Consider the following 41,000-nt stretch of genomic DNA (forward strand, 5'->3'; position numbering starts at 1 on the left):
CGCCGAGGCCGCCCGCGACCTGCTGGGCGGCGGCGAGCCGCGCGCCGACGCGCCGCCGTGGTGGGGCCGGCCGCCGGGCCTGCCGCTCGCCTCGCTGCGCTGCCGGGTGGCGCCCCACGTGCCCGAGGGCGTGTCGGTACGCGGCTCGCTCGCCACCGGCGTCTACCTCGCCTCCGGCGCGACCGATCTCGACGCGTGGCGGTCGCGGCTGCCCGCCGACGCCCGTCTGGTGGGCCTGGCCGGCCGGTTCACCGGCGACCGGTGGGGCCCGATCCCGTCGCTGCCGCTGATGCGGCGGGTCAAGGAGCGGTTCGACCCCGAGCGGCGCATGTCGCCGGGACGGCTCGCGGGAGGAGTGTGACATGGACCCGGAGCTGATCAAAGACTGTGTGCACTGCGGCTTCTGCCTGCCGACGTGCCCGACCTACCTGTTGTGGGGCGAGGAGATGGACTCGCCGCGCGGCCGCATCCACCTGATGTCCCAGCACAACGAGGGCGTCCCGATGTCGCCCGAGATGGCCGGCCACTTCGACGCGTGCCTGGGCTGCATGGCGTGCGTGACGGCCTGCCCTTCGGGGGTCCAGTACGACCGGCTCATCGAGCACACCCGCCCGGTCGTCGAGCGGGAGCACACCCGGGCGCCGCGCGACCGGGCGGTCCGGGCGCTGGTGTTCGCCCTGTTCCCCTATCCGCGGCGGCTGCGGCTGGTCAAGCCGTTCACCCGGCTCAACCGGCGGCTGGCGCCGTTCCTGGAGCGGGTGCACCCGACGCTCGGGGCGCTGGCCGAGCTCACCCCGCCCCGTTCGCGGGTGAAGCCGCTGCCGGCGCTCGTCCGGGCCCGGGGGCGGCGGCGGGCCCGGGTCGGGCTGCTGACCGGCTGCGTGCAGGGGGCCTTCTTCCCCGACGTGAACCGGGCGACCGCCCGGGTGCTCGCCCTCGAAGGCTGCGACGTGGTCATTCCCCGGGGTCAGGGGTGTTGCGGGGCGCTCTCCCTGCATTCGGGGTACGACGCCCACCGGTTCGCCAAGAAGACGATCGAGACCTTCGAGAAGGCCGGCGTCGACACCGTCGTGGTGAACGCCGCCGGGTGCGGGTCGTCGATGAAGGACTACGCCGACGTGCTGGCCGACGACCCCGGCTGGCACGAACGGGCCCTGCGGCTGAAGGTGCGCGACCTGGCCGAATACCTGGTCGAGCTGGGCCCGGTCGCCGAACGCCACCCGCTCCCGATGACCGTGGCCTACCACGACGCCTGCCACCTCGCCCACGCCCAGGGGGTGCGCGCCCAGCCGCGTGAGCTGCTCGGCGAGATCCCCGACCTGAAGGTGCGCGAGATCGCCGAGTCGGCCATCTGCTGCGGGTCGGCCGGCACCTACAACCTCTTCCAGCCCGAGCCCGCGCGCGAGCTGGGCGAACGCAAGGCGGCCCGGGTCGAGGAGACCGGCGCCGACCTGCTGGTCTCCGCCAACCCCGGGTGCACCATGCAGATCACGGCCGCCCTGCGGCGGCTCGGGCGTCCGCCCATCCCGGTCGCGCACACCGCCCAGGTCCTCGACGCCTCCCTGCGGGGGCTGGGGACGGTGCGGTGAGCGTCCAGTCGGTCGAGCGCGCGCTCGACGTGCTCGAAGCCCTGGCCGACCACGGCGGCGAGGCGGGCCTGTCGGAGATCGCGGCCCGCACGGGCCTCCCCTACGGCACCATCCACCGCCTGCTCCAGACCCTTCTCCTGCGCGGGTACGTCCGTCAGGAGTCCGACCGCCGGTACGCGCTCGGCGGGGCGCTCGTGCGGGTCGGCGGCGCGGCCGAACGGCTGGTGGGGTCGTGGGCCGAGCCCTATCTGACGAAGATGGTGGAGCTGTCGGGCGAGACGGCCAACATGGCCGTGCTCGAAGGCGACTTCGTGGTGTACGTCGCCCAGGTCCCCTCCCCCCGGCGGCTGCGCATGTTCGCCGAGGTGGGCCGCCGGGTGCTGCCCCACAGCACGGCCGTCGGCAAGGTCCTCCTGGCCGACCACCCGAACGCGGCGGCGGTGTTCGAACGCACCGGCCTCCCCCGGCGGACCGAGCAGACCATCACCACCGTCGGGGCCATGATGACCGAGTTGTCGGCGGTGGCCGCCCGGGGCTACGCGATGGACCTCGGCGAGGAGGAGTCGGGCGTGCACTGCCTGGCCGTGCCGGTCGCCGACGGCGCCCGCGTGGTGGCCGCCATGTCGGTGTCGGGCCCCGCCGAGCGCATCTCCGCCCTCGACCGCGACGAACTGGCCCGGGGCCTGCGCAAGATCGCCGACGACTTCGGCGCGGAGGTCTTCGGCGCCCGGCCCGGGTGAGAGTGCCGGGTGAGAGTGCCGGGTGAGAGTGTCGGGGGGCGGGGCTAGGTTGAGGGCATGTGCCGAAGCATCAAGACCCTGCGCCCGCCGTTCACCGACGACGTGACCGAGAACGACGTCGAGGCCGCGGCGCTCCAGTACGTCCGCAAGATCAGCGGCTTCCGCGCTCCCGCCGCCCACAACGCGGCGGCCTTCAACGACGCGGTCGCCGAGATCACCGCCGCGAGCGTCAAACTGCTCGCCGCGCTGGAGGTCCGGGGCGCGAAGGCGTGATCAGGCGCACTGCGTCAGCATGATGTCCTTGTCGGCCGTGGTGACCGGCAGGTCATACTTGAGCGCCACCTGGGCGAACCTGACGACGTAGGAGCACCGGATCTTCCGCACCGGCGGCAACCACGACGCCGGCCCGGAGTCGCTCTTCGAGGAGTTGGTCGACCCGTCGACCGGCAGCAGGTTCAGCGGATCGTTGGCCAGCCGCTTGCGCTCGGCCTCGCTCCACCGCGACGACCCCATCTGCCAGCTGTACGACAACGGGATCACGTGGTCGATCTGCACCTCGGAGGCGTCCTCCTTGCGCCAGTCGATGGTCTTCCCCGTGTACGGGTCGTCGAGCGTCATCGACACGACCACGCAGTCGGAGCCGCTGCGGAACTCGACGTCCTCGCCGTCGCGCTGGAGCAGGTCGTTGCGGGTGTCGCAGCCGTTGCGGGCGAGCGGGATGTCGTCGGCGTTGTCGGCCCAGGCGTAGCCGAAGTCGTCCCGGTCGTAGCCGGTCTTCGGGCCGCGCCCTTTGGTGTCGACCTTCTCGATGAGCTCCCGGGCCTCCTTGCGATCGGCCTCGGAGCTGATGGCCGACAGACCGGGCTTGGTGCCCTCGGGGTTGTCGAGCGGGTTGGTGCCCGACGACGACCCGCCCCCCTGGGAATCCCCGGGCGGCGCGGCCGCCTCGATCGCACCGCAACCCGACACGAGTAATCCCGCCAGCACGAACCCGGCGCCCAGTCTGCGCAGCACCGCCCACCCCCAGGTCAAGAAATCGCAAGCCCAGGTATAGCAAATGCCCAAATTTCGCGCTTTAACAGGCCAGAACACAACGTTGGCTGGCTACGGGAAGGCGATCAGGCGTCGCTCCATCCCGGGCGACAAGCGACTCGGCCATCCAGCACCCACAGCAGGCGGCGTCCCGCCGCCCAAAGACAGGAAGCCCGTGCGGATCGCCATCAGGCCAAGCGCGGAGGCGGGGACGGCTGTCAGGTGATCAAGATCCCGCCGTCCACCGGGAGCACGGCGCCGGTCACGTAGGAGCCCGCGTCGGAGGCCAGGAAGACGGCCGCGCAGACCAGTTCCTCCGCCTCGCCCACCCGTCCCGCCGGAACCCGCAGGGCCAGGGTCTTCTCCAGGTAGCCCTCGGGATACTGCGAGGTCATCTCCGAGGCGAAGAAGCCCGGTTCGAGGCAGTTGACCCGGATGCCCCGCCGCCCCGTCCACTGCTGGGCCAGGTCGCGGGTCAGGCCGGTCAGGGCCGCTTTGGAGGCCGAGTAGGCCGCCTGGGGCAGGCCTCCGGTCGTCTCGCCCAGGATGCTGCCGATGTTCACGATCGAGGAGCCGGGCCTCATCACCCGGGCGCACGCCTGGGCCATCAGGAAGGCCCCGTGCAGGTTCACGTCGACGACCGCGCGGAACTGCTCGGCCGACTCCTTGAGAGCGGGCACCGCGGTTCCGACGCCGGCGTTGTTGATCAGGATGTCGACGCCGCCCAATTCGGCGACCGCCGCGGAGACCAGGGCCGCGCAGTCGTCGGGTGAGGTGACGTCGGTGGCCACCGCGACGCAGCGGCGGCCGGTCGCTTCGACCAGCCGCCGGGTCTCCTCCAGGCGTTCGGCCCGACGTGCGCCGATGGCGACGTCGGCGCCGGCTTCGGCGAGGCCGCGGGCGAAGGCGACGCCCAGGCCCGACGAGGCTCCCGTGACGACCGCGACTTTCCCGTCAAGACGAAAACGTTCGAGAATCACGGCCGCCACGATACAGAGCCACGTTCTAGAGGCCGTACTCCTTCACGATGTGCTCGTGGCGCTCGGCCTCGACACCGACCTCGCGGGCCAGGTCGAGCCAGGCCAGCGGGTGGACCCACGTCTCGGTCACGTCGTCGAGCACGGCGTCGAGCTCGGTCGCGCCGGCGTCCGGCGGGATCGCGATCCAGCCGAACACACCAGGGAGCTGCTCGCCGGTGCCGGGGTGGGTGACCGTGTAGTTCTTGTCGGAGTAGACCCACATCGGCCAGCCGCGCTCGGCCATCAGCTCGTCGAACTCCGACCACTCCTCGTCGGTCGGGGCCGCGCCGTCGAAGAACCAGCTGGTGTAGCCGCCCGGACGGAGCATCGTGACCCCGGCGAACGGGATGACGAAGTTCTCCTTCTCCTCTTCGGACTCGGGCACCGGCTCCAGCGGGCGCGGGTCGATGACCACGATGTCGCCGGCGTTGTACTCCATGCCGCGCGGCTGCGGGATGGCCAGCCGGGCGGTGGCGGGGCCGGTGCGGACCGCGAGGACCTCACGCTGGCTGCCGTCGGGCGCGGGGAGGATGGCGCGGATGAGGTGCCACTCCTCTTCGATCGGGCCTTCGGGCGACTGGATCGGCATGCCGAGCCGGTCCGCGCCCTTGCGGACGGTCACCCAGTCTTCGGCGGCGGTGGCCAGCACGATCACGCGCCAGATGTCCTCTTCCTCGCCCTCGACGTCGCCGTCGATGATCGGGCGCAGGATCTCGGCGGCGCGCACGTTGTCGCCGAGCTGCTGCACCGCGCCCGACCACAGGCGCAGCGCCTCGAGGCCGGCGCCGCCCTTGGCGGCCTTCTCCGCCTCGTCGGCGGTCTCCTCCCAGCGCTCGCGGGCGCGGTGGAGGCGGGCCAGCGCCAGGTGGGAGGCGGGCGCCTTGAGACGGGCCGCGAGGTCGTGGACGCGTTCGTCCTGCCCCGCCTCGATGAGGAGGCCGGTCAGGTAGGCGATGTCTTCGGTGTCGGCCTTCGCCGGGTCACCCTGGACGGCCGCCATCTGCCAGTAGACGTCGGCGCCGGTGGGCGCGTAACCCAGGAAGCCGAGCGTGGTCGTGTGGCGGCGGGTCGCCTCGAGGTCTTTGCCCGACAGGGGCCAGAGCCAGCCCACCCAGCGCTCGGGGTCGGCGGTGCGGCCGTCGGCGGCGTCGAAGTAGGCGACCAGTTCGCCCTCGGGGCCGGGCGCGGGCAGCTCGACGGCGGCGTCGCACTCGGCGCGCAGCGCGGCGATCCGCTCGGCGACGCCCTCGGCCGACTTCAGCTCGCGCGAGGCGGCCTCGGCCAGGTCGGCGAGCAGCCGGGCCTGCCAGACGCCCTGCCGCCGCAGCGCCAGCCGGGCGCCGGTGAACGCCAGGTCGACGCGGGCGCGCGGGGAGCCCATGGTCTCGAAGTAGCTCATCCACTGCCGGACGATCCGGCCGAGCTGCCAGGAGTTCTGGATGGCGTCCTGCTCCGACAGGCGGTGGACGACCTGCGCCCACTCGACCCAGTCGCGCGGGTGCTCGCCCACGACGTCGAGGTCGGGCAGCGACTCGACGGCGCGCTGGATCTCGCCGAGCTCGACCAGGATGCGGGAGTGCAGGATGCCCTCGCGGCGGGCCTTGGCCACCGGGTCGTCGGGCTTGAAGCCGCCGGCCGCCTCAAGCGCGGTGAGCGCGTCCTGCGCGCGGCCGGTGGTCAGCAGGGCCCGCGCCGACATGGCGGCCAGTTCCCACGAGGCCTCGCGGCCGGCGCCGCGCAGCCGCTCGACGGCGGCCTCGGCGTAGGCGACGGCCTCGGCGGGCTTGCCCGCGTCGAGCAGCGCCAGCACGTATTGGGTGGTGAGCCCCGAGAAGGCGAGCGAGTCGGGCCCCACGGTCTGCAGCGCGCGGCCCAGCGAGCCGAGCCGCTCGTCGGCGTAGCCCGGCCCGTCGGTGTTGGCCTGGGCCATCGCCAGCACCTCGACGGCGCCGGAGGCCGCCGGGCAGTCGGCGACGTCACCGCGCGCGGCGAAGCTGACCAGCTCGCGCGCGTCGTCGATGGCCACGGAGCCGTTGGCGCGGTCGCCGACGCGGCCGATCAGGTGCCAGTAACGGGCGAACAGTTCGAGCCAGGGCTGCTCCATGCCCTCGGCCTGCTGCGCGATCGCCGGGGCCACGACGTCGAGCTGGCCGTAGCGGCCTTCGAGGGCCTGCGCGGGAACGTCGCCCAGCGCCATCGCCAGCCCGACATTTCCCGCTTCGTGCAGTTGCCGCTGGGTGCCGCCGACCCACGACCAGATGTCCACGTCCATGGGCAGCCAGTCTGCCAGGTCACCAGGGTTGCCCCAAACGCCCGCACGGCTGTGCGCACTAATTCACGCTGACCTGTGCCGCGCGCAGCAGTTCGCCCAGCTCGGCCGCCTCACCGTCGGTGAGCACGTCATATGCGGGCGCGACCAGCGCGTCGGTCAGCTCTTCGGCGTGCGCGCGCTTCGCCAGGTCGTCGTCGGCGGGTACGGGATAGGGCTCCGGCCACGACAGAAACCTGGCGACCTCGGCAGTGCTCTGATAGCTGAGCGGCGCGCCCGACTCGTCGCTGCCGACGATCGTGGCCATGAGGAGGTCGAGCCGCGCGGCGGCGACCGCGACGGCGTGCATGCCGCCCCGGTGCTCCCGCGCCACCTGGAGGGCGTGGGCGGCCCGGCCCGGGTCGTCGTCCGGGAGCGGCAGCGCCCGCCAGCCGGCGAACAGCGGCGCGGCGGCCGCGGAGGCCGACGCGGTGGCCTTGGTGAGGAGGTCGGCGAGTCGTCCGGCACCCTCGAAATCGAGGTTGCGGCGGCCCCAGTCGGCGCACGCCCCGGCGAACAGGGACGCGGCCTTCTCGGCGGGCAACAACCGGCCGCCCTCCCACATGGCGCGGGCGAATCCGGGCTCGAAGAACGGCGCGGCGGCGAGCACCACGTCGGGGTGGACCTCACCGAGGACGCCGCACCGGCCGCGGAAGTACATCTCCCACCGGCCGAGCCCGTGCTCGTCACAGAGGGCCTTGACCTCGCGGGAGATCATGAACCTGCCCCCGAGCGCGCCGATCGCCTTCTTGTACATGTGTCCGCCTCCTGGGTCTGCGCAGCGCACCCAGGATGGGAGACAGAACAATATTCGGCAACCCAGTGATCAGGTGGGGATTGCGCCTCTCAGCCGTGGTAGTCGCCGTCGGCGACCAGGTCGGCCGGGCCCGCCAGGTAGCTGGTCAGCCCGTCGAGGGTGATCGTCAGGGTGCCACCGAGCACGCGTACCGACCAGACCCCCTCGTCCTCCCCCGCCGCGTGGGCCGCCGCCACCGCCGTGGCCACCGCGCCGGTGCCGCAGGAGCGGGTCTCGCCGGAGCCGCGTTCGTAGACGCGCATCGAGACCGAGTGGTCGCCGATCGGGTTGATCAGCTCGATGTTGACGCCGTCGGGGAAGTCGTGGCGGTCGAAGGACGGCTGGGCCGACAGGTCGAGCTCGGTCACCGGGTCGGTGATCACGCAGGCCAGGTGGGGGTTGCCGACGTTGACCCGCAGGCCGCGGTACTCGCGGCCGTTCAGGACGGTCCGGCTCTCGCCCGAGACGACCGGCCTGCCCATGTCGACCCGCACGTCGCCGGAGGCGCCCAGGCGGACCCGCCGGACCCCGGCGCGGGTCGCCACGCCGAACTCGCCCGGCTCGGCCAGACCGGAGTCGACCAGGTAGCGGGCGAACACGCGCACGCCGTTGCCGCACATCTCGGCCAGGCTGCCGTCGGCGTTGCGGTAGTCCATGAACCACTCGGCGTCGGGGGCCTGGGACTCCACCTCGGGGACCAGCTTGGTCGGGACCACGTGGAGCACCCCGTCGCCGCCGATTCCGGCCCTGCGGTCGCAGATCTTGGCGACGAGCGGCGCGGGGAGGTCGAGACGCCCCTCGGGGTCGGGAAGCAGGACGAAATCGTTCTCGGTCCCATGACCCTTCACGAAGCGCATGAGACAACCTTAATCGCTTGAGCAGGCAGGTCTGGGGCGTCGTAGGGCAACCAGACCACCCGGGGATCGCGGCGGAACCACGACTCCTGGCGGCGCGCGAAGCGCCGCGTGGCCCGGACCGTCTCGTCGACGGCCTGCCGCTCGGTCCATTCGCCGTCGAGGTATTTGATCACCTGGGCGTATCCGAGCGCCCGCGACGCCGTCACGCCCATGCCGGCCTCGTGCAGTTTCCGCGTCTCTTCCACGAAACCGGCCGCCCACATGCGGTGAACCCGGAGCTCGATCCGCTCGTCGAGCACCGGACGCGGGATGCTCAGCCCGATCTGCACCGATCGGTAGACCGATTCGTAGGACGGCATGGTGGCCGAGAACGGCCGCCCGGACAGTTCGATGACCTCCAGGGCGCGCACCACCCGCCGCCCGTTGCTGGGCAGGATCGCGGCGGCGGCCACCGGGTCTTCGACCTGGAGCCGGGCGTAGAGGGGCGCGACGCCCTTCTCGGCCAGTTCGGCTTCGAGCCGGGCCCTGATCGCGGCGTCGGTGCCGGGGAACTCCAGGTCGTCGAGGATCGCCCGGACGTACAGGCCCGAACCCCCGACGATCACCGGGGTGACCCCTCTGACCAGCAGCCCGTCGATCAGGGGACGGGCGAGCCGCTGGTATTCGGCCACGCTCGCGGTCTGGTCGACGCCCCATATGTCGAACAAATGGTGGGTGACACCTTTTCGTTCGGGGATGGTCAATTTGGCCGTACCGATATCCATTCCTCGGTAAAGCTGCATGGAGTCGGCGTTCACCGCCTCGCCCCCGAGACGGATCGCCAATTCCACGGCCAGGTCGGACTTTCCGGCCGCCGTGGGCCCCACGACGGCGATGACTGGTAGCTGCCCCACGCCATCCAGTGTCCCAAGCCCCCGGGTAAGAATGGGACGAGTGGCGCCCGACGGCGTCACGATCGGGGGGTACGACATGTCCATGTTCGACAAGGCCAAGGACAAGCTCGGCGAACACTCCGAAAAGGTGGAAGACGCCGCCAAGAAGGGCGTCGACAAGGTCTCCGAGACCGCCCGGCACAAGACCGGCGGCCGTCACGACGACAAGATCGACAAGGTCGCCGACAAGGCCAAGGAAGCGGCCGACAAGATCGACGACCAGCAGTAGGGGGAACTCTGATGTCGTTCTTCGACAAGGTCAAGGACATGTTCGGCGGACACCACACCCAGTCCGCCCCGACGACTCCTCGGCCCCAGCGCATGCCCGGAACCGAGCAGGACGGCTTCCGCGACAAGGTGGAGGATTCCGTGAAGAGCGGCATCGACTCCGCCGCCCGGAAGGCCGACGAGATGACCAAGGGCAAGTACCGCGACCAGATCAACCGCACCGCGGGCTCGGCCAGGAACGCCGCCGACAAGATCGACGGCAAGCAGGACTAAGGCGCCTCCGCCCCGCCCGCCTCTCCCGTGCGAAGGGGCGGGCGCGGCCGGGCGCTCAGAACAGCGTCGGCGGCAGGTGGCCCTCCATGGTCAGCAGCCGGCGCTTCGACTCGACGCCCGTCCCGCCGGAGAACCCGCCCAGTCCGTCGCTCGCCACCACCCGGTGGCACGGCACGATGATCGGGATCGGGTTGCTCCCCATGATCGACCCGATCGCGCGGGCCGGGATGCCGGTCTCGCGGGCCAGATCGCCGTAGGTGACCGCGCGCCCGTACGGCACGCTCTCGAACAGCAGGCCCAGCACCCGGCGCTGCGTCGTCGACATCAGCCGCCAGTCGACCGGCACGGTGAACTCGGTCAGCTCCCCCGCGAAGTAGGCCGCGAGCTGACGGCCGACCTCCTCGGTCTCGGGCTCCGCCGCGTCGTCGGGGAACGGGCTCATGCGCTCGCGCACCCGCTCGCGGAACTCCGGATTGTCGTCGAACGAGGTGGCGACGACCCCGTCGCCGGTCACGGCCGCCACGACGACCCCGGCGTCGGTCGGCACCGACACGAAAACCAGCCCCATTCACCCGACCATAGCCCCCGCCGCGGACCGAACCGGACCTCCTACCATGAGGCGATGTCCAACCGTGAGCTGATCGTCCTCGGCACGTCGAGTGCCGTGCCGACGCGGTCGCGCAACCACAACGGCTACTTCCTGCGCTGGGACGACCAGGGTTTCCTCTTCGACCCGGGCGAGGGCACCCAGCGGCAGATGCGGCTGGCCGGGGTCAGCGCCCACGACGTGACCACGATCTGCGTCACCCACTTCCACGGCGACCACTGCCTGGGCCTGCCCGGCGTGATCCAGCGCATCGCGCGCGACCGGGTGCCCCACGAGGTGCGGGCCGTCTATCCGGCCAGCGGCGAGACCTATTGGCAGCGGCTGCGCCACGCGACCGCCTTCGGCGACACCTCGGTCGTCACGCCGCACCCGGTCGAGGGCGCGGTCGTGACGCTGCCGTCCGGCGGGCTCACACTGACCGCGCGGCCGCTGTCGCACCCGGTCGACGCCTACGGCTACCGGCTCGACGAGCCGTCGGGCCGCCGGATGATCCCGGCCGAACTCGCCCGGTTCGGCATCGGCGGGGCGCAGGTGGGCGCACTCCAGCGGGAGGGCCGCCTCGGCGAGGTCACCCTGGAGCAGGTCAGCGAACCCCGGCGCGGCCAGAGCATGGCGTTCGTCATGGACACCCGGTTGTGCGACAACGTGCACGAACTGGCCGACGGGGTCGACCTGCTGGTCGTCGAGTCGACGTTCCTGACGCCGGAAGCGGCGCTCGCCCACGACTACGGCCACCTCACCGCCGCCCAGGCCGGGCAGGTCGCCGCCGACGCGGGCGTGCGCAAGCTGGTGCTGACCCACTTCTCCGAGCGCTACGGCCACGACGACGAGCGCCGCTTCGCCGAGGAGGCCGCGAAGGCCTATTCGGGCGACATCGTGGTCGCCCGCGACCTCATGCGGGTGCCGGTGCCCAAACGCGCGGCCGTGACGTAGTAGGCCACGCCGTAGGGCGCGCCGGAGTAGAGGGACACGAGGGGCCGGTCGGGCAGGGTCTGGAAGGCCGCCCGTCCGGCCGCCCACATCTCGGCTGCCTCGGCGGGGTCGAGCGTGGCGGCGCGGCCGTCGAGCAGCGCCGCCTCCATGCGCTCGGCGTATTCCGCCGCGCCGGGATGCAGGTAGCCGGGCGACTTCTCGGTCAGCCGGGCCGAGCCATCGCCCATGACCAGCAACGCCACCCGCCCGGCCAGCTCGCCCACCCGGTCGCCGAGGGCACGGCAGTCGGCGGTCGGGGTGTCGTACCGGAGCGCTTCGAGGTGGAGCGGCACCTCGGAGGAGGCCAGCAACCACCGCCCGATCGTGAGCGACAGCGGCAACACCGGCGTCCCGCTCCCGACGGTCACGTCACCGCCCCAGGGCCGCAACGTCCCGGCGGCGCTGGGGGGATAGACGCGCGCGGCGTCGGCGCCGCCCACGACCGCGACGAGGTCGGGCGAGGCGGAGCGGAGCACGGAGACGGCCTCCGCGCAGGCGGCCCTGAGGGCGTCGAGCTCCCCGGCGGCCTCCCCGGCGAGGGAGGGAACGATCAGCGGTGGATTCGGGCACACGGCAGCGGCGACGAGCACCGCCTCAGCGTATCCACCGCTGATCAGTCCACGTCCCCCGATTCGGCGGGCCCGCCGCTAGCGGAAGGCCCGGGCCGGCCCGGCGGATCGAAATCGGCCCGTTCCCGCATCGATCGACCGCCCCGGCGAATCGAAATCGGCCCGATCCCCGCCTCGATCGACCGCCCCGGCACCGCCGTCTCTGCCTGATACCCACCGACCGGCCCGTCAGACCCGGTGCTTCCGGTCGATCTCGGCCGACCGCCCGCCCAGGTTCCGTGTTCCGGCTCGCTATCCCGCCGATCGGCGCGCAGGCTCGCGTTTCGGCCCCATGCCCACCGGCCGGTTCGTGAGGCCCAGTGCTCGCCGACCGCCCGCCAGTTCGGTTTAGTACCCGCCGATCGGTTCGCCCGGCTCTACCGCGCCCGCGTCGCCGCCGCGGTCGATGGCGTCCGGGTCGTCCTGGGCCGACTGGGTCGGCTTCGCAGCGGGCTTCTTCGTGGGTTTGGCCGCGGGCCTGTTCTGGCCGCTGTTCCCGCCGCTGCCCTGGTCCTCCTGGGCCGGTGCGTCGCCGGAGGCGACGGCCGTGTCCTCCTGGACGTCCTCCTGGGCCGCCGGCGCGTCGCCCTCTTCGGCCGCCACGTCGTCGGGGGGCGACTCCGCCTCGGGGGCGTCGGCCACGTCAGGGTCGGCGTCGGCCACGGGGGGCGCGGCCGAGGTCGCCGGAGCGGGGGGCGGCGGGGTCGAGTCGCCGTTGAGGGCGAGGCCGATACCGGCTCCGCCGACGACCGCGACCAGCACGCCGGCGACGATCGCGATGGTCTTGGTGTTGCCGCCTGATCGTGCGCGGCCCGGCGGAGGCGCCTTTCGCGCGGATCGGTTCATGAGGGGAACTCCATGCTGCTTGGGTTGAGGGTCCCAGCAGCCTAGCCACAAACCCGAAATCCAGGCTCATAAATGCCGATATAGGCACAAATCAGCGGTAACCGAAGTCCTGTGTCCACCACGGCCCGTCGACCCCCTGCTTCAGGCCGACGCCGATGGCCTCCAGGTCGCAGTTGACGATGTTGGCCCGGTGGCCGGGGCTGTCGAGCCACGCCTGCACGACCTGCCTCGGGGTGGTCTGACCTCGGGCGATGTTCTCGGCCGCCGGGTAGTCGTAGCCGGCCGCCTCGATGCGGTCCCACGGCGAGCGGCCGTCGAGGGAGTCGTGGCTGAAGTAGTCGCGGGCGGCCATGTCGGCCGAGTGGAGCCGGGCCGCCCGGCGCAGCCGTTCGTCGATGCGCAGCGGCTCGCAGCCCTCGGCCCGGCGGGCGACGTTGGTCAGCCGGACCACCTCGTCTTCGGCGGTCTTCAGCGGGTTCGACGGCGCGGTCGCGGCGACCGGAGCGGCCCCGGCGCGCTCTTTCGTGGTCTTGCGGGCGGGTTTGTTGGTCTTCACCCGGACCGTCGGCTTCTGCTTCGGCGGGCGAGGGGTGGCCTCCGGGCTCGGCACCGTGTAGGAGTCGACCGGCACGGGAGGCTCGCTGGCCATGTCGAACGCCCCGGTCTGCCCGCTCCCGCAGGCGGTCAGGAGCGCGGGCACCAGAAAAAGCCAGCCACGCTGCCGGAACGAGGGCATCCGGGACCTTCCTGTGTCACTCAGCGAACGGGTGACACACTATTCCCAGTAACGAATTCGCCGCACGCGAATCACGAAAGAATCACGACATCTCGCATCGTGTCGCCTGAGGTGACAAAAGCCGACTTTCCGTTACGGCTCCCGCCTACCCCGGCCCCGACCCCCGCGCCCGCCGAGCGCCGCATCCGGCGCCGACCGGCCGCTCCCGGCGCGGGCCACGACGGCTAGGAGACCTCGCACCCCGACACGACCGGCAGCGGCGCCGGCCGCCCGATCGTGGGCATGCCGAGGTTGACCCCCTTGGCGGCCGCGGGCCGCCCCTGCCGGGCCTCCCACGCGTCGCCCGAGCGGGTGCGCCGGACAGCCACGACCTTGTCGGCCACCAGGTGGTGGGGCGCCGCGTAGGTCACCTCGGCCGTGACGACGTCGCCGGGCCGGGCGTCGGCCCAGGCCACGTGGACCAGCCGGTTGTCGGGCGCGCGGCCCGACAGGCGCCGGGTCGCGTCGTCCTTACGGCCCTCGCCCTCGGCGATCAGCACCTCGACGACCCGCCCGGTCTGGGTCTTGTTCTCGGCCCAGGCGATCTCCTCCTGGACCTCGATGAGCCGGTCGTACCGTTCGCGGACGACCTCTTTCTGCACCTGGTCGGGCATGGTCGCGGCGGGGGTGCCGGGGCGGATCGAGTACTGGAAGGTGAAGGCGTTGGCGAAGCGCGACTCGCGCACGACGTCGAGGGTGGCCTGGAAGTCGTCTTCGGTCTCGCCGGGGAAGCCGACGATGATGTCGGTCGAGATGGCGGCGTCGGGCATCGCGGCGCGCACCCGGGAGATGATGCCGAGGTACTTCTCGGCCCGGTAGGAGCGGCGCATCGCCTTGAGGATGCGGTCGGAGCCCGACTGCAGCGGCATGTGCAGCTGGTGCATGACGTTGGGGGTCTCGGCCATGGCGGCGATCACGTCGTCGGTGAAGGCGGCGGGGTGGGGCGAGGTGAACCGCACCCGCTCCAGGCCGTCGATGTCGCCGCAGGCGCGCAGCAGCTTGCCGAAGGCGAGCCGGTCGCCGAACTCGACGCCGTAGGTGTTCACGTTCTGCCCGAGGAGGGTGACCTCCATGACGCCCTGGTCGACCAGGGCCCTGATCTCGCCGAGGATGTCGCCGGGACGGCGATCCTTCTCCTTGCCGCGCAGGGCGGGCACGATGCAGAAGGTGCAGGTGTTGTTGCAGCCCACCGAGATGGCGACCCAGGCGGCGTAGGCCGACTCGCGCTTGGTCGGGAGGGTCGACGGGAAGACCGTCAGCGACTCCTCCAGCTCGACCTGCGACTCCTGCTCGATGCGGGCGCGTTCGAGGAGGACCGGCAGGGAGCCGATGTTGTGGGTGCCGAAGACCACGTCGACCCACGGCGCGCGGCGCACGATCTCGCCCTGGTCCTTCTGCGCGAGGCAACCGCCGACGGCGATCTGCATGCCGTCGCGGGCGGCCTGCCGCAGGTGACCGAGGTTGCCGTAGAGGCGGTTGTCGGCATTCTCGCGCACGGCGCAGGTGTTGAACACCATCACGTCGGGGGCCGAGCCCTCGGACGCGCGCACGTAGCCGGCGTCTTCGAGCAGGCCCGAGAGGCGCTCGGAGTCGTGGACGTTCATCTGGCACCCGTAGGTCCGTACTTCGTACGTGCGGGTGCTCTCCTCTGTCGCAGTCATCTCAATCGACAAGCGTAGGCGCTCCGGCGAGCCCGCAAAGCCCGGGACAATGTCCCGGTTGTCCGGGCATCTCGGTCTATATCCTGACGTGCGATGACAGTGAGGTGGGCGGTCGGCGTGGGCGGGCTCGCGGCGGCGGCCGCGGCGCTCGTCCTCGGGCTGGTCAACGGGCTCGGGGCGGTGGCGCTCAGTCACCTGGTCTACGCGGCGGCGTGCGTGCTGATCGGCACGATCATCGCGGTGCACCGGCCCCGCAACGCCGTGGGCGGGCTGCTGCTGACCGCCGGGCTCTCGTTCACGGCCCTGGACTTCTTCGGGCTGCTGGCGCTCTGGCGGCCGGAGTTGTCCCTGCTGGCCTGGCCGCAGAACTTCCTCTGGGTGCCGGCCAACCTGGCCATGGCCGCGATCCCCTACTGCTTCCCCGACCGCCCGCTCCCCGCGCCGAAGCTGGTCGTGCCCGCCGTGGTGCTGGCCGCGCTGCCCTGCGCGTTCGCGCCGGGGGCCAACCAGCAGCTCGGATACGGCCTCGCGCTGCCCAACCCCCTGGGGATCGAGGCCCTGGCCGGCGTCGCGGCGTTCATGGAGCCGGCGATCACCGTGGTGGCGGCCCTGCTGTTCCTGGTCGGCTCCGCCGACCTCGCCCGCCGGGCCCGGCGCATCGAGCGGGCCCAGGTCCAGTGGCTCGTCTACGCCGTCTCGGTCGCCGGCGTGGTCGTCGTGCTCCGGCTGGCGGCCGGGCTGACCGACGACCTGCCGGACACGATCTGGCCCCTCGACAGCGGCCTCTGGGAGCTCGCCGGGACCGCCGCGATCACCCTCGTGCTGGCCGCCATCGGCATCGCGATCGTGCGGCACGGCCTGTTCGACGTCGAGCTCGTCATCAACCGCACGCTGGTCTACGCCGTGCTGACCGCGTTCGTGACCGGCGGCTACGTCGGGGTCGTCGGCTACCTCGGCGCGGTCTTCGAGAGCAGCGGCCTGCCGCTCTCGGTGGCCGCCGCCGCCGTCGTCGCCCTCGTCTTCGCCCCGCTGCGGGCCCGCGTGCAGCGCGCCGTCAACGTGCTCATGTACGGCCGCCGCGACGACCCCTACGCCGCCCTCGCCCACCTGGGGCGCAGCCTGGAGGCCCGGCCGGACGCCCAGGCGGCGGCCGCGTCGGTGGCCGAGGCGCTGAAGCTGCCCCACGCCGCCGTGGAACCGCCCGGCCACGCCGGCGATCCGGGGCTGGTGCGGTTGCCGCTGACGTACAAGAACGAGCTCGTCGGGCACCTGGCCCTCGCGCCGCGCCCGGGGCAGCGCGAGTTCGGCGCCCGCGACCTGCGGCTGCTGCGCGACCTGGCCCGCCAGATGGGCTCGGTCGTGCACGCCGAACGGCTGGCCGCCGACCTGCGGGCCTCGCGCGAGCGCCTGGTGGTGGCCCGGGAGGAGGAGCGGCGGCGGCTCCGGAGGGATCTGCACGACGGGCTCGGGCCGACGCTGGCCGCGCTGACCATGCGGGCCGAGGCGGTCCAGGACCTGGTCGACGACCCGAGGGCGCAGGACCTGCTGGAGGAGATGATCGGCGCGGCCCAGGCGGCCACGGCCGACGTGCGGGCCGTCATCGAGGGGCTGCGCCCGCCCGCGCTCGACACCCTCGGCCTGCTCGGGGCGCTGCGGGCCCACGTGGCGGGGCTGCCCGGGGAGCCGCGGGTCGGTCTCGATCTGCCTGCCGAGCTGCCCGAACTGTCGGCGGCCACCGAGGTGGCGGCATACCATATCGCTGTCGAGGCGATCAACAACGCCCGCCGCCACTCCGGCGCCGGCACCGTCACGCTCCGGCTCGTGCCCTGGAAGAACCTGCTGGTCGAAGTCGTCGACGACGGCCGCGGGGCCGGGGGGCCACCGGGCATCGGCCTTACCTCCCTGCGCGAAAGGGCCGTCGAACTGGGCGGCTCCTTCGCGGTCATCACTGCGCGCGGCACCACCGTCCGCGCGCAGTTGCCGATCGGAGCCTGAATGAACCAGATCCGCGTCCTGCTCGTCGACGACCACCCCGCGTTCCGGGCGGGCCTGTCGGCCCTGCTCAAGCCGGTCCGCGAGATCGTGATCGCCGACGAGGCGTCCACCGGCGAGCAGGCCCTGGCGCTCGTCGGCGGGGTGCAGCCCGATGTGGTGCTGATGGACCTGGCCATGCCCGGCATGGGCGGGGTGGCCGCGACCGAGCGGCTGGTGCGCGACCACCCGCACATCAGGGTGCTGGTGCTGAGCATGGCCGACGACGACGACTCGGTGTTCGCCGCGCTGCGGGCGGGGGCCAGGGGGTACGTGCTGAAGGGGGCCAGGAAGGCCGAGCTGGTGCGGTCGATCGTGGCGGTGCACGGCGGCGAGGCGATCTTCGGGCCGGCCATCGCGTCCCGGCTGACCGGCTACTTCACCGGCCTGGCCAGGCGCGAGCGGGGCTTCCCCGAGCTGACCGCCCGGGAGCGGGAGATCCTGATCCTGATGTCCAGCCATCTGACCAATCCGGTGATCGCCGAGCGGCTCGGGCTGAGCGGCAAGACGGTCCGCAACCACGTGTCGAGCATCTTCGCCAAACTGCACGTCGCCGACCGCGCCGAGGCGATCACGCGGGCGCGCGAGTCGGGGTTCTGAGCAGCTCGCGGGCCACCCACCCGAGCGCGGCCAGCTCCAGCAGCGACCCGATCGACTGGACGGCGGGCGAAGAGCCCGCCACTGCGAACGGCACCGCGATGCCGGCGACCACGGCCGCCGGCACCCACCACGGGGCGACCTTCTTGACCGCCAGGCCGACGAGCAGCACCAGCGTGCCGACGTGGGTCAGGAAACCCGGGAACAACATGCCGAACAGGAAGCCGGGCAGCTCGTTGGCCACCGCCGTGACCTGCTTGGCCGTCTCGGCGGGCACGGTCTGGGCCAGCGCCAGGTCGTAGAAGTCGGTCGTGAACAGGGTGCACGCCGCCGCCGTGCCGAACAGGCCGAGCGTCAGTCCGGTGTTGGCCAGGCCGCGGGCCTTGGGGTAGAGGAGCGCGGCCAGGCCGAAGAACGCGGGGATCATCGCGAGGGTGGCGTACAGGAACAACAGGCCGCTGACCTGCACCTGGCCCGGCATCGAGGCGAAGACGGCCGGGTCGTGCTCGTCGCCGGGCGGCGAGGTGAGGAAGGCGGCGAAGAGCAGGACGGGCCAGGCGACCAGCGCGCCCGCGGCGACGACGCGCCGGTAGTTATCGGTCATGCCATCAGCAAACCGATGAGGTGCCCCAAATCTCATGAGTCAGACTCGGGAAAAATGTCCCGACCTGCCGGGATGACCAGGACAGTCGTGACGTGATCGGTATAACTCCGGTGCTGACTTGGAGATATAGCCCCCTTTACGTTGACTCCCATGACAGAAGCCGTCGGATCGACTTCTCTCGTCAGACTTGAGAACGTCAACAAGCACTTCGGCACCCTTCACGTGCTGAAGGACATCGACCTCGACATCGCGCGGGGCGAGGTCGTGGTCGCCATCGGCCCGTCGGGGGCCGGGAAGTCGACCCTCTGCCGGGTGATCAACCGGCTGGAGACCATCGACTCGGGCACCATCACCTTCGACGGCAAGAGCCTGGCGGTCGAGGGCCGCGCGCTGGCCCAGCTGCGCTCCGAGGTCGGCATGGTGTTCCAGTCGTTCAACCTCTTCGCGCACAAGACGATCCTCGAGAACGTCACGCTCGGGCCGATCAGGGTCCGCAAGATCGCGCGCGACCAGGCCGAGAAGCGCGGCATGGAGCTCCTGGAGCGGGTCGGCATCGCCTCGCAGGCGGAGAAGTACCCCGCCCAGCTCTCGGGCGGCCAGCAGCAGCGTGTCGCCATCGCCCGCGCCCTGGCCATGGACCCGAAGATGATCCTCTTCGACGAGCCGACTTCCGCCCTCGACCCCGAGATGGTCCAGGAAGTGCTCGACGTCATGATCTCGCTGGCCAGAGACGGCATGACCATGCTCGTCGTGACCCACGAGATGGGCTTCGCCCGCCGGGCCGCCAACCGGGTGGTCTTCATGGCCGACGGCGCCGTCGTCGAGCAGAACACCCCCGACGAGTTCTTCACGAATCCGGGCACCGACCGTGCCCGCGATTTCCTCAGCAAGATCCTCACACACTGAAGGTGGCTGTCATGCGTGTCCGTCGAATTGGTGCCCTCCTGATGACCGCCGCCGCGCTGGCGGCGACCTTGACCGCGTGCAGCGGCGGCGACAAGTTCGTCATCGGCGTGAAGTTCGACCAGCCCGGCCTGGGCCTGAAGCAGACCGACGGTTCGGTGAAGGGTTTCGACGTCGACGTCGCCTCCTACATCGCCAAGGAGCTCGGCTACACCCCCGAGCAGATCGAGTGGAAGGAGACCGTGTCGGCCAACCGCGAGCCCTTCATCCAGCAGGGCCAGGTCGACATGGTGGTGGCGACCTACTCGATCACCGACAAGCGCAAGGAGGTCATCTCCTTCGCCGGTCCCTACCTGGTCACCGGTCAGGACATCCTGACCCGCGCCGACGACACCTCGATCACCGGCCAGGACAGCCTGCAGACCAAGAAGGTCTGCGGCGCCCAGGGCTCGACCTCTCCCGCCCGCCTGGTCGAGAAGTTCGGCGAGGCGTGGAAGGGCCAGTACCTGACCGAGCAGCAGGGCTACGGCAACTGCCTGCCGCTGCTCGACCAGAAGCAGGTCGACGCGATCTCCACCGACGCCACCATCCTCGCGGGCTTCGCCGCCCAGAGCCCCGGCAAGTTCCGCCTCGTCGGGCAGGTCTTCTCCGAGGAGAAGTACGGCGTCGGCCTCAAGAAGGACGACAAGGAGACCCGCGACAAGGTCAACGCGGCGATCGAGAAGATGTTCGCCGACGGCTCGTGGAAGAAGGCCGTCGAGGCGAACTTCGGCGAGTTCGCGCCCAACTTCGCCACCCCGCCCGCGCTGGAGAAGTACTGATCTGACCGGCTCCCGGCCCTCCCCTTCCGGGAGGGCCGTTCTCGTGGGGAGGTAGGGCGTTGGGTGCCCTCGTCGAAGAGTTCCCGGTCATCCTGGGCGCGTTCTGGCTGACCGTACGGCTCACGCTGGCCAGCGCCGTGGCCGCGCTGGTGCTGGGCACCGTCCTGGCGGCCATGCGGGTCAGCCCGTTCGCCGTGCTGCGCGGGGTGGCCACGGCGTACGTCAACACGCTGCGGAACACGCCGCTGACCCTGGTCATCGTGTTCTGCGGGCTCGGCCTCGGGCTGGTGCTCGACGTGTCGTTCTCCGAGTCGTTGTCGACCAACTACCTGTGGTTGTCGATCATCGGGCTGTCGGCGTACACGGCGGCGTTCGTCTGCGAGGCGATCAGGTCGGGCATCAACACCGTGCCCGTCGGACAGGCCGAGGCGGCGCGGGCGCTGGGGCTGACGTTCACCCAGAACCTGCGGTTCATCGTGCTGCCGCAGGCGTTCCGGGCGATCATCGCGCCGCTGGGCAGCCTGCTGATCGCGCTGACGAAGAACACCACGGTCGCCGCCGCGATCGGCGTGGCCGAGGCGTCGCTGACGATGAAGTCCCTGTTCGAACGGCACCAGGACTCGGTCGTCGCGATCTTCTTCGGGTTCGCGCTGGCCTTCCTCGTGCTCACCCTCCCCACCGGCCTGTTCTTCGGCTGGCTGTCCCGACGGCTGAAGGTGGCCCGATGAGCACCGTCCTGTACGACACCCCGGGCCCGCGCGGCATTTTGCGCAACCGGATCCTGACCTTCGTCTTCGCCGCCGCGCTGCTGGCCGGGCTCTACTTCGCCTACCTGAAGTTCGACGAGAAGGGCCAGTTCGACGCGGCCCTGTGGGAGCCGTTCCTGCAGGGCGACGTGTGGGTGAACCTGATCATCCCGGGCCTGGTCAACACGCTCTCGGCGGCCGCCGTGGCGGCGCTGATCGCGGTGCCGTTCGGGTTCGTGTTCGGCATCGCCCGCCTGTCGGAGCACAAGTGGATCAGGGTGCCCGCCGGGGCGGTGGTGGAGTTCTTCCGCGCGATCCCGCTGCTCATCATGATCTTCTTCGCCCAGTACGGCGGCTCGGCCGTGCTCGGGCTCACCGTGACCTCGTTCACGGCCGTCGTGTTCGGCCTGGTGCTCTACAACGGGTCGGTGCTGGCGGAGATCGTCCGGGCCGGGATCCAGTCGCTGCCGCGCGGCCAGACCGAGGCCGCGCTGGCCGTCGGGCTGCGCAAGGGGCAGGTCATGCGGCTGATCCTGCTGCCGCAGGCGGTGACCGCGATGATGCCGGCCATCGTCAGCCAGCTCATCGTGCTGCTCAAGGACACCGCGCTCGGGTTCATCGTGGCGTTCGAGGACCTGCTGAACGCGGGCGCCCGCATCCTGCCCGCCAACTTCCAGAACCTGATCCCGGCGGTCATCGTCGTCGCGATCATCTACATCATCATCAACGTCGTGGTCGGACTGCTCGCCAACTGGCTGGAACGCCGTTCCCGCCGCAGCCGCAAGACCACGATCAAGCCCGTCGAGGCCCCTCAGTCGGTCGGCGTTGGTTAGGGCTTTACGTGTCGGTTCGCCGCGATCGGCGATCAAGATCTGATCCTGATCGGGTGTGGCGTGTCGTCTCCGCGGGTATCGCGGCCCTCTCGATCGCGGCCGGGCTCACGGGTTGTTCGGGCACCGGCCTCCTGATCGGCGTCCGGGCGGGCCAGCCCGGCCTGGCCGAGATGCTGCCCGGCGGCGGCTGGTCCGGGTTCGACATCGCCGTGGCCCACTACGTGGCCCGGCAGCTCGGCTACCGGAAAGACCAGATCCGGTACACCACCGACCTCGATTCGGCCGACCTGGTGATGGGGCCCGCGCGGGAGCCGTACGTCGGCCCCTACCTGGTCGCGGCCAAGGACATCCTGGTCAGGGCCCGTGACCGCGACCGGACCCTGAAGGATCTGGCCGGCGGGCTCGTCTGCGGCACCCGGGCCGACACCCTCGGCCTGAGCGGCCGGTTCGGCCCCGCGTGGCGGGCCGCCCACCTGGCCGAGGCCAACGTGCCGGCGGCCTGCGGGCCGCTGCTGGCCGACCGGCGCACCGACGCGATCATCGCCGACGCGCCCGTGCTGGCCGGGTTGTCGGCCCAGTATCCCGGCCGGTTCCGGCTGGTCGGACGCCCCCTCGCGCAGGAACGTTACGGGATCGGCCTGTCGGAGCGCACCGAGTCGTGGCGCGACGACATCGAGGACGCGCTGCGCCAGATGTACGACGACGGTTCGTGGCACCGGGCCGTCATCGACTACCTGGGCGAGCTCGCCACCCAGTACGAGATGCCGCCGGCCCTGGAAAAGCGCTAACCGCACAACATCATCCGCCGCGTTCGGGCAGGATGCCGTGCATGCTCCCCGAGCGCACGCCGTTGCCGTACGCCGCCCGCATATCCACCGCCGACGTGGCCCGGTCGGGCCTCAACCTCGGCTTCCCGACCGTGATCGGCGACGAGGTGTGGTGGGAGGAGGACCGGCCCGCCCAGAACGGCCGCCGGACCCTCGTCCACCGCGCCGCCGACGGGCGGCGGCGCGAGATCCTGCCCGCCCCCTGGGACGCCCGCACGCGGGTGCACGAATACGGCGGACGGTCCCACCTCGTCGTGCCGGAACTCGGCGTCGTCTTCGCCGAACACTCCGACCAGCGGCTCTACCTGCTCTCCGACGGCACGCCCCGGGCGATCACCGAGGAGGGCGACTGCCGCTACGCCGACCTGTCGTGGGCGGGCGGGCGCATCTTCGGCGTCCAGGAACGCCACCACGACGACGGGAAGGTGGAACGCGCCGTCGTGGCCGTCTCGCTCGACGGCTCGGTCTCGGTGATCGCGTCGGGTTCCGACTTCTACGCCTACCCCACGGTCTCGCCCGACGGGGAGCACGTGGCGTACGTCTGCTGGAACCACCCCCGCATGCCGTGGGCGGGCACCGAGTTGCGCGTCACCCGGATCGACGACGGCTCGTCGTGGACGGTCAAGGGCGGCCAGGCCGAGTCGGTGCTCGCGCCGGCCTGGAAGGACGACCGCACCCTCTACCTGGTGTCCGACTGGTCGGGCTGGTGGAACATCTACCAGATCGGCCTGTTCGGCACCTCGCCCCGCGCGCTCTACCCGGCCGAGGAGGAGTTCGCCGGCCCGCTGTGGCAACTCGGCGGCCGCCCCTTCGTGGTGCTCGGCGCCGACCGGCTCGGCGTGCTGCACGGGCAGGGCAACCTGCGGCTGGGCGTGCTCGACGTCGAGTCGGGCGTGCTGACCGACCTCGACGTGCCCTACGACGGCTTCTACCCGGAACTGTCGGCCGACGGCCGCATGCTGGTCGGCCTCGGCTACGGCTGGGACGTGCCCCGCTCGGTCGTCCGCGTCGACACCGTGACCGGCCGGGTCGAGGGCCTGCGCCGCGACATCGCCGAACTCCCCGACGTCGCCTGCCTGCCCCGGCCGTCGGAGGTGATGATCGACCACCGGGTGCCCGCCTACCTCTACGCGCCCATCGACGCGACCGGCCCCTCGCCGTTCGTGGTGTTCGCCCACGGCGGCCCGACCGGCCACGTGACGACCGAGCTCAGCCTGGCGCGGGCCTTCTTCACCACCCGCGGCATCGGCGTGCTCGACGTGAACTACGGCGGCTCGACCGGCTACGGGCGCGCCTACCGCGAGAAGCTGCGCGGCCAGTGGGGCGTGGTCGACGTCGACGACGTGATCGCCGCCGCCGAGTGGCTCGCCTTCTCCGGCCACGCCGACCCGGCCCGGATCGCGATCCGCGGCGGCAGCGCCGGCGGCTGGACCGTGCTCGCCGCCTGCGCGGCCTCCGACGTGTTCGCCGGTGGCGTCTCGATCGCCGGGGTCACCTCGCTCGGCCCGCTCCTGGAGGCGACCCACGACTTCGAGTCGCGGTACGCCGACTGGCTGGCCGGTCCCGACGGTCAGCGCCGCGAACCCCTGGCCCGGGTCGGCGAGATCGACTGCCCGGTCCTGCTGCTGCAGGGCCAGAACGACCCGGTCGTGCCGCCGTCCCAGGCCGAGACCTTCGTCGCGGCGCTCACCGCCCGGGGTGTTCCGTGCACCTACCTGGCGTTCGAGAGCGAGGGGCACGGGTTCCGCCGGCTGGAGACCAAGACCGCCGCCCTCGCCGCCGAGCTCTCGTTCTACCTGCAGATATTCGGATAGCGGTCGCGCACGACCTCACACGCCGCCACGATCCGGTCGACGTCGTCGTCACCCAGCCCGGCGTGCAGCGAGAGCCTGATCAGCGCCCGGTTCCGGGCCGTCGCGGGCGGCGCGAACACCGAGCCGAACACGCCGTGCTCCTCCAGCAACTCGCGGACCTCGATGGTGGCCCACTCGGTGCCGGTCTGGAGCGCCACGATCTGGCTCACCGAACCCTCCAGGTCGAAGCCGAGCGCGGCGACCTCGTCGCGCACCCACTCCGACACCTGGTGGAGCCGGTCGCGCCGCCACTCGTCGGTGCGCACCACCTCCAGGGTCGCGGCCAGCCCGGCCAGCTCATGGGGCAGCAGCGCCGAGGAGAACACGGCCGGGAACGACTCCAGCCGGAAGTAGGGCACGAAGGCCGGGTCGGCGGCCGTGACGAACCCGGCCCGCCCGGCGAACGCCTTCGAGAGGCTGGCGATGCGGAAGTGCACGCGGTCGGTCAGGCCCAGCGCGACGACCAGGCCGGCGCCCAGCGGGCCGGTCGTACCGAGAGAGTGCGACTCGTCGACCACGAGCACGCACCCGCTCTGCTCGACCAGGTCGCAGATCTCCTCCAGCGGGCTGGCGCTCCCGTTGGTGCTGTAGAGGGCGTCGACGGCGACCACGCCGGGGCCGTTGCGGACGATCCGCCGTTCGAGGTGCGCGAGGTCGTTGTGGCGGAACGCGTGGATCGGCGCGCCGGCCAGCCGCGCCCCGGCCGCGAGGGACATGTGGGCGAGCTGGTCGACGTACACGGGCGTGTGCACGTCGGAGATCGCCTGTAGCAGGCCCAGGTTGGCGTCCCAGCCCGACTGGCACAACACCCCGGCGGCGGCGTGCACGTAGTCGGCGAGATCCCGTTCGAGCACGTGCTGGGGGTGCCCGATCCCGTCGAGCAGGCAGTCGGCCATCTGCTTGGCGACCCGCTCGTCACCGGCCAGGGCCAGGTAGTCGTTGGAGTCGACCACGACGTCGCCCGGCCGGGGCGGCCGCCCGAACAGCAGGTCCCGGCCGCCCCACTCCCCCGCGACCCTGTCCTGGTGGAACCGCTCGACCCGGGCCCGGACACGAGCGGTGGCGGGCTGGGAGGACAAGGTCATCGCACCAAGCTTTCTCTGAGCCGGAAAGTGGTCATTCAACAACTCAGAGTGATACAACGCGCCGGGTATCGAATGCCACCCGCGCAGGGTCAAGAACGCGGAAGGCCCGCCTGGCGGGCGGGCCCTCACTCTCGTGTACGTCAGCGCGAGGCGGCCTTCACGATCAGCGAGGTGACCGTGTCGGGGTGGCTCATCATCGGCACGTGCGAGCTGTTGATCTCGACGATGACGCCCTTGGCGCGCTTGGCCATCGCCCGCTCGGCCACGGTCGGGATGATGTTGTCCTGCTTGGCGACCACGAAGTAGCTCGGGATCGTCTTCCAGGCCGCCGGTCCCGACGCGGTCACCAGCGCGCCCAGCGCCCCCGGCCGCTGCGTCGCGGCCATCACGGCGGTGGTGGAGCGGGGCAGATCCTGGGCGAACAGGCGGTGGAAGTGCGCCGGGTCGATGTAGGCGTCCTGGTCGCCGCCCTGGGCGCCCGGGAACGGCTTGGTCTTCAGGTGGTTGGTGACCTCGGTCTCGCCCCCGGCCAGGTGGTTCGCGTCCGACACGCTCTCGCCCTCGTTGAGCGCGTAGGCGGCCACGAACACCAGCGACTTCACGTTCGGGTTGCCGGTGGCGCCGTTGGAGATGACAGCCCCGCCGTAGGAGTGCCCGACGAGCACGACCGGCCCCTCGATCGTCGTCAGGAACTGGCGCAGGTACTCACCGTCGGGCACCGGGCCCCGCAGCGGGTTGGAGAACGCGATCACCGGATAACCCTTGGCGAGCAGCCGCCCCGCCACGTCGTTCCAGCCGCTGGAGTCGGCGAAGGCCCCGTGGACCAGCACGACGGTGGGCTTGGGCCGGGGCGTGCCCACGGCCTGCGCGGGGGTGGCGAAGGTGAGGCCGGCCAGCAGGAAGGCGGCCATGAGGGATTTCAGTAAGCGGGACATCATGCTCCTCGGAGTCGTTGACGACCCGCTCATCGTCGGCCGGGGCACGGGGGCGGCGAATCATGTGGTGTTCGTAGTCTTTGCCCGCGATCTCCGGAGACGGTCACGCGCTTTCCGTGCTCGGACCACGCCCACCTGGGGGGATGGGTGGGCGAAGCCGTAACGGGGGCACCGGCGACGGCGAGCCGGCGCTCGCCGGAGTGCGACGGGTCAGCGGGCGAACTCGGTCGCGCGGGACTCCCGGACGACCGTGATGCGGATCTGGCCCGGGTAGGTCAGTTCCTCCTCGACCTGCTTGGCGACGTCGCGGGCGATGACCTGGGCCTGGATGTCGTCGACGTTGTCGGGACGGACCATGACGCGGATCTCGCGGCCCGCCTGCATGGCGAAGACCTTCTCGACGCCCTCGTGGCCCTGGGCGATCTCCTCCAGGCGCTCCAGCCGCTTCACGTAGGCTTCCAGGCTCTCCCGCCGCGCCCCCGGCCGGCTGCCGCTGATCGCGTCGGCGGCCTGGGTGAGAACCGCTTCGACGGTACGCACCTCGACCTCGTTGTGGTGGGCCTCGATGGCGTGGACGACGTCGTCGTGCTCGCCGTAGCGGCGGGCGATCTCGGCTCCGATGAGGGCGTGGCTGCCCTCGACCTCGTGGGTGAGGGCCTTGCCGATGTCGTGGAGCAGCGCGCAGCGCTTGACGAGGTCGCGGTCGAGGCGCAGCTCGGAGGCCATGATGCCGGCGATGTGGGCCGACTCGATGAGGTGCTTGAGCACGTTCTGGCCGTAGGAGGTGCGGTAGCGCAGCTGCCCCAGCAGGGTGATCAGCTCGGGGTGCATCTCGGTGATGCCGAGCTCGACGAGGGCGTCCTCACCGGCGCGCACGCATAGGTCGCGGACCTCGGCGCGGCTGCGCTCGTAGGCCTCCTCGATCCGCTGCGGGTGGATGCGCCCGTCGAGGACCAGCTTCTCGAGCGTCAGCCGCGCGGTCTCGCGGCGCACCGGATCGAAACACGACAGCAGCACCGCCTCGGGCGTGTCGTCGATGATCAGGTTCACGCCGGTCGTCGACTCGAAGGCCCGGATGTTGCGGCCCTCACGCCCGATGATGCGCCCCTTCATCTCGTCGCCCGGCAGATGGAGCACGCTCACGACCGACTCGGCCGTCTGCTCGGTCGCGACCCGCTGCACCGCCAGCGTCACGATCTTGCAGGCCCGCTTCTCGCCCTCCTTGCGCGCGTCGCTCTCGATCTCGCGCACGATCAGCGCCGCCTCGCGCTTCGCCTGGTTCTCGATGTCCTTGACGAGCTCGCCCTTGGCCTGGTCGGCCGTCAGCCCCGCCAGCCGTTCGAGGATCTCCCGCCGCTGCTCCCCCAGCTTGTCGAGCTCGGCCCGCCGATCGGCCAGGTCGGTCTCGCTCTCGGCCAGCCTCCCGGCCCGCTCGACGTGCGCCCGCCCTTCTTCGTCGAGCCGCCGCTCCCGCTCCGCCAGCCGGCTCTCCCGCCGTTCGAGGTCGGCGCGCAGCTCCTTGAGCTCGTTCTTCAGGACGCGCGACTCCTCCTCGACCTCCCGCCGCATCGACGCCGCCCCTTCGACGAGCGCCTCGGACTTGCGGATGATCTCCCCGGCGTCGTTCTCGGCCTTGTCGCGGATCTCCGCCGCCTCTTCGCGCGCCCTCTCCAGCTCCTTCTCCCGGAGGCTCTCGCTGAGCTCCAAGCGGATCTGGTCAAGCTGCTCCTGACTCGGACCGAGCTCTTTCGGGGCGGTACGCCGGAGCAGAATGATCAGGAGGGCCGCAATCGCCGCGAAGGCAAGCAGCAGCACCGCCACTGCTAGCACGATCACGATCGTCATGTCCATGCGCACCCACCCCTTCTAGCGTCAAGCCGACAAGGGGTCACCAGCACAGCACGAAGAGACCTGGTGGCACCACCAGGGCATATGTTCGTACCCCGAAACGATCGGGGCCGTGGTTCACCGTTATGGCAATCCGCGCTGCGCGGAGTAACTCCTCACTGCGGTCGAGGTTAAGCGTCATTCGGGTAACGAGCAAGCAAAGACGCGGCAGGTGGCGAGTTTTTCTCGATCATCATTTCCCGGTTTCCGGACGAGCCGGACGGGGCACCCGATGACAGTCCGGGTTTGATCCATTTCTGTACGTCATGGGCGATGCGCCCCCGATGCCGCGAAGACGGCGGTACAACGAGGCCCCAGATGCACCCAACAAATGCGATCAGGATCATTTGAGCACGGGGCCGGTCATACTCGGCGTCAAGACACGCGGCACCCCGAACCAGGACGACCGCGCACCGGAGTCACGGAGACTCCAGGAAGCCCTCCTCCTCACCGGAATCCTCCTCCCCCTCGGCCTCCAGAGCCTCCCTGACGATCCGGAAGGCGAGCCCCGGCGGATAACCCTTACGAGCCAGCATGCCGACCAGCTTGCGCGTCCGGGCGCGGGCGTCTCCCCTGGTCGAGCCCAGCTTGCGCGCCACCAGCCGCCGGGCCGTCTCGACCTCCTCATCAGGATCGAGCTGCTCGACGGCCTCCTTGACCATGTCCTCCTCGACGCCGCGATGCCGCAACTCCTGCGCCAGGGCCCGGCGGGCGAGCCCCCGGCCGTGGTGGCGCGAACTCACCCACATGGCGGCGAACGCCTGATCGTCGATCAGCCCTACCTCGGAGAACCGTTCGAGGACACGTTCGGCTACGTCTGGTGGGATTTCTCGTTTGAGCAGGGCTTCGGAGAGTTGGGCGCGGGTTCTTGGGGCGAGGGTCAGGAGGCGGAGACAGATGCCTCTGGCGCGGGCTTCGGGATCGGAGCTGTGCTCCTCGGAGAAGGGTGTGCGGCGCTTGGACCGACCGCCGGCGTTGTCGTCTTCGGAACCACCGCTCTTGGAGGCACGGTTGCCGGAAGCCCGATTGCTAGAGGCCCAGTCGCCGGAGGCGCGGTTGCCGGAGGCGCGGTTGCCGGAGGCGCGGTTGCCGGAGGCGCGGTTGCCAGAGGCCCGGTTGCGAGAGCCGCGGTTGCCAGAGGCGCGGTTACCTGATGCATCACCGAAGCCACCGCTCCGGTAGGCACCGTTGCCATAACCGCTGCCATAGTCATCGCTGCCGCTGCCGCTGCCGCTGCCGCTGCCGCTGCCGCTGCCGAAGAGCCCATCACCCTCGGCGGAATCGCCGTCAATGGGGTCGCTGTCAACGGGGTCGTCGCCGCGGGATGCACGCCGGCCCGCTCCGCCGGTCTTTGATCGACGCCCGTGGCGGCCACGACCGGAGGGCTCCTCATCGGGCAGGCCACCCCAATCAAGCGGATTCGGGCGCTCGTCGGCCGCTGTCCGGAGATCCGGAGACCCCGTTACATCGCCGCGCCCATCAGCACCGGTGAACCAATCCGCGTGACGCGGCCTATCGGAAGTCCGGCCTCCCCTTCCCCAACCATCAGCGCCGGAAGACCCCTCAGGCGTCCCTCCCCCTGGCTCCTCATCACCAGACGAGCCGCCAAGAGACTCCCGGCCATCCGGCGTCATAGGCAGATCAGAAGACCTCGCCTCATCACCGTCAGACGGTTGGCCAAGAGGCGCGAGCTGATCTTGTTCGCGATTCCAGGCCTCATGTCCTGACTCATCACCATCCGAAGCCTCGGTAGGCCATCGCTCGTGGTTGCGCTCCTCGCCATGACCGGAAGACCGGGGGAAGTCCTCCACCCCGTCTTCATCGAGAACCGCGCCGCCGGCGTTCCCATCCTCACCATCAGACGGCTGGCCGAGACGCTCCCGCCGATCGTCTGGCGGAGACGGGACCACGTCTCCCTGCTCACCTCGACCATCTGACAATGCAGCCGGAACACCCTCCAGCACACCACCATCAGAGAAACGACCAGGAACGTCCGACGAGGACGAGATCAGGCCTTCGCGCTCACCACCATCGACCGAACGGCCGAAGTGCCCCCTTTGACCATCCGGCGAATCCGATGAGACATCCTCCTGCTCACCGTCATGAGACGGACGATCGAGACGTCCCCACCGGTCATCCGGCGAAGTCGAGGAGTCGCCCTCCCGCTCACCGCCGCCAGACCAACTGCCGAGACCATCTGGCCAAGTCGAGGAGAGGTCCTGCTGCTCACCACCACCACGCCTACGGCCAAACCGCCCAACCCGATCATCCGACGAAGCCGAGGGGTCGCCCTCCGAGGCACCGCCGCCAGACTGACTACCGAGACGCCTCCCGCGACCATCCGGCGAATCCGAGGAAAGGTCCTGCTGCTCACCACCGCCAGACCTGCGGCCAAAACGCCCAACCCGATCATCCGACGCAGCCGAGGACTCGTCCTCCCGCTCACCACCGCCAGACCGACTGCCGAGACGCCTACCCCGACCATCCGGCGAATCCGATGACACGCCCTCCTGCTCACCGCCAACGAACCGATCGCTAAGACGCCCCCCTCGACCATCTGGCAGCAACCCCGCTGAGCCCTCATCGGACCTGCGACCAAGGCGGCTCCATCGACCATCCGACGAGGACGGGGGTGCGCTTTCAGGCTCATCGCTGTCAGGCGGCAATAGGGGTCGCCGACGCAGGCCGCTGCCTGAGGGCCTGCTCTCAAGATCCCAACCGTGCGGGCCCTCATCTGGCTGCTGATCGTCTTCGGGCAGCCGACTGAGCCGCCCCCGCCGATCACCCCAGGAAGACCGGCCTACGGCCTCCTGATCGTCCCCCTCCAAAGGCAGGCGGGATCGCCCCTGTTTGGAAGGCCGGCCCTTGCGCTGCCGACCGCGGCCGGGACTCTCAGCCGTCTTCTCCGCCTCGTCGTCGCCAAAGGACAACCCGGAAGCCGACCCGGCATCCTCCTGGGCATCACGCTGAGGCCACCGGAATCGTCCATGCTCCCCGTCATCCGACGGCTCACGCCGGCGGCCGAAGATCGAGTCGTCCGGTCCGGCTCCGATCAAGCCGCCCGGGTCGTCGTCGAACGCGGCGGCGCCGGGCCAGGGCCCGCCGCCGTCTCGGACCGTTTCCGGGTCGATCTCCGACCAGGTCGAGCCGCCGGTGGTCCATTCCGAGCGCGAATCCGGGAAGCCCCATCCCGGGGGGTCGGACTCGCGCTCGTCGGACCATCGGTCGTCGTCATACGGCCACCCGGGGCGGCCCCGGGCGCTCCGGTCGTCGTCGTTCCAGGGGTCGGAAGGTCGCACCGGATCGGTCAGACGTCACCCGGCTTGGGGGTGGCCGACGCCTTCGAGCCGCGGCCGGTCGGGGCGGGAGCGGCGACGGGGACCGCGGGGGCCTCGGGAGCGGCGTCGAGGCGGGGGCCCACTCCGAGCTTCTCCTTGATCTTCTTCTCGATCTCGTTGGCGATGTCGGGGTGGTTCTTCAGGAAGTTGCGGGCGTTCTCCTTGCCCTGGCCGAGCTGGTCGCCCTCGTAGGTGTACCAGGCGCCGGCCTTGCGGACGAAGCCGTGCTCCACGCCCATGTCGATCAGGCCGCCCTCGCGGCTGATGCCGAAGCCGTAGAGGATGTCGAAGTCGGCCGTGCGGAAGGGCGGGGCCATCTTGTTCTTGACGACCTTCACGCGGGTGCGGTTGCCGACCGGCTCGGTGCCGTCCTTCAGGGTCTCGATGCGGCGGACGTCGAGGCGGACCGACGCGTAGAACTTCAGCGCCTTGCCGCCCGTCGTGGTCTCGGGCGAGCCGAACATGACGCCGATCTTCTCGCGGAGCTGGTTGATGAAGATCGCGGTGGTGCCGGTGTTGTTGAGGGCGCCGGCGACCTTGCGGAGGGCCTGGGACATCAGGCGGGCCTGGAGACCCACGTGGCTGTCGCCCATCTCGCCCTCGATTTCGGCCTTGGGCACCAGGGCCGCGACCGAGTCGATGACGATGATGTCGATCGCGCCGGAGCGGATCAGCATGTCGGCGATCTCCAGGGCCTGCTCGCCCGTGTCGGGCTGGGAGACCAGGAGCGCGTCGACGTCGACGCCGAGCTTCTTGGCGTATTCGGGGTCGAGCGCGTGCTCGGCGTCGATGAAGGCGGCGATGCCGCCCTGGCGCTGGGCGTTGGCCACGGCGTGGAGGGCGACGGTGGTCTTACCGGAGGACTCGGGGCCGTAGACCTCGACGATCCGGCCGCGGGGGAAGCCGCCGATGCCCAGGGCGACGTCGAGCGCGATCGCACCCGTCGGGATGACCTCGACGGGGGCGCGCGCGTCTTCGCCGAGGCGCATGACGGAGCCCTTGCCGAACTGCCGCTCGATCTGGGCGAGGGCGGTCTCGAGGGCCTTGTCGCGGTCGTTCACTGCCATTGGGGTGCCCCCTGTGAGGGTCGTGGGTTGTTCCGGTCAACGGAACGCTATGGGGTGCCACTGACATTTTCTGGAGACGCTGCCTCCAGGGCGGCAGCCACAAATATAGCCGAACGGCTGTTCGATCACACCTCGAACGGCCCATCGTTTCGGGAAAGGGAACCCATCCGTAAGGTCACATTCGCGGGCATTGTGATCAGGGTGTTGCCATGCCGTTGACCTGCGGCGATCCTGGAGGAGACGGGCGAATCAGCCAGACCAGACCGCGAGTGAGAAGGCGGCGCCGTGTCGACCGAAAACGAACGCCGTACTCTCCTCGAGGCGCTCGCCGAACGGCTTCCGGGGCGAGGGCTCCAGGGGCGGATGCTCGGCGGGGGCGAACCCGTGTTGTGGATCTGGCATCCCCGTACGAACAGGCAGACGATCGTCTTCGCCACGCAGTCGGCCGGGGGGTGGTTGTTCCTCTGGTCGCCCGACGGGCAGGAGGACGCCGCCGATCCCGACGTCGCCGCCGACACCCTGGAGAAACTGCTCTCTCAGGCCGCTTGACACCCCTTCTCCACAAATGTGTGGCACGCTGATCCGTTGAGCCCCAGCGGTGAGGAGACGACACATGGGCGCACTGGAGGCGAAAGCGGCTCTGGTGACGGGTGGATCGCGGGGGATCGGGCGGGCGGTCGTACAGAAACTGGCCCGTGAAGGCGCCCATGTGGTCTTCAGCTTCAACGAGAACCGTTCGGCGGCCGAGGAGGTCGTCGCGCAGGTGGCCAGGTTCGGCGGGACCGCCCACGCCGTGCGGGCCGACATGGGCTGTCCCGACGACGTGAAACTGCTGTTCGAGCAGACGGTACGCAAGCTCGGCGCCCTCGACATCCTCGTCAACAACGCGGCGATCAACCCGATCCGGCGCATCATCGACGCCACCGCCGACGACTTCGACCGGGTGATGGGCGTGAACGCGAAGGGCCCGTTCCTGGCGATTCAGGCGGCGTCCCGCATTCTGCGCGCGGGCGGGCGGATCGTGAACATCTCCTCGTTCGGCACCCGCGCGCCCGCCGAGGGGCTGTCGCTCTATCTGGCCAGCAAGGCGGCGCTGGAGCTGCTCACCGCCGTGGCCGCCCGGGAGCTGGGCGCGCGCGGGATCACCGTCAACGCGGTCTCCCCCGGCGTGACCGACACCGAGCTGATGCGCGAGTCGTCGGGGGCGAGCGCCGACGAGACGTTCGACGGGGTCACCGCCAAGACCGCCCTGCGGCGGCTGGGCGAGCCGGCCGACATCGCCAACGTGGTGGCGTTCCTGGCCGGGCCCGACTCACAGTGGATCACCGGGCAGAACCTGAGGGCGACCGGCGGCCTCATCGTCTGAACCGGCCGACTCAGTCGGCGAGCGCGTGCTCCCCCGAACCGGGCCCGGCGGGCAGTACCGCCGTCTCGGCGAAGGTGATCACCATGTATCTGCCGTTGGCGTAGCTGACGACCGGACGCCCCAGCTGCTCGCCGGCGTACCGCGCGACGTTCTGGAACATCTCCACCATTTCGGGGGTGTCCGCGCTGATCCTGAACCGGCCACTGGCGGTCAGGTGCTCGACGACCAGAGGGACGAAGTTCCTTTCGGCGCGGACCTTCTCGTCAGGCGTGAGGGGGGTTCGTGCGGACATGTCTCTCCTGGTCAGCGGAGGCGGGGGTCGACGTCGACGACCTGGCAGACCGCCTGCCAGACCTGCTTCGCCGCGAAGCCGTCGGCCAGCGCCTGTTCGACGGTCCGGCCGCCGAGTCCTGCGATCACGTAGTCCTTCGCCCAGGACTCGGCGTACGTCTCGCCGAAATGGCGGGACATGCGGTTCCAGAATTCCGTGAGTCGCATGGCCCCCAGTATGGCCGGATCGCGGGGGTGGTCAGAGCACGCGGGAGCCGTACATCTCACCGAGGGGGTCGGCGAGGAGTTCCAGGCGGGCGCCGTCGGGGTCGGAGAAGTAGATGGAGGCGCCGCTCTCCATGATGTACGGCACTCCGGCGGCCTCCAGCTTGCCGCGCAGGCGCTCCCACACGACGGGGTCGACGGAGATGGCGATGTGGTGGAGGCCGCCGAGCACCTCTTTGTAGGGGCCGAGGTCGAGGCCGGGGAAGTCGAAGAAGGCCAGCAGGTTGCCGTTGCCGATGTCGAAGAAGAAGTGGTTGGAGCCCCTGTAGTCGCGGTTCTCGAAGATCTCGGTGAGCGGGAACTCCAGAAGGTCCTGGTAGAATTCGATCGTGCGTTCGACATTCGACGACAGTAGGGCGAAGTGGTGGAGGCCGCGCGCGCTGCTCGGGGGGCGGCGTTCGTTGAGATGACGTTCTTTTATGGAGGCCCGGGTGGCTTCGATGGCCTCGTAGTCGATGTCCATGGTTCTCATGATTGTCGCTTTGCCCATAGATGAACCACACCGGGCCCGGCCAGAACTGTCGGTCGCCGGAGGCATGATGTGCGAAGGAGGTGGAGGCACATGGTGAAAGGCGCGCTGAGCAGGTTCGGAGCGGTGACGCGCGAGTGGTTCACCGGCGCCTTCGCCGAACCGACCGCCGCCCAGGAGGGCGCCTGGAACTCCATCGCCGACGGTGACAACACGCTGGTGGTGGCCCCGACCGGCTCGGGCAAGACGCTGGCGGCGTTCCTGTGGTCGATCGACCGGCTGGCGACGCGGGAGGATCCCGAGCGCAGGTGCCGCGTGATCTACGTGTCGCCGCTGAAGGCCCTGGCGGTCGACGTCGAGCGCAACCTGCGGGCGCCGCTGACCGGGGTGCGGCAGACGGCTCGGCGCACGGGGGTGGCCGTGCCGGAGATCTCGGTGGCGATCCGGTCAGGCGACACCCCGGCCGAAGACCGGCGGCGGTTCGCGTCCAAGCCGTCCGACATCCTGATCACCACGCCCGAGTCGCTGTTCCTGCTGCTCACCTCGCAGGCGCGCGAGGCGCTGCGCGGGGTCGAGACGGTGATCGTCGACGAGGTCCACGCGGTGGCCGGCACCAAGCGGGGGGCCCATCTGGCCCTCAGCCTCGAACGGCTCGACGCCCTGCTGGAGAGGCCCGCGCAGCGGATCGGGTTGTCGGCGACCGTGCGGCCGGTCTCCGAGGTGGCGGCCTTCCTCGGGGGCGCGCGGCCGGCGAAGGTGGTGCAGCCGCCGTCCGAGAAGCAGATCGAGATCGACGTGGTCGTCCCGGTCGAAGACATGGCCGAGATCACCTCGCGCGACGAGAACGAGCCCAATCGGCGCAGCATCTGGCCCCATGTGGAAGAACACCTGCTCGATCTGATCGAGGCCCATCGGTCGACGATCGTCTTCGCCAACTCGCGGCGGCTGTCGGAGCGTCTGTGCAGCCGCCTCAACGAGCTCGCATATGAGAGAAGCACGTCCGAGTCGATGCCCACGGGGGTGCCGGCCGAGCTGATGGCCCAGGCGGGGGCGTCCAAGGGGGCGATCCCCGAGGTCGTGCGGGCCCACCACGGGTCGGTGTCGAAGGAGGAGCGGTCGCAGATCGAGGAGGCGCTGAAGTCGGGGCGGCTGCCCGCGGTCGTGGCGACGTCCAGTCTGGAGCTGGGCATCGACATGGGGTCGGTCGACCTGGTCGCGTGCGTCGAGGCGCCGCCGAGCGTGGCGAGCGGGCTGCAGCGGGTCGGGCGGGCGGGGCACCAGGTGGGGGCCGTCTCGCGAGGGGTGATCTTCCCGAAATACCGGGGCGACCTGGTGCAGACGGCCGTGGTGGCCGAGCGCATGAAGAGCGGCCAGATCGAGGAGATGCGCTATCCGCGCAACGCGCTCGACGTGCTGGCGCAGCAGATCGTCGCGATGACCGCCCTCGACGAGTGGACCGTCGACGAGCTCGAAACGGTGATCCGCCGGGCCGCGCCCTACGCCACGCTGCCCCGGTCGGCGCTGGAGGCCACACTCGACATGCTGGCCGGGCGCTACCCGAGCGAGGAGTTCGCCGAGCTGCGTCCCCGCCTGGTGTGGGACCGGGTGACCGGCACCCTGCGCGGCCGTCCCGGGGCCCAGCGGCTCGCCGTCACCAACGGCGGCACCATTCCCGACCGGGGCCTGTTCGGCGTGTTCCTCGTCGGGGAGAAGGCGTCCCGGGTCGGGGAGCTCGACGAGGAGATGGTGTACGAATCCCGCGTCGGCGACGTCTTCGTCCTGGGCGCCACCTCGTGGCGGATCGAGGACATCACGGCCGACCGGGTGCTGGTCTCCCCCGCTCCGGGTCTGCCGGGGAAACTGCCCTTCTGGAAGGGCGACCCCCAGGGTCGTCCGGCCGAGCTGGGCCGGGCGATCGGGGCCTTCGTCCGGGAGCTGGCCGGGGCCGGTCCGGCCGCCGCCGAGCGTGTCCGCGGGGCGGGGCTCGACGAGTTCGCGACCGGCAACCTCATCGGCTATCTCGCCGAGCAGCGGGAGGCGACCGGTTATGTGCCCGACGACCGCACGCTGCTGGTCGAGCGGTTCCACGACGAGCTGGGCGACTGGCGGGTGATCATCCACTCGCCGTTCGGGGCCCGGGTGCACGCGCCCTGGGCGCTGGCCATCGGGCGGCGGCTGCGGGAGCGTTACGGGGTCGACGTCCAGGCCGTCCACTCCGACGACGGGATCATCCTGCGCGTGCCCGACACCCTCGACGAGGCGCCGGGCGACGTGGCGGCGTTCGACCCCGAGGAGATCGAGCAGATCGTCACCGAGGAACTCGGCGGTTCGGCGCTGTTCGCGGCCCGGTTCCGCGAGTGCGCCGGGCGGTCGCTGCTGCTCCCGCGCCGCACCCCCGGGCGGCGCAGCCCTCTGTGGCAGCAGCGGCAGCGGTCGGCGTCGCTGCTGGGCGTGGCGGCCAAGTACGCCGGGTTCCCGGTCGTGCTCGAGACGATGCGCGAGTGCCTGCAGGACGTGTTCGACGTGCCCGGCCTGGTCCAGCTGATGCGCGACATCTCGGCGCGGCGCATCCGCGTGGTCGAGGTGGAGACCCGGCAGGCGTCGCCGTTCGCGGCGTCGCTGCTGTTCAACTACATCGGCGAGTTCATGTACGAGGGCGACGCGCCCCTCGCCGAACGCCGGGCCCAGGCTCTCGCGCTCGACACCACTCTCCTGGCCGAGCTGCTCGGCCAGGCCGACCTGCGCGAACTCCTCGATCCCGACGTGATCGCCGAGACCGAGCGCGAGCTCGCCCGGCTCGACCGGCCGCTGCGCGACGTCGAGGACCTGGCCGACCTGCTGCGCTCCCACGGGCCGCTGCTCGCCGAAGACGTGGCCATCCGCGAGGGCGATCCCGGCTGGCTGACCGAGCTGGAGCGGTCGCGGCGGGCCATCCAGGTGCGGGTCGCGGGGGTGCCGCAGTGGGCGGCGGTCGAAGACGCCTGGCGGCTGCGCGACGCGCTGGGGGCGCCGCTGCCGGTGGGGGTGCCACTGGAGTTCCTCGACGCGCCCGAGACGTCCGCCCGGCCCGATCCGCTGGGCGACCTGCTGTCCCGCCACGCCCGCACGCGCGGGCCGTTCCCGGCCTCGACCGCCGCCGGGCGGTTCGGCGTGGGGATCGCGGTGGTGTCCGACGCGCTGGCCCGGCTGGCGGCGTCCGGGCGGGTGGTGTCGGGCGAGTTCCGGCCCGGCGGGCGGGGTGAGGAGTGGTGCGACGCCGGGGTGCTGCGAATGCTGCGGCGGCGGTCGCTGGCCCGGCTGCGCAAGGAGGTCGAGCCGGTGCCGCCCGAGGCGCTGGCGATGTTCCTGCCCCGCTGGCACGGCATCACGGCTCACGAACCACCGGGCACGGCCGGCGACGGGCAGGCCCGATCGGGTTCGGCCGCTTCCCATCGGGCGATGGATTCGCTGGTCGCCGCCGTCGAACGGCTGCAGGGGGCGGCGGTTCCGGCGTCGGCGCTGGAGACGCTCGTGCTGCCGGGGCGGGTGCCCGGCTACTCTCCGGCGCTGCTCGACGAGCTGACCTCGTCGGGCGAGCTGCTCTGGGTGGGGCAGGGGGCGCTGCCCGGCGGCGACGGGTGGGTGTCCCTCTACTTCGCCGACACCGCGCCGCTGCTGATGCCCGCGCCGGCTGAGATCACCATGACGCCGGTCCACGAGGCCGTGCTCGGCGTGCTGGCGGGCGGCGGGGCGCTGTTCTTCCGCGACCTGTCCAACCGGGTGGTGCACGACGGCCTGCCCGACGACGCCACGCTTGCGGCGGCGTTGTGGGACCTGGTCTGGTCGGGGCGGGTGACCGGCGACACGCTCGCCCCCTTGCGGGCCACGCTCGGGACGGGCAAGCCGGCCCATCGTCCGGCGTCGCCGTCACGGCGTCGCCGCGCCGTGCTGCCGACGCGGTCGGGGCCGCCGACGGTCGGCGGGCGGTGGTGGCTGCTGCCGGAGCCGTCGGCCGAGGTGACCCTGCGGGCCCAGGCACAGGCCGAGATGCTGCTCGAACGCCATGGCGTGGTGACGCGCGGCGGGGTGACCGCCGAGCGGCTGCCGGGCGGGTTCGCGGCCGTCTACCAGGTGCTGCGGGCGTTCGAGGAGAGCGGGCGGTGCCGCCGGGGCTACTTCGTCGAGGGGCTGGGCGGGGCACAGTTCGCATTGCCGGGGGCGGTCGACCGGCTGCGGGCGTCCGACCGCAAGGAGACTCCTTCGGCGGCTCCGGCGGAAGGTGACTACGTCGATCCGTGGACGGTCTGGCGTCCCCAGGAGGCCGCACGCGAGGCGCCCAAGGCGACGGTGATGGCGGCGGCCGATCCGGCCAACCCGTTCGGGGCGGCGCTGCCGTGGCCCGACCGGGGCGGCGACGCCGGGCACCGTCCGGGGCGCAAGGCCGGCGCGCTGGTGGTGACCGTGGCCGGGAAGCTGGTGCTCTATGTCGAACGGGGCGGGAAGACGCTGCTGTCCTTCGGGGAGGACGAGCATCTGACCGCAGCGGTGGGGGCGTTGGCGGGAGCCGTACGGGAAGGAGCACTGGGGCGGCTCACCGTCGAGCGGGCCGACGGGACGGCGATCAACGACTCACCCCTGGCGGCGGCACTCGAAGCGGCGGGTTTCCATCCGACCCCGCGCGGGCTTCGGATACGGGGGTGATCGCCGCTTAGGGTGGGCATTCGAGGCGAGGAGGCGTAATGGCATGGACGGCTGCGGACATCGCCGATCTGTCGGGCAAGGGCGCGATCGTGACCGGCGCCGGCAACGGGCTCGGGCTCCTCGCGGCAGGTGAACTGGCCCGGCGGGGCGCGAAGGTCGTCTTCGCGGTACGCGACGTGACCAAGGGCGAGGCCGCCGCGGCACGGGTCCGCGCCGCCGCCCCCAAAGCCGAGATCGTGGTGTCGCGGCTCGATCTGGCCGACCTGTCGTCCGTGCGCGACTTCGCCGGGCGCATGCCCGAGGTGTTCCCCAACGGGCTCGACCTCCTGATGAACAACGCCGGCGTCATGGCACTGCCCCGGCGGCTGTCGGTCGACGGCTACGAGCTGCAGTTCGCGACCAATCACCTGGGGCATTTCGCGCTCACCGGGCTGCTGCTGTCGTCGCTGCTGCTGCGGCCCGCTCCCCGGGTGGTGACGGTGAGCTCCAACATGCACGCACGGGGGCGGATAGACTTCGACGACCTGCAGGGGAGCCGGAAGTACTCGCCTTACGGGGCCTACTCGCAGTCGAAGCTGGCCAACCTGCTCTTCGCCTACGAACTCCAGCGGCGGGCGGCGGCCACTCCCCTGTTGTCGCTGGCGGCGCATCCCGGCTATTCGGCTACCGGCCTGGGGGAGGCCGGGCCCCGGATGACGGGAAGTGCGCTGCAGGGGCTGCTCATGCGGGTGGGGAACGCGCTCATGGCGCAGCGCGCGGAGATGGGGGTGCTGCCGCAGCTGTACGCGGCCACGGCGCCCGGGGTGCCGCGCGGGGGGTACTTCGGTCCGGATGGGCGCGGGGAGATGCGGGGGTACCCGAAGCTCGTCTCCAGCAGCGCGGCCTCGCATGACGAGAGGGCGGCCCGCCGGTTGTGGGACGAGTCGGAGCAATTGACCGGAGTGCGCTACAGCTTCGCCTGACGAGGCAGCGGATGCGAGCGCCGGCGGTTCAACGACGACGAGCGGGCGGCAGTCGCGGACGGTGAGCAGCACGCGGACAACGCAGCCACACCACACCGCGGAACAGCACCCCCACAACACAACCGCACCAAACCGCAGAACAGCACCCCCACAACACAGCCGCACCAGACAGCGGAACAGTACGGCGGTTGCAAACGC

At 71.1% G+C, this 41,000-nt stretch carries 38 protein-coding genes and 2 pseudogenes; 20 read left to right on the forward strand and 20 right to left on the reverse strand.

Features of this window, described 5'->3' with window-relative positions; genetic code table 11:
* The 4 genes and pseudogenes from AW271_RS41165 to AW271_RS28295 form a co-directional block, all read left to right on the forward strand.
* Positions 1 to 361, forward strand: a pseudogene (locus AW271_RS41165) (FAD-binding oxidoreductase); the annotation flags it as partial.
* Position 362: 1 nt separating this feature from the next.
* Positions 363 to 1,589 carry a (Fe-S)-binding protein gene (locus AW271_RS28285; protein WP_062340661.1) on the forward strand — a complete coding sequence of 409 codons (1,227 nt, stop codon included), beginning with the start codon at positions 363 to 365 and terminating at the stop codon, positions 1,587 to 1,589.
* Positions 1,586 to 2,329 (forward strand): IclR family transcriptional regulator, encoded by a 744-nt coding sequence (locus tag AW271_RS28290; protein ID WP_062340662.1) that lies wholly within the window; start codon positions 1,586 to 1,588, stop codon positions 2,327 to 2,329. The genes AW271_RS28285 and AW271_RS28290 overlap by 4 nt, the downstream gene beginning before the upstream one ends.
* Positions 2,330 to 2,386: 57 nt before the next feature.
* A complete protein-coding gene (locus AW271_RS28295) occupies positions 2,387 to 2,602 on the forward strand; it encodes a DUF2277 family protein (RefSeq protein WP_062340663.1) in 216 nt (71 codons plus the stop codon).
* Here AW271_RS28295 and AW271_RS28300 read toward each other — a convergent pair whose 3' ends face one another.
* The 6 genes from AW271_RS28300 to miaA all read right to left on the reverse strand — a co-directional run bounded on the left by AW271_RS28300 (position 2,603) and on the right by miaA (position 9,234).
* Entirely contained in the window at positions 2,603 to 3,343 is a 741-nt protein-coding gene (locus tag AW271_RS28300) for an HNH endonuclease family protein (protein WP_245653245.1), read from the reverse strand.
* A gap of 236 nt (positions 3,344 to 3,579) precedes the next feature.
* Positions 3,580 to 4,341 carry an SDR family NAD(P)-dependent oxidoreductase gene (locus tag AW271_RS28305; RefSeq protein ID WP_245653246.1) on the reverse strand — a complete coding sequence of 254 codons (762 nt, stop codon included), beginning with the start codon at positions 4,339 to 4,341 and terminating at the stop codon, positions 3,580 to 3,582.
* A gap of 25 nt (positions 4,342 to 4,366) precedes the next feature.
* Positions 4,367 to 6,652 (reverse strand): hypothetical protein, encoded by a 2,286-nt coding sequence (locus AW271_RS28310; RefSeq protein ID WP_062340665.1) that lies wholly within the window; start codon positions 6,650 to 6,652, stop codon positions 4,367 to 4,369.
* 58 nt (positions 6,653 to 6,710) lie between these two features.
* The gene (locus tag AW271_RS28315) at positions 6,711 to 7,445 is read right to left on the reverse strand and encodes an SCO6745 family protein (RefSeq protein WP_062340666.1); all 735 of its coding nucleotides are present in this window, start codon (positions 7,443 to 7,445) and stop codon (positions 6,711 to 6,713) included.
* Between the two features lie 89 nt (positions 7,446 to 7,534).
* Complete coding sequence (dapF, locus tag AW271_RS28320) at positions 7,535 to 8,341, reverse strand: diaminopimelate epimerase (protein WP_062340667.1); 807 nt, start codon at positions 8,339 to 8,341, stop codon at positions 7,535 to 7,537.
* A complete protein-coding gene (miaA, locus tag AW271_RS28325; RefSeq protein WP_062340668.1) occupies positions 8,329 to 9,234 on the reverse strand; it encodes a tRNA (adenosine(37)-N6)-dimethylallyltransferase MiaA in 906 nt (301 codons plus the stop codon). Before miaA ends, dapF begins: the two co-directional genes overlap by 13 nt.
* A gap of 40 nt (positions 9,235 to 9,274) precedes the next feature.
* Between miaA and AW271_RS28330 the strand changes: the two genes are divergently transcribed.
* The gene (locus AW271_RS28330) at positions 9,275 to 9,502 is read left to right on the forward strand and encodes an antitoxin (RefSeq protein WP_062340669.1); all 228 of its coding nucleotides are present in this window, start codon (positions 9,275 to 9,277) and stop codon (positions 9,500 to 9,502) included.
* Between the two features lie 11 nt (positions 9,503 to 9,513).
* Positions 9,514 to 9,774 (forward strand): antitoxin, encoded by a 261-nt coding sequence (locus AW271_RS28335; protein ID WP_062340670.1) that lies wholly within the window; start codon positions 9,514 to 9,516, stop codon positions 9,772 to 9,774.
* A gap of 55 nt (positions 9,775 to 9,829) precedes the next feature.
* Here AW271_RS28335 and AW271_RS28340 read toward each other — a convergent pair whose 3' ends face one another.
* A complete protein-coding gene (locus AW271_RS28340) occupies positions 9,830 to 10,342 on the reverse strand; it encodes a methylated-DNA--[protein]-cysteine S-methyltransferase (RefSeq protein ID WP_062340671.1) in 513 nt (170 codons plus the stop codon).
* A 54-nt stretch (positions 10,343 to 10,396) separates the two neighbouring features.
* On the opposite strand from AW271_RS28340, the gene AW271_RS28345 reads away from it, so the two are divergent.
* A complete protein-coding gene (locus AW271_RS28345) occupies positions 10,397 to 11,314 on the forward strand; it encodes a ribonuclease Z (protein ID WP_062340672.1) in 918 nt (305 codons plus the stop codon).
* Here AW271_RS28345 and AW271_RS28350 read toward each other — a convergent pair.
* The 4 genes from AW271_RS28350 to miaB all read right to left on the reverse strand — a co-directional run bounded on the left by AW271_RS28350 (position 11,242) and on the right by miaB (position 15,243).
* Complete coding sequence (locus AW271_RS28350; protein WP_063818145.1) at positions 11,242 to 11,943, reverse strand: class III extradiol ring-cleavage dioxygenase family protein; 702 nt, start codon at positions 11,941 to 11,943, stop codon at positions 11,242 to 11,244. The two genes, AW271_RS28345 and AW271_RS28350, sit on opposite strands and share 73 nt — an antisense overlap.
* A gap of 366 nt (positions 11,944 to 12,309) precedes the next feature.
* The gene (locus tag AW271_RS28355) at positions 12,310 to 12,807 is read right to left on the reverse strand and encodes a hypothetical protein (protein ID WP_062340673.1); all 498 of its coding nucleotides are present in this window, start codon (positions 12,805 to 12,807) and stop codon (positions 12,310 to 12,312) included.
* Between the two features lie 91 nt (positions 12,808 to 12,898).
* Entirely contained in the window at positions 12,899 to 13,507 is a 609-nt protein-coding gene (locus AW271_RS28360) for a CAP domain-containing protein (protein WP_245653247.1), read from the reverse strand.
* Positions 13,508 to 13,767: 260 nt separating this feature from the next.
* Complete coding sequence (miaB, locus tag AW271_RS28365) at positions 13,768 to 15,243, reverse strand: tRNA (N6-isopentenyl adenosine(37)-C2)-methylthiotransferase MiaB (protein ID WP_062340675.1); 1,476 nt, start codon at positions 15,241 to 15,243, stop codon at positions 13,768 to 13,770.
* A 93-nt stretch (positions 15,244 to 15,336) separates the two neighbouring features.
* On the opposite strand from miaB, the gene AW271_RS28370 reads away from it, so the two are divergent.
* Both AW271_RS28370 and AW271_RS28375 read left to right on the forward strand, forming a co-directional pair.
* The gene (locus tag AW271_RS28370; RefSeq protein WP_157554703.1) at positions 15,337 to 17,238 is read left to right on the forward strand and encodes a sensor histidine kinase; all 1,902 of its coding nucleotides are present in this window, start codon (positions 15,337 to 15,339) and stop codon (positions 17,236 to 17,238) included.
* Complete coding sequence (locus tag AW271_RS28375; protein ID WP_083977365.1) at positions 17,239 to 17,874, forward strand: response regulator; 636 nt, start codon at positions 17,239 to 17,241, stop codon at positions 17,872 to 17,874.
* Here AW271_RS28375 and AW271_RS28380 read toward each other — a convergent pair.
* A complete protein-coding gene (locus tag AW271_RS28380) occupies positions 17,846 to 18,475 on the reverse strand; it encodes a hypothetical protein (RefSeq protein ID WP_062340677.1) in 630 nt (209 codons plus the stop codon). The two genes, AW271_RS28375 and AW271_RS28380, sit on opposite strands and share 29 nt — an antisense overlap.
* Positions 18,476 to 18,625: 150 nt before the next feature.
* Between AW271_RS28380 and AW271_RS28385 the strand changes: the two genes are divergently transcribed.
* The 6 genes from AW271_RS28385 to AW271_RS28410 are packed head-to-tail and all read left to right on the forward strand — an operon-like array spanning position 18,626 to position 24,419.
* Entirely contained in the window at positions 18,626 to 19,381 is a 756-nt protein-coding gene (locus AW271_RS28385; RefSeq protein WP_062340678.1) for an amino acid ABC transporter ATP-binding protein, read from the forward strand.
* Positions 19,382 to 19,392: 11 nt separating this feature from the next.
* Positions 19,393 to 20,199, forward strand: coding sequence for a glutamate ABC transporter substrate-binding protein (locus tag AW271_RS28390; protein WP_062340679.1), 807 nt, complete (start codon positions 19,393 to 19,395; stop codon positions 20,197 to 20,199).
* Between the two features lie 59 nt (positions 20,200 to 20,258).
* Positions 20,259 to 20,927, forward strand: coding sequence for an amino acid ABC transporter permease (locus AW271_RS28395; protein ID WP_062340680.1), 669 nt, complete (start codon positions 20,259 to 20,261; stop codon positions 20,925 to 20,927).
* Positions 20,924 to 21,778 (forward strand): amino acid ABC transporter permease, encoded by an 855-nt coding sequence (locus AW271_RS28400; RefSeq protein WP_062340681.1) that lies wholly within the window; start codon positions 20,924 to 20,926, stop codon positions 21,776 to 21,778. The genes AW271_RS28395 and AW271_RS28400 overlap by 4 nt, the downstream gene beginning before the upstream one ends.
* Positions 21,779 to 21,831: 53 nt before the next feature.
* Positions 21,832 to 22,566 (forward strand): type 2 periplasmic-binding domain-containing protein, encoded by a 735-nt coding sequence (locus tag AW271_RS28405; RefSeq protein WP_062340682.1) that lies wholly within the window; start codon positions 21,832 to 21,834, stop codon positions 22,564 to 22,566.
* 41 nt (positions 22,567 to 22,607) lie between these two features.
* Positions 22,608 to 24,419: a S9 family peptidase gene (locus AW271_RS28410; protein ID WP_062340683.1), complete on the forward strand. Its 1,812-nt coding sequence runs from the start codon at positions 22,608 to 22,610 to the stop codon at positions 24,417 to 24,419.
* On the opposite strand, the gene cqsA is transcribed toward AW271_RS28410, so the two are convergent.
* From cqsA to AW271_RS43290, 4 genes and pseudogenes are all read right to left on the reverse strand, one after another.
* Positions 24,398 to 25,543, reverse strand: coding sequence for an alpha-hydroxyketone-type quorum-sensing autoinducer synthase (cqsA, locus tag AW271_RS28415; protein ID WP_063818146.1), 1,146 nt, complete (start codon positions 25,541 to 25,543; stop codon positions 24,398 to 24,400). The two genes, AW271_RS28410 and cqsA, sit on opposite strands and share 22 nt — an antisense overlap.
* Before the next feature lie 140 nt (positions 25,544 to 25,683).
* A complete protein-coding gene (locus AW271_RS28420) occupies positions 25,684 to 26,478 on the reverse strand; it encodes an alpha/beta fold hydrolase (RefSeq protein ID WP_218008201.1) in 795 nt (264 codons plus the stop codon).
* 210 nt (positions 26,479 to 26,688) lie between these two features.
* Positions 26,689 to 28,329 (reverse strand): ribonuclease Y, encoded by a 1,641-nt coding sequence (gene rny / locus AW271_RS28425; RefSeq protein ID WP_062340685.1) that lies wholly within the window; start codon positions 28,327 to 28,329, stop codon positions 26,689 to 26,691.
* Positions 28,330 to 28,784: 455 nt separating this feature from the next.
* Positions 28,785 to 29,288 (reverse strand): annotated as a pseudogene (locus tag AW271_RS43290) (regulatory protein RecX); the annotation flags it as partial.
* Positions 29,289 to 30,146: 858 nt separating this feature from the next.
* Between AW271_RS43290 and AW271_RS40170 the strand changes: the two are divergent.
* A complete protein-coding gene (locus AW271_RS40170; protein WP_157554705.1) occupies positions 30,147 to 30,302 on the forward strand; it encodes a hypothetical protein in 156 nt (51 codons plus the stop codon).
* Between the two features lie 1,370 nt (positions 30,303 to 31,672).
* Here the strand turns inward: AW271_RS40170 and recA are convergent.
* Positions 31,673 to 32,770, reverse strand: a complete 1,098-nt coding sequence (gene recA, locus AW271_RS28445) for a recombinase RecA (RefSeq protein WP_062340688.1) — start codon at positions 32,768 to 32,770, stop codon at positions 31,673 to 31,675.
* A 285-nt stretch (positions 32,771 to 33,055) separates the two neighbouring features.
* Here recA and AW271_RS28450 point away from each other — a divergent pair, with 285 nt between their 5' ends.
* Both AW271_RS28450 and AW271_RS28455 read left to right on the forward strand, forming a co-directional pair.
* Complete coding sequence (locus AW271_RS28450; protein WP_062340689.1) at positions 33,056 to 33,319, forward strand: hypothetical protein; 264 nt, start codon at positions 33,056 to 33,058, stop codon at positions 33,317 to 33,319.
* Positions 33,320 to 33,383: 64 nt separating this feature from the next.
* Positions 33,384 to 34,136, forward strand: coding sequence for an SDR family NAD(P)-dependent oxidoreductase (locus AW271_RS28455; protein ID WP_062340690.1), 753 nt, complete (start codon positions 33,384 to 33,386; stop codon positions 34,134 to 34,136).
* Between the two features lie 10 nt (positions 34,137 to 34,146).
* On the opposite strand, the gene AW271_RS28460 is transcribed toward AW271_RS28455, so the two are convergent.
* From AW271_RS28460 to AW271_RS28470, 3 genes are read right to left on the reverse strand one after another with little or no spacing between them, the layout of a single operon-like run.
* Positions 34,147 to 34,428: a hypothetical protein gene (locus AW271_RS28460; RefSeq protein WP_062340691.1), complete on the reverse strand. Its 282-nt coding sequence runs from the start codon at positions 34,426 to 34,428 to the stop codon at positions 34,147 to 34,149.
* A gap of 11 nt (positions 34,429 to 34,439) precedes the next feature.
* A complete protein-coding gene (locus tag AW271_RS28465; protein WP_030450812.1) occupies positions 34,440 to 34,634 on the reverse strand; it encodes a DUF3046 domain-containing protein in 195 nt (64 codons plus the stop codon).
* Between the two features lie 31 nt (positions 34,635 to 34,665).
* Complete coding sequence (locus AW271_RS28470) at positions 34,666 to 35,154, reverse strand: VOC family protein (protein ID WP_062340692.1); 489 nt, start codon at positions 35,152 to 35,154, stop codon at positions 34,666 to 34,668.
* A gap of 99 nt (positions 35,155 to 35,253) precedes the next feature.
* On the opposite strand from AW271_RS28470, the gene AW271_RS28475 reads away from it, so the two are divergent.
* Positions 35,254 to 39,840 carry an ATP-dependent helicase gene (locus tag AW271_RS28475; RefSeq protein ID WP_062340693.1) on the forward strand — a complete coding sequence of 1,529 codons (4,587 nt, stop codon included), beginning with the start codon at positions 35,254 to 35,256 and terminating at the stop codon, positions 39,838 to 39,840.
* A gap of 38 nt (positions 39,841 to 39,878) precedes the next feature.
* Positions 39,879 to 40,802 carry an oxidoreductase gene (locus tag AW271_RS28480; protein ID WP_062340694.1) on the forward strand — a complete coding sequence of 308 codons (924 nt, stop codon included), beginning with the start codon at positions 39,879 to 39,881 and terminating at the stop codon, positions 40,800 to 40,802.
* The last annotated feature ends 198 nt before the right edge of the window (positions 40,803 to 41,000 follow it).

The organism is Herbidospora sakaeratensis (genome assembly GCF_001570525.1).
Lineage (GTDB): Bacteria > Actinomycetota > Actinomycetes > Streptosporangiales > Streptosporangiaceae > Herbidospora > Herbidospora sakaeratensis.

Bases quoted from the DNA above. Each gene is read 5' to 3' on its own strand.
- AW271_RS28370 (WP_157554703.1), top strand. From the start codon at position 15,337: ATGACAGTGAGGTGGGCGGTCGGCGTGGGCGGGCTCGCGGCGGCGGCC.
- AW271_RS28335 (WP_062340670.1), top strand. From the start codon at position 9,514: ATGTCGTTCTTCGACAAGGTCAAGGACATGTTCGGCGGACACCACACC.
- AW271_RS28470 (WP_062340692.1), bottom strand. From the start codon at position 35,154: ATGGACATCGACTACGAGGCCATCGAAGCCACCCGGGCCTCCATAAAA.
- cqsA (WP_063818146.1), bottom strand. From the start codon at position 25,543: ATGACCTTGTCCTCCCAGCCCGCCACCGCTCGTGTCCGGGCCCGGGTC.
- AW271_RS28475 (WP_062340693.1), top strand. From the start codon at position 35,254: ATGGTGAAAGGCGCGCTGAGCAGGTTCGGAGCGGTGACGCGCGAGTGG.
- AW271_RS28420 (WP_218008201.1), bottom strand. From the start codon at position 26,478: ATGTCCCGCTTACTGAAATCCCTCATGGCCGCCTTCCTGCTGGCCGGC.
- dapF (WP_062340667.1), bottom strand. From the start codon at position 8,341: ATGCGCTTCGTGAAGGGTCATGGGACCGAGAACGATTTCGTCCTGCTT.
- AW271_RS28455 (WP_062340690.1), top strand. From the start codon at position 33,384: ATGGGCGCACTGGAGGCGAAAGCGGCTCTGGTGACGGGTGGATCGCGG.
- AW271_RS28400 (WP_062340681.1), top strand. From the start codon at position 20,924: ATGAGCACCGTCCTGTACGACACCCCGGGCCCGCGCGGCATTTTGCGC.
- AW271_RS28345 (WP_062340672.1), top strand. From the start codon at position 10,397: ATGTCCAACCGTGAGCTGATCGTCCTCGGCACGTCGAGTGCCGTGCCG.
- AW271_RS28390 (WP_062340679.1), top strand. From the start codon at position 19,393: ATGCGTGTCCGTCGAATTGGTGCCCTCCTGATGACCGCCGCCGCGCTG.
- recA (WP_062340688.1), bottom strand. From the start codon at position 32,770: ATGGCAGTGAACGACCGCGACAAGGCCCTCGAGACCGCCCTCGCCCAG.
- AW271_RS28310 (WP_062340665.1), bottom strand. From the start codon at position 6,652: ATGGACGTGGACATCTGGTCGTGGGTCGGCGGCACCCAGCGGCAACTG.
- AW271_RS28295 (WP_062340663.1), top strand. From the start codon at position 2,387: ATGTGCCGAAGCATCAAGACCCTGCGCCCGCCGTTCACCGACGACGTG.
- AW271_RS28380 (WP_062340677.1), bottom strand. From the start codon at position 18,475: ATGACCGATAACTACCGGCGCGTCGTCGCCGCGGGCGCGCTGGTCGCC.
- AW271_RS28355 (WP_062340673.1), bottom strand. From the start codon at position 12,807: ATGAACCGATCCGCGCGAAAGGCGCCTCCGCCGGGCCGCGCACGATCA.
- AW271_RS40170 (WP_157554705.1), top strand. From the start codon at position 30,147: ATGACCGGAAGACCGGGGGAAGTCCTCCACCCCGTCTTCATCGAGAAC.
- AW271_RS28410 (WP_062340683.1), top strand. From the start codon at position 22,608: ATGCTCCCCGAGCGCACGCCGTTGCCGTACGCCGCCCGCATATCCACC.
- AW271_RS28285 (WP_062340661.1), top strand. From the start codon at position 363: ATGGACCCGGAGCTGATCAAAGACTGTGTGCACTGCGGCTTCTGCCTG.
- AW271_RS28375 (WP_083977365.1), top strand. From the start codon at position 17,239: ATGAACCAGATCCGCGTCCTGCTCGTCGACGACCACCCCGCGTTCCGG.
- AW271_RS28480 (WP_062340694.1), top strand. From the start codon at position 39,879: ATGGCATGGACGGCTGCGGACATCGCCGATCTGTCGGGCAAGGGCGCG.
- AW271_RS28465 (WP_030450812.1), bottom strand. From the start codon at position 34,634: ATGCGACTCACGGAATTCTGGAACCGCATGTCCCGCCATTTCGGCGAG.
- AW271_RS28315 (WP_062340666.1), bottom strand. From the start codon at position 7,445: ATGTACAAGAAGGCGATCGGCGCGCTCGGGGGCAGGTTCATGATCTCC.
- AW271_RS28340 (WP_062340671.1), bottom strand. From the start codon at position 10,342: ATGGGGCTGGTTTTCGTGTCGGTGCCGACCGACGCCGGGGTCGTCGTG.
- AW271_RS28460 (WP_062340691.1), bottom strand. From the start codon at position 34,428: ATGTCCGCACGAACCCCCCTCACGCCTGACGAGAAGGTCCGCGCCGAA.
- miaB (WP_062340675.1), bottom strand. From the start codon at position 15,243: ATGACTGCGACAGAGGAGAGCACCCGCACGTACGAAGTACGGACCTAC.
- AW271_RS28385 (WP_062340678.1), top strand. From the start codon at position 18,626: ATGACAGAAGCCGTCGGATCGACTTCTCTCGTCAGACTTGAGAACGTC.
- rny (WP_062340685.1), bottom strand. From the start codon at position 28,329: ATGGACATGACGATCGTGATCGTGCTAGCAGTGGCGGTGCTGCTGCTT.